This is a genomic window from Sideroxydans sp., from assembly GCF_054604835.1.
Map to the genome: position 1 here is coordinate 1 of NZ_JBTSFG010000008.1, position 57,507 is coordinate 57,507.

Annotated in this window: 57 protein-coding genes (1 of these 57 only partly in view); 24 read left to right on the forward strand and 33 right to left on the reverse strand. The window is 56.4% G+C overall.

The features are described 5' to 3' along the window. The first annotated feature begins 29 nt into the window (after window positions 1-29). The 22 genes from ACYCZ5_RS12360 to ACYCZ5_RS12465 all read left to right on the forward strand — a co-directional run bounded on the left by ACYCZ5_RS12360 (window position 30) and on the right by ACYCZ5_RS12465 (window position 18,470). Window positions 30-1,340, forward strand: coding sequence for a TolC family protein (locus tag ACYCZ5_RS12360; RefSeq protein WP_461545107.1), 1,311 nt, complete (start codon window positions 30-32; stop codon window positions 1,338-1,340). Next, window positions 1,330-2,769, forward strand: coding sequence for an efflux RND transporter periplasmic adaptor subunit (locus ACYCZ5_RS12365; RefSeq protein ID WP_461545108.1), 1,440 nt, complete (start codon window positions 1,330-1,332; stop codon window positions 2,767-2,769). The genes ACYCZ5_RS12360 and ACYCZ5_RS12365 overlap by 11 nt, the downstream gene beginning before the upstream one ends. Next, window positions 2,766-5,933 carry an efflux RND transporter permease subunit gene (locus tag ACYCZ5_RS12370; protein WP_461545109.1) on the forward strand — a complete coding sequence of 1,056 codons (3,168 nt, stop codon included), beginning with the start codon at window positions 2,766-2,768 and terminating at the stop codon, window positions 5,931-5,933. Before ACYCZ5_RS12365 ends, ACYCZ5_RS12370 begins: the two co-directional genes overlap by 4 nt. Further along, window positions 5,923-6,261 carry a P-II family nitrogen regulator gene (locus tag ACYCZ5_RS12375; RefSeq protein ID WP_461545110.1) on the forward strand — a complete coding sequence of 113 codons (339 nt, stop codon included), beginning with the start codon at window positions 5,923-5,925 and terminating at the stop codon, window positions 6,259-6,261. Before ACYCZ5_RS12370 ends, ACYCZ5_RS12375 begins: the two co-directional genes overlap by 11 nt. A gap of 117 nt (window positions 6,262-6,378) precedes the next feature. Beyond that, window positions 6,379-6,717 carry a P-II family nitrogen regulator gene (locus ACYCZ5_RS12380; RefSeq protein ID WP_461545111.1) on the forward strand — a complete coding sequence of 113 codons (339 nt, stop codon included), beginning with the start codon at window positions 6,379-6,381 and terminating at the stop codon, window positions 6,715-6,717. Window positions 6,718-6,755: 38 nt separating this feature from the next. After that, a complete protein-coding gene (locus tag ACYCZ5_RS12385) occupies window positions 6,756-7,001 on the forward strand; it encodes a heavy metal-binding domain-containing protein (protein WP_461545112.1) in 246 nt (81 codons plus the stop codon). After that, on the forward strand, window positions 6,998-7,300 hold the full coding sequence (locus tag ACYCZ5_RS12390; RefSeq protein WP_461545113.1) for a DUF5676 family membrane protein: 303 nt from the start codon (window positions 6,998-7,000) through the stop codon (window positions 7,298-7,300). The genes ACYCZ5_RS12385 and ACYCZ5_RS12390 overlap by 4 nt, the downstream gene beginning before the upstream one ends. Before the next feature lie 16 nt (window positions 7,301-7,316). Next, window positions 7,317-8,015 (forward strand): lycopene cyclase domain-containing protein, encoded by a 699-nt coding sequence (locus ACYCZ5_RS12395; protein WP_461545114.1) that lies wholly within the window; start codon window positions 7,317-7,319, stop codon window positions 8,013-8,015. Window positions 8,016-8,017: 2 nt separating this feature from the next. Next, window positions 8,018-8,470: a DUF411 domain-containing protein gene (locus ACYCZ5_RS12400; RefSeq protein ID WP_461545115.1), complete on the forward strand. Its 453-nt coding sequence runs from the start codon at window positions 8,018-8,020 to the stop codon at window positions 8,468-8,470. A gap of 56 nt (window positions 8,471-8,526) precedes the next feature. Then, window positions 8,527-8,724, forward strand: coding sequence for a hypothetical protein (locus ACYCZ5_RS12405; RefSeq protein WP_461545116.1), 198 nt, complete (start codon window positions 8,527-8,529; stop codon window positions 8,722-8,724). Between the two features lie 25 nt (window positions 8,725-8,749). After that, window positions 8,750-9,259: a DUF2231 domain-containing protein gene (locus ACYCZ5_RS12410; protein ID WP_461545117.1), complete on the forward strand. Its 510-nt coding sequence runs from the start codon at window positions 8,750-8,752 to the stop codon at window positions 9,257-9,259. Between the two features lie 51 nt (window positions 9,260-9,310). Next, window positions 9,311-9,589, forward strand: a complete 279-nt coding sequence (locus ACYCZ5_RS12415; RefSeq protein WP_461545118.1) for a DUF5676 family membrane protein — start codon at window positions 9,311-9,313, stop codon at window positions 9,587-9,589. Between the two features lie 12 nt (window positions 9,590-9,601). Continuing rightward, a complete protein-coding gene (locus ACYCZ5_RS12420; protein WP_461545119.1) occupies window positions 9,602-10,366 on the forward strand; it encodes a heavy metal-binding domain-containing protein in 765 nt (254 codons plus the stop codon). Next, on the forward strand, window positions 10,360-10,767 hold the full coding sequence (locus ACYCZ5_RS12425) for a hypothetical protein (protein ID WP_461545120.1): 408 nt from the start codon (window positions 10,360-10,362) through the stop codon (window positions 10,765-10,767). The genes ACYCZ5_RS12420 and ACYCZ5_RS12425 overlap by 7 nt, the downstream gene beginning before the upstream one ends. A gap of 80 nt (window positions 10,768-10,847) precedes the next feature. After that, a complete protein-coding gene (locus tag ACYCZ5_RS12430) occupies window positions 10,848-11,324 on the forward strand; it encodes a hypothetical protein (protein ID WP_461545121.1) in 477 nt (158 codons plus the stop codon). Between the two features lie 11 nt (window positions 11,325-11,335). Further along, a complete protein-coding gene (locus ACYCZ5_RS12435) occupies window positions 11,336-11,581 on the forward strand; it encodes a DUF2933 domain-containing protein (protein WP_461545122.1) in 246 nt (81 codons plus the stop codon). After that, window positions 11,578-12,234, forward strand: a complete 657-nt coding sequence (locus ACYCZ5_RS12440; protein WP_461545123.1) for a methyltransferase family protein — start codon at window positions 11,578-11,580, stop codon at window positions 12,232-12,234. Before ACYCZ5_RS12435 ends, ACYCZ5_RS12440 begins: the two co-directional genes overlap by 4 nt. A 230-nt stretch (window positions 12,235-12,464) precedes the next feature. Next, window positions 12,465-12,947, forward strand: coding sequence for a YHS domain-containing protein (locus tag ACYCZ5_RS12445; protein WP_461545124.1), 483 nt, complete (start codon window positions 12,465-12,467; stop codon window positions 12,945-12,947). Between the two features lie 217 nt (window positions 12,948-13,164). After that, window positions 13,165-14,400, forward strand: a complete 1,236-nt coding sequence (locus ACYCZ5_RS12450) for an MFS transporter (protein WP_461545125.1) — start codon at window positions 13,165-13,167, stop codon at window positions 14,398-14,400. Continuing rightward, window positions 14,397-15,065, forward strand: coding sequence for an HD-GYP domain-containing protein (locus ACYCZ5_RS12455; protein WP_461545126.1), 669 nt, complete (start codon window positions 14,397-14,399; stop codon window positions 15,063-15,065). Before ACYCZ5_RS12450 ends, ACYCZ5_RS12455 begins: the two co-directional genes overlap by 4 nt. Then, window positions 15,062-17,461, forward strand: coding sequence for a heavy metal translocating P-type ATPase (locus tag ACYCZ5_RS12460; RefSeq protein WP_461545127.1), 2,400 nt, complete (start codon window positions 15,062-15,064; stop codon window positions 17,459-17,461). The genes ACYCZ5_RS12455 and ACYCZ5_RS12460 overlap by 4 nt, the downstream gene beginning before the upstream one ends. Window positions 17,462-18,041: 580 nt before the next feature. Next, complete coding sequence (locus tag ACYCZ5_RS12465) at window positions 18,042-18,470, forward strand: helix-turn-helix domain-containing protein (protein ID WP_461545128.1); 429 nt, start codon at window positions 18,042-18,044, stop codon at window positions 18,468-18,470. A gap of 33 nt (window positions 18,471-18,503) precedes the next feature. Here ACYCZ5_RS12465 and ACYCZ5_RS12470 read toward each other — a convergent pair whose 3' ends face one another. Continuing rightward, a complete protein-coding gene (locus tag ACYCZ5_RS12470) occupies window positions 18,504-18,749 on the reverse strand; it encodes a hypothetical protein (protein ID WP_461545129.1) in 246 nt (81 codons plus the stop codon). A 353-nt stretch (window positions 18,750-19,102) separates the two neighbouring features. On the opposite strand from ACYCZ5_RS12470, the gene ACYCZ5_RS12475 reads away from it, so the two are divergent. Further along, on the forward strand, window positions 19,103-19,633 hold the full coding sequence (locus tag ACYCZ5_RS12475) for a hypothetical protein (protein WP_461545130.1): 531 nt from the start codon (window positions 19,103-19,105) through the stop codon (window positions 19,631-19,633). A gap of 191 nt (window positions 19,634-19,824) precedes the next feature. Here ACYCZ5_RS12475 and ACYCZ5_RS12480 read toward each other — a convergent pair whose 3' ends face one another. The 27 genes from ACYCZ5_RS12480 to ACYCZ5_RS12610 all read right to left on the reverse strand — a co-directional run bounded on the left by ACYCZ5_RS12480 (window position 19,825) and on the right by ACYCZ5_RS12610 (window position 48,150). Next, window positions 19,825-20,340, reverse strand: a complete 516-nt coding sequence (locus ACYCZ5_RS12480) for a hypothetical protein (RefSeq protein ID WP_461545131.1) — start codon at window positions 20,338-20,340, stop codon at window positions 19,825-19,827. Window positions 20,341-20,422: 82 nt separating this feature from the next. Beyond that, window positions 20,423-20,716: an integration host factor subunit beta gene (locus ACYCZ5_RS12485; RefSeq protein WP_461545132.1), complete on the reverse strand. Its 294-nt coding sequence runs from the start codon at window positions 20,714-20,716 to the stop codon at window positions 20,423-20,425. A gap of 70 nt (window positions 20,717-20,786) precedes the next feature. Beyond that, window positions 20,787-21,431, reverse strand: coding sequence for a DUF6904 family protein (locus tag ACYCZ5_RS12490; protein ID WP_461545133.1), 645 nt, complete (start codon window positions 21,429-21,431; stop codon window positions 20,787-20,789). 83 nt (window positions 21,432-21,514) lie between these two features. Beyond that, a complete protein-coding gene (locus ACYCZ5_RS12495) occupies window positions 21,515-22,024 on the reverse strand; it encodes a hypothetical protein (protein ID WP_461545134.1) in 510 nt (169 codons plus the stop codon). Window positions 22,025-22,113: 89 nt separating this feature from the next. Further along, window positions 22,114-22,398, reverse strand: a complete 285-nt coding sequence (locus ACYCZ5_RS12500) for an HU family DNA-binding protein (RefSeq protein WP_461545135.1) — start codon at window positions 22,396-22,398, stop codon at window positions 22,114-22,116. Window positions 22,399-22,936: 538 nt separating this feature from the next. Beyond that, a complete protein-coding gene (locus ACYCZ5_RS12505) occupies window positions 22,937-23,656 on the reverse strand; it encodes a TetR/AcrR family transcriptional regulator (RefSeq protein WP_461545136.1) in 720 nt (239 codons plus the stop codon). Between the two features lie 167 nt (window positions 23,657-23,823). Then, window positions 23,824-24,561 carry an MlaA family lipoprotein gene (locus ACYCZ5_RS12510; protein ID WP_461545137.1) on the reverse strand — a complete coding sequence of 246 codons (738 nt, stop codon included), beginning with the start codon at window positions 24,559-24,561 and terminating at the stop codon, window positions 23,824-23,826. A gap of 243 nt (window positions 24,562-24,804) precedes the next feature. Further along, window positions 24,805-26,235, reverse strand: coding sequence for an efflux transporter outer membrane subunit (locus ACYCZ5_RS12515; RefSeq protein WP_461545138.1), 1,431 nt, complete (start codon window positions 26,233-26,235; stop codon window positions 24,805-24,807). Beyond that, window positions 26,228-29,353, reverse strand: a complete 3,126-nt coding sequence (locus ACYCZ5_RS12520; RefSeq protein WP_461545139.1) for an efflux RND transporter permease subunit — start codon at window positions 29,351-29,353, stop codon at window positions 26,228-26,230. Before ACYCZ5_RS12520 ends, ACYCZ5_RS12515 begins: the two co-directional genes overlap by 8 nt. Window positions 29,354-29,362: 9 nt before the next feature. Continuing rightward, on the reverse strand, window positions 29,363-30,517 hold the full coding sequence (locus tag ACYCZ5_RS12525; RefSeq protein ID WP_461545140.1) for an efflux RND transporter periplasmic adaptor subunit: 1,155 nt from the start codon (window positions 30,515-30,517) through the stop codon (window positions 29,363-29,365). A 44-nt stretch (window positions 30,518-30,561) separates the two neighbouring features. After that, complete coding sequence (locus ACYCZ5_RS12530; RefSeq protein ID WP_461545141.1) at window positions 30,562-31,191, reverse strand: CerR family C-terminal domain-containing protein; 630 nt, start codon at window positions 31,189-31,191, stop codon at window positions 30,562-30,564. A gap of 126 nt (window positions 31,192-31,317) precedes the next feature. Further along, window positions 31,318-31,581, reverse strand: a complete 264-nt coding sequence (locus tag ACYCZ5_RS12535) for a hypothetical protein (RefSeq protein WP_461545142.1) — start codon at window positions 31,579-31,581, stop codon at window positions 31,318-31,320. Between the two features lie 236 nt (window positions 31,582-31,817). Next, window positions 31,818-32,423, reverse strand: coding sequence for an NAD(P)H:quinone oxidoreductase (gene wrbA, locus ACYCZ5_RS12540; RefSeq protein ID WP_461545143.1), 606 nt, complete (start codon window positions 32,421-32,423; stop codon window positions 31,818-31,820). Window positions 32,424-32,954: 531 nt separating this feature from the next. Then, window positions 32,955-33,596 carry a DUF502 domain-containing protein gene (locus ACYCZ5_RS12545; RefSeq protein WP_461545144.1) on the reverse strand — a complete coding sequence of 214 codons (642 nt, stop codon included), beginning with the start codon at window positions 33,594-33,596 and terminating at the stop codon, window positions 32,955-32,957. A 1,357-nt stretch (window positions 33,597-34,953) separates the two neighbouring features. Next, window positions 34,954-36,162 carry an MFS transporter gene (locus tag ACYCZ5_RS12550; RefSeq protein WP_461545145.1) on the reverse strand — a complete coding sequence of 403 codons (1,209 nt, stop codon included), beginning with the start codon at window positions 36,160-36,162 and terminating at the stop codon, window positions 34,954-34,956. Between the two features lie 135 nt (window positions 36,163-36,297). Beyond that, entirely contained in the window at window positions 36,298-37,428 is a 1,131-nt protein-coding gene (locus tag ACYCZ5_RS12555; protein ID WP_461545146.1) for an ABC transporter permease, read from the reverse strand. Next, window positions 37,425-40,148: a ribosome-associated ATPase/putative transporter RbbA gene (gene rbbA / locus ACYCZ5_RS12560; protein ID WP_461545147.1), complete on the reverse strand. Its 2,724-nt coding sequence runs from the start codon at window positions 40,146-40,148 to the stop codon at window positions 37,425-37,427. Before rbbA ends, ACYCZ5_RS12555 begins: the two co-directional genes overlap by 4 nt. Window positions 40,149-40,171: 23 nt before the next feature. Continuing rightward, on the reverse strand, window positions 40,172-41,245 hold the full coding sequence (locus ACYCZ5_RS12565) for an HlyD family secretion protein (protein ID WP_461545148.1): 1,074 nt from the start codon (window positions 41,243-41,245) through the stop codon (window positions 40,172-40,174). 361 nt (window positions 41,246-41,606) lie between these two features. Continuing rightward, window positions 41,607-41,906 carry an ABC transporter permease gene (locus tag ACYCZ5_RS12570; RefSeq protein ID WP_461545149.1) on the reverse strand — a complete coding sequence of 100 codons (300 nt, stop codon included), beginning with the start codon at window positions 41,904-41,906 and terminating at the stop codon, window positions 41,607-41,609. 38 nt (window positions 41,907-41,944) lie between these two features. Continuing rightward, window positions 41,945-43,006 carry a patatin-like phospholipase family protein gene (locus ACYCZ5_RS12575; protein WP_461545150.1) on the reverse strand — a complete coding sequence of 354 codons (1,062 nt, stop codon included), beginning with the start codon at window positions 43,004-43,006 and terminating at the stop codon, window positions 41,945-41,947. Continuing rightward, complete coding sequence (locus tag ACYCZ5_RS12580) at window positions 42,958-44,709, reverse strand: ABC1 kinase family protein (RefSeq protein ID WP_461545151.1); 1,752 nt, start codon at window positions 44,707-44,709, stop codon at window positions 42,958-42,960. Before ACYCZ5_RS12580 ends, ACYCZ5_RS12575 begins: the two co-directional genes overlap by 49 nt. After that, entirely contained in the window at window positions 44,709-45,605 is an 897-nt protein-coding gene (locus ACYCZ5_RS12585; protein ID WP_461545152.1) for a DUF6781 family protein, read from the reverse strand. Before ACYCZ5_RS12585 ends, ACYCZ5_RS12580 begins: the two co-directional genes overlap by 1 nt. Window positions 45,606-45,688: 83 nt before the next feature. Continuing rightward, window positions 45,689-46,315 carry a TetR/AcrR family transcriptional regulator gene (locus ACYCZ5_RS12590; RefSeq protein WP_461545153.1) on the reverse strand — a complete coding sequence of 209 codons (627 nt, stop codon included), beginning with the start codon at window positions 46,313-46,315 and terminating at the stop codon, window positions 45,689-45,691. Between the two features lie 594 nt (window positions 46,316-46,909). Further along, entirely contained in the window at window positions 46,910-47,077 is a 168-nt protein-coding gene (locus ACYCZ5_RS12595; protein WP_461545170.1) for a DUF779 domain-containing protein, read from the reverse strand. Between the two features lie 76 nt (window positions 47,078-47,153). Then, window positions 47,154-47,432 (reverse strand): hypothetical protein, encoded by a 279-nt coding sequence (locus ACYCZ5_RS12600; RefSeq protein ID WP_461545154.1) that lies wholly within the window; start codon window positions 47,430-47,432, stop codon window positions 47,154-47,156. 9 nt (window positions 47,433-47,441) lie between these two features. Continuing rightward, window positions 47,442-47,660, reverse strand: a complete 219-nt coding sequence (locus ACYCZ5_RS12605; protein WP_461545155.1) for a helix-turn-helix domain-containing protein — start codon at window positions 47,658-47,660, stop codon at window positions 47,442-47,444. A 214-nt stretch (window positions 47,661-47,874) separates the two neighbouring features. Continuing rightward, entirely contained in the window at window positions 47,875-48,150 is a 276-nt protein-coding gene (locus ACYCZ5_RS12610) for a hypothetical protein (protein WP_461545156.1), read from the reverse strand. Window positions 48,151-48,215: 65 nt separating this feature from the next. Between ACYCZ5_RS12610 and ACYCZ5_RS12615 the strand changes: the two genes are divergently transcribed. Beyond that, window positions 48,216-49,397, forward strand: coding sequence for a tyrosine-type recombinase/integrase (locus tag ACYCZ5_RS12615; RefSeq protein ID WP_461545157.1), 1,182 nt, complete (start codon window positions 48,216-48,218; stop codon window positions 49,395-49,397). 4 nt (window positions 49,398-49,401) lie between these two features. On the opposite strand, the gene ACYCZ5_RS12620 is transcribed toward ACYCZ5_RS12615, so the two are convergent. From ACYCZ5_RS12620 to ACYCZ5_RS12640, 5 genes are all read right to left on the reverse strand, one after another. After that, entirely contained in the window at window positions 49,402-51,219 is a 1,818-nt protein-coding gene (locus ACYCZ5_RS12620) for a UvrD-helicase domain-containing protein (protein ID WP_461545158.1), read from the reverse strand. 10 nt (window positions 51,220-51,229) lie between these two features. Beyond that, a complete protein-coding gene (locus ACYCZ5_RS12625; protein ID WP_461545159.1) occupies window positions 51,230-53,122 on the reverse strand; it encodes an ATP-dependent nuclease in 1,893 nt (630 codons plus the stop codon). After that, entirely contained in the window at window positions 53,119-53,835 is a 717-nt protein-coding gene (locus ACYCZ5_RS12630) for a hypothetical protein (RefSeq protein WP_461545160.1), read from the reverse strand. Before ACYCZ5_RS12630 ends, ACYCZ5_RS12625 begins: the two co-directional genes overlap by 4 nt. 315 nt (window positions 53,836-54,150) lie before the next feature. Beyond that, a complete protein-coding gene (locus tag ACYCZ5_RS12635; protein WP_461545161.1) occupies window positions 54,151-56,385 on the reverse strand; it encodes a DEAD/DEAH box helicase in 2,235 nt (744 codons plus the stop codon). Next, a protein-coding gene (locus ACYCZ5_RS12640; protein WP_461545162.1) for an ATP-binding protein crosses the window boundary here: on the reverse strand, window positions 56,354-57,507 show its 3' portion. The gene runs 142 nt beyond the window's last position; the window shows 1,154 of its 1,296 coding nt (coding positions 143-1,296); its start codon lies beyond the right edge, outside the window — the gene reads right to left on this strand; the stop codon is at window positions 56,354-56,356. Before ACYCZ5_RS12640 ends, ACYCZ5_RS12635 begins: the two co-directional genes overlap by 32 nt.

Sequence of the window (57,507 nt, forward strand, 5' to 3'; positions counted from 1 at the left end):
TGACTGCCGCACCGACTGGAGACAACTGAATGAAGAATCCGATCAAGAATTTTGTTTTCGCTTTGCTGTTGGCGTCGTTGCTGACGCAGACGGCGCAGGCGGAAACGGATGCACCGCTGCAACTGGAACAGGCGGTGGCGCACGCGCTGGCTAGCAATCCCGGGCTGGCGGCAAGGCAGTCGCGCGCCGAAGCGCTGGCAGCCGTACCCGAACAAGTGTCCACGCTGCCCGACCCAACGCTGTCGCTGAACGCGCTCAGCTTCCCGACCGACACATTCTCCGTATCGCAAGAGGCGATGACTCAGAAGCAGATCGGCATCGGCCTGACACTGCCCTTCCCCGGCAAGCTGGGACTGCGCGAACAGGTAGCCGACAGCGAAGCACAGGCAGCCGGACAGGATGTGCTCGAACAAAGCCAACTGCTGGAGCGCAACGTGCGCAGCGCTTGGTGGAACCTGTTCTATATCGATCGCGCACTGGACATCGTGCTGCACAATCAAGCATGGCTGCGCCAGCTGAATAGCATCGCGGAGACCCGCTACAGCACCGGACTCGGCATGCAGTCCGATGTGCTGCTGGCACAAGTGGAACTATCAAAATTGCTGGAGATGGAACTCAGCCTGCGCGAATCGCGACGCAACATGGCGGCGCGCATGAATGCCCTGCTGGGACGCAAAGGTGTCACCGAGATCACACTACCGGCGCAAGCATCCGAAGACCTGCCACCGGTCGCCGACGACAGCCAGTTGATCGAACTGGCACAGTCAACGCGCCCGCTGCTCGCCACCCGGCGCAAGTTGCTAGAAGCGGCACAAGCACGCACCCACCTGGCAGAGAAGGACTATTACCCCGATTTTAAATTGGGCTTGGCTTACGGATTCCGTAGCGGCAACAACCCGAACGGCAGCGCCCGCGCCGATCTGGCAAGCGTCACGCTCGGCATCAGCCTGCCGCTGTTCGCCGGTAGCCGACAGGGACAGGCAGTTGCCCAACGTCAGGCCGAGTGGCAACAGCAGGATTACGAATTGCAGGACAGCATATTGCAGGTCACAGCACAGATAGAACAGGCGCTGGCGGCATACCAGTCCGCCCGCGAACAGGCCGCGCTATTCAAGGGCGGCCTCATCCCACAGTCACAACAGACCGTGTCCGCCATGCGCGCCGCGTATCAGGTGAACAAGGTGGATTTTCTCAATCTGGTACGCGCACAAATCACGCTCTACAACTACGAAACCCAATACTGGAAGACTATTAGCAATGGCTGGCAGGCGCTGGCAAACCTGCAGGCGGCGGTAGGTGCGCCGCTACCTGCACCCAAGGAGAACACGCATGAACAATAAGACGATACTCGCCATTGCCATCGGCAGCGCACTACTGATTGGCGCAGGCAGCGGTTACTTGCTGGCTGGTTCGCCGCCGCAGAGCAGCGAAACAGCAGCTACTGTGACCGAAAGCAAACCCCTGTTCTACCGCAACCCAATGAATCCGGCGATCACTTCACCGGTGCCGGCGCAAGATGAGATGGGCATGGACTACATCCCAGTGTATGCCGAAGGTCAGGAGTCCAAGGAACGCAAAGCACTTTTCTATCGTAATCCGATGAATCCTGAGATCACCTCGCCGGTGCCGGCTCAGGATGAGATGGGTATGGACTACATCCCGGTGTATGCCGACGCGGAAACCGCAGCACTGCCCGGCACAGTCAAGATAGATCCCGTCATCGTGCAGGACATCGGAGTGCGCACAATTGCCGCAAAACGCAGCACACTGGCACGCGATATCCGCACCAGCGGTCGTGTCACGGTAGATGAGGGGCGCCTGTTGCGCCTGCATCCGAAATACGAAGGCTGGGTGGAAAAACTGTTCGTGAGCAACACCGGCGATGCCGTACGCAAGGGGGACATGCTGCTCGCCATCTACTCGCCGCAACTGGTGGCCAGCGAGGAGGAGTATTTGCTCGCGCTTAACAATGCGGAAATGCTCAAAGACAGCACGTTCGCCGATGTGCGCGAAGGAGCGCAACGCATGCTCACTGCGTCGGAACAGCGTCTGCGCCTACTCGACCTTCCTGAACACCAGATCGCGCAACTGAAGGAAAAGCGCGAGATATTCAAAGCGGTGCACATCCATGCACCGCAGGGCGGCATCGTGATGAACATCGGAGCGCGCGAGGGCGAACGCATCATGCCGTCGACCGAGCTGTACATGATCGCCGACCTGTCGCGTGTGTGGGTGATGGTAGATCTGTACGAGGATGACATGCCTTGGGCACGCGAGGGTGACCGGGCCAGCCTGCAAGTCGCGGGGCTTCCCGGGCGTACCTTCAGCGGCAAGCTGACCCGTATCTATCCCTACCTCGACGCCAAGACACGCACGGTCAAGGCGCGTCTTGAGTTCAACAATCCAGGGCTGCTTCTGAAACCGGACATGTTCGGCCAGGTCAGCGTACAGACTGATCGCCGCGTCGATGCAATCTCCGTGCCGAGCGAGGCCATCGTGCGCACTGGCGCGCAGGAACAGGTGTTCGTGCAGCGCGCGCCGGGTCAGTTTGAACCAAGAATGGTCACGCTCGGCGTGGCTGCCAACGGCCAGACCCAGATCGTGAGCGGGCTGGACGAGGGCGAGCTGGTGGTGACTTCGGCGCAATTCATGATCGATTCCGAATCAAAACTGAAGGAAGCGACGGCCAAAATGCTAGAGCTGTTGCAGCAACCGGCAGCATCGCTTGAACACGATATGTCGCAACCTGACACGGGAGCACCGCAATGATCCGCACTCTGATCGACATCTCGATCAAGAACCGCTTCATGGTATTGATCGCCACGCTGCTGCTTTCCTTCGCCGGCTGGCAGGCGATGAAGGCCACGCCGCTGGATGCGCTGCCCGATCTATCCGACGTGCAAGTCATCATCTTCACCGGTTTTCCGGGACAGGCGCCGCAGGTGGTGGAAGACCAGGTGACGTATCCACTCACCACGGCGATGTTGTCGGTGCCCAAGACCAAGGTGGTGCGCGGCTACTCCTTCTTCGGCTTCTCCATGGTGTATGTGATCTTCGAGGACAACACCGACATGTACTGGGCGCGCACCCGCGTGCTGGAATACCTCAACTATGCCGCCGACCGACTGCCAGCCAGCGTATCGCCCAAGCTGGGGCCGGACGCCACCGGCGTGGGCTGGGTTTATGAATATGCACTGGTAGACAAAACAGGACAGCACGATCTGGCGCAACTGCGTTCATTGCAGGACTGGTATCTGCGCTATCCGCTGCAAACCGTGGCCGGCGTGGCTGAGGTTGCCTCCATCGGCGGCTACGTCAAGCAGTATCAGGTCGAAGTCAAACCGGAAGCCCTGCTCGCCTACAACATCCCATTGGCAAAAGTGCGGCAGGCGATCCAGCGCAGCAACAACGATGTCGGCGGTCGCTTGGTGGAAATGGGCGAGACCGAGTACATGGTGCGCGCGACCGGCTATCTCAAAAGCCTGCACGATTTAGAAGTCATTCCGGTCGGTGTGGATGCGAACGGCACGCCGATCTACCTCAAGCAATTGGCAAACATTCAGCTCGGCCCCGAGTTGCGGCGCGGGCTGACCGAGCTGAACGGTGAGGGGGAAGTGGCGGGTGGCGTGGTGGTGATGCGATACGGTGAGAATGCGCTGGCCACCATTGAGCGGGTGCGCAAGAAGTTAGACAGCCTGAAAGCCGGACTGCCTGCCGGCGTGGAGATCGTGCCCGTCTACGACCGGGGCGATCTGATTGAACGCGCGGTGGAAAACCTGCAGCACAAGCTGATCGAGGAATCCATCGTGGTCGCGCTGATCTGCCTGCTGTTCCTGATGCACGCGCGTAGCGCGCTGGTCGCCATCATCAGCCTGCCGGTCGGCATCCTCATCGCGTTCATGATCATGCGATGGCAGGGGCTGTCCGCCAACATCATGTCGCTGGGCGGCATCGCCATCGCCATCGGCGCGATGATAGACGGTGCCATCGTGATGATTGAGAACGCGCACAAGCATCTGGAACATCTCGCTGAAAAATCCAGCCTGCACGCAAGATGGGAGGCCATCGCCACGGCCTCGAAAGAGGTCGGCCCGGCGCTGTTCTTTTCGCTGTTGATCATTACTGTCTCTTTCCTGCCGGTGTTCACCCTGCAAGCGCAGGAAGGTCGCCTGTTCTCGCCACTGGCCTTCACCAAGACCTACTCCATGGCCGCGGCCGCGTTGCTGGCGGTCACGCTGGTGCCGGTGCTGATGGGCTTGCTGATACGAGGCAAGATACCGAGCGAGGAGCACAACCGGATCAATGTCTGGCTGAAAAAATTGCACGGGCCGCTGTTGCAACTCGCACTGGCGCGGCGCAAGTTGACCCTGCTGATCGCCTTTTTGCTGCTACTGGCGACGGCATACCCGGTGCTGAAGATCGGCTCCGAGTTCATGCCGCCACTGGATGAAGGCGATGTGTTGTACATGCCGACCACCTATCCCGGCATCTCCATCACCAAGGCAAAAGAGCTGCTGCAACAGACCGACAAGATTCTGAAGACCTTTCCCGAGGTCGACAGCGTATTCGGCAAAGTCGGCCGCTCAAACTCCGCCACCGATCCGGCACCGCTGGCCATGATCGAGACCACCGTCCGCCTGAAACCGCGCGAGGAATGGCCTAATCCGGACAAGACCACCAAGGAATTGATGGGCGAGATGGATACTGCGATCGAGTTCCCCGGCCTCGCCAACGCGTGGACATATCCGATCAAGACCCGCATCGACATGCTCTCCACCGGCATCAAGACGCCGATTGGGATCAAGGTCTCCGGCCCCGACCTGAATGTGCTGGAAAAAGTCGCGGGCGACATCGAGAAGACTCTGAAGAATCTGCCTGAGACCTTATCTGCCTTTGCCGACAAAGCGGCCGGCGGTTATTACCTCGATTTCGACATCAAGCGCGAGGAGGCAGCACGTTACGGTCTGACCGTGGGTGACGTACAGGACGTTGTGCAATCGGCAATCGGTGGCATGAACGTGACCGAGACGGTGGAAGGTCTGGAGCGTTATCCGGTCAACCTGCGCTACCCGCGCGAGTTGCGCGACAACATGGAAGCGTTACAACGCGTGCTGATCCCGACCCCGACGGGGACGCAGATCCCGCTGTCGCTGGTGGCCGAACTGAAGCTGCGGCGCGGCCCGCCTGCGGTAAAAACGGAGAACGCCACGCCCAACGCTTGGATCTATGTGGACATCAAGACCAGCGACATCGGCGGTTACGTGACTGCGGCCAAGCAAAAGGTGGCAGATACGGTCAAGATTCCGCCCGGCTATTCGCTGGTGTGGTCGGGTCAGTTCGAATACATGGAGCGGGCCGCCGCACGCCTGAAGGTCGTGGTGCCGCTGACCCTGCTGACCATCTTCCTGCTGCTGTATTTCAACTTCCGCAATTTGGTCGCGCCCGCAGTGGTCATGCTGTCTATCCCGTTCGCGTTGATTGGCGGCTATTGGCTGATCTGGCTACTCGACTACAACATGTCGATCACCGTCGCGGTCGGCTTCATCGCGCTGGCCGGGGTCTCGGCCGAGATCGGCGTGCTGGTGCTGACCTTCATCGACCAGGCCGTCGCCCGCCGCCGCGCGGAAAAAACAGGCGCGCTGGATGCGGCCGACATCACGGCGGCGGTGCTGGACGGCACCACCCAGCGCGTGCGACCCATCGCCATGACCGCTACCGCCGTCATCGCCGGCCTGATTCCCATAATGTGGGGCAGCGGCACCGGCTCGGATGTGATGCAACGTATCGCCGCGCCGATGATAGGCGGCATGGTCACCGCCACCGTACTTTCGTTGCTGGTGCTGCCGGTGATCTACGGCTGGGTGCTACAGCTGCAGGAGCGGCGTGCGCGGGCATCGATCCCATTTAGAGGAGGAACAGAAAATGGAAATTGAATCTGGATTCTGCAATGTGACAGCGATCATCCGCGGCGATGCACTGGAGAAGGTGGAGCGGCGTCTGCAGGAGATCGGTGTGAACGGCATCAGCGTGATGCGCGTTAAGGGATATGGCGAGTACGCCAACTTTTACAGCCCGGAGGGGCTGACCTCGCACGTGCGGCTGGATATCTACACGGCCGCAAAATGTTGCGATGACATCGCACAAGCCATCATGGATGCCGCGTCTTCCGGCGTGCCGGGCGACGGCATCATCGCTGTGCATCCGGTCGTCAAGGTCTACCGGATCCGTCAGCGCAAGATGATCGGGGCGGATGAACTTTAGCACGTGGATGCAGGTGTAGCCGGTGATTTACGGCTGGGTGTTGCTGCTGCAGAAGTGGCGTGCCTAAGCATCAGTGGAACTGACAGGATTGAAGCCCATTCAGAGGAGATGCGCAACATGGAAAAACAATCCAAATTTTGCAACGTTACTGCGATTTTCCGCAGCGATGCGCTGGCACAAGTGGAACAGCGCCTGCAGGAGATCGGGGTGCGCAGCAGTAGCGTGTTGCGGGTAAACAGTTATGGAGAATTTGCCGACTTCTGCAGCCCGGATTTGCTGGCGCACCACCTGCGGATTGAGATATTCACCACGTTCCGGAAGAGCGATGCGATTGCGCAGGCCATCATGGATACGGCGCATTCCGGCCTGGCTGGAGACGGGATCGTGGCCGTGCTGCCGGCATGCAAGGTTTACTGGATACGCCGGCGTACGGAGGTGGGGCCGGACGAGTTGTAGGGACCGGTTGGGCATCGCGTTAACTTGAGGAGGTCATCATGGAAGGATTATTTTCATTACTGCTGTTCGCGGGGTTGTTTTTTCTGATGATGCGTTTCGGCTGCGGTTCTCACATGGCCCACGGCGGGCATGGTCACCGGCATGGCGGGCGCGATTCGGCGGGTGGCGGAGTCACCTATACCTGCCCGATGCACCCGGGTGTGCGCCAGCCATCGCCCGGCACCTGTCCGAAATGCGGCATGAAGCTGGAACCTGAAACCAATAAGGAAGGAGAGCAATCATGAGACAGGGAATTTCTTTGACTGCAGTGGGCCACGCGACCAGCCTGTTTCTGGCGATCACATTCGCGCTGTGCGTGGCGTTCGACCTGGCTTTCCCCGAGCATGCGATGTACGAGGCATGGCGCAAATTGCTGCCGGGATTCGAGTGGATCAGCTGGTCCAGCTTCGGCCTTGGGTTGATCGAGAGCTACGGCTACGGTTGGTACATCGCACTGATTTGGGTGCCGCTGTACAACGTCTTCCTGTGCGGCCCGGACCGGCGCGGTTGCGGAAAATGCGGTAGCAGGCACGAAGCGGAGTAACCGGGAAAGGAATGGCATGAAATACGTCTGGTTGATCTGGTCCGGTGCGTTTCTGGTTCCTTGGGTGGTGCTGTATTTCATCAAGCCCGGATTCCGGCAGAAGATGCTGCGCGTCAGCCTGTGGACCAGCCTGCTCGGCATCAGCGAACCGATTTTCGTGCCGGCCTACTGGAATCCGCCTACCTTGTTTGATCTCGCGCAGCGCACCGGATTCGACATCGAAAGCCTGATCTTCTGTTTCGCCATCGGCGGCATCGGCGCGGTCACCTACAACGCGCTTACCGGCGGCAGGATGGCAGAGGTGCCGCACGCGGAGCGTCACGAGGGCCGCCACCGATGGCATCGTCTCGCCATTGCTGCCCCGTTCATGGCGTTTCCCCCGCTGTATTTCCTGCCGTGGAACCCGATTTATCCAGGTATTGCCGCGTTGGTGCTGGGCGGCATCGCCAACGTACTGTGCCGGCCGGATTTGCTGCGCAACACCCTGATCGGCGGCGTGTTGTTCTTGGCGATTTATACGATCTTCATGCTGCTGCTGGTCGTTTTCTCGCCGGGTTATATCGAACAGGTATGGAACCTGCCCGCTATTTCTGGCGTATTGATCGCCGGCATTCCGCTGGAAGAACTCGCCTTCGGTTTTTCCTTCGGCCTGTACTGGGCGGGCATCTATGAACATTTCACCTGGCATCGCAGCCAGATTAACCAAGGAGCGTAATCATGCACCACAAGAAAGTTTCCCGGATCAGCTGGCTGCATATCGGCATGATGATCTTGTATCTCAGCGCAACCCCAGCGTTCGCCGCAACGGCCATCACCGTGCACAAGAGCCCGACCTGCGGCTGCTGTGAGAAGTACGTGGACTACCTGCGCGACAACGGCTTCAAGGTCGAGGCGCGTGACGAGCAGGACATGAGCGCCGTCAAGAAACGGCATGGCGTGGCGCATGCCGCGAGTTGCCACACCGGGCTGATCGACGGGTATGTAGTCGAGGGGCACGTGCCGGTCGCCGCCATCCGCAAACTGCTGCAGGAAAGGCCGGCCATCATCGGCATCAGCGCGCCCGGCATGCCGATGAATTCGCCGGGCATGGGCGAGATGCATAAAGGCACGCTGACCATCTATGCGATACCCAAGGAAGACCGGGAACCGTACGTCTACTCGGTTGAATAGTAACCCGCTTGCACGAACGATGATTTCAAACATAACTTGAAGAATGGAGAACACAAATGAAGCAGAAACAGACAGGTGAAGCGATGGTCGCAGTGATGGTCATCGTTCTGGTAGTGATGTGGTTGTCGAACGGTCGCATGGGCATGATGGGGCATGGTCACGGCCATGCAGATCTATCGGAAACTGTACCGCCTCCTCAAACAGTTTCCACACCAGAACCAACTTTCGGTGAGTTGGCTCAGCCCAAACGTTGAACGTTATAGACGAGGGGAATCGATCATGATCGAAGTGATTCCGAACTGGCATCCGCTGTTTGTGCACTTCCCGATCGCGCTGGTCACGCTTTCGGCCGCGTTCCATGTGGTCGCCATTCTGCTTCGCAACCAGCTGCGCTTTGCGTCCCACTGTGCCGTGCTCGCGCATGCCACGCTGTGGCTGGCTGCGTTTGCGGCCTTGCCGACCGCACTGATGGGCTGGTTGGCATCCAACTCGGTTGACCATGACGAGGCGGGGCATGCCGCGATGCTGCTGCACCGCACATGGGCTGGCGTGACGGTACTGACCCTGTCCCTGCTGGCCGGCTGGGATGCCTGGCGGCACAAAGTGAATGCCTTGCCCACTTGGCCGGTTGCAGGCGCCGTGATTCTGGCATGGGTGCTGGTTGCCAGCACTGCATGGCACGGAGCTGAACTGGTTTATCGGCACGGGCTGGGGGTGATTGCCGTTCCTGCGCAGGTCGAAAGCGGTGGGCATGAACACGGGCATGAAGAAGAGCCGCACGCGCATTGAACGCGCGCTGCATAGCCGGATCCCCTTCACATAAGTTCAGGAGGTCAAATCATGGATAAGCTGAGTCTCATACGCACTGGAAGCACGCTGGATGTTTGCCTATTCCCGGATGGAATGAGAGGTTTTGTGAATGCATGGACTCACGGACTGGATCTGCCCCTGATCAGAAGCAGCAAGCCATGGACGTTTGCGGAACTTACCTATGAACAATTCGGGGCGGCCTTGACGGGATTCCTGAGCAGTGTAGTGTTTGCTTGGTGTTACAACATGGTTGGCCATTGTCCGGCTTGCAGCGACAAACCTTTAGTTTCGCAACGTAAGTTCGACTGAAAGGAGATGTCCATGACACCCCACCCAACTGGAGTAACCCGCTCGAAAGCTGTCGAAAACAAAGACCCGGTGTGCGGCATGGCAGTGACCACCGACAGCCGCTACCGCCATGTCCACGACGGACGAACCTATCTGTTTTGCAGCGAAAGTTGCTTGGCCAAGTTTCAGGCGTCACCGGCCACCTATGTTGGCAAACTGGGTGCACCACCGTCCATAGCGCACAGCGGCGTAATCTACACCTGTCCGATGCATCCCGAAATACGGCAATCATCGCCAGGCTCATGTCCCAAGTGCGGCATGGCGCTTGAGGAAGCATTGGCGGGCGCTGTGGCAACCGGGTTCGCCGGACCGCTTCAATACGGAACGGGAGCAGGTGCGGTAATGCTCGCTATCTATTTCGGGGTCGTCGGCCTGATTTCCGGGATGGCCTTTGCACTCGAACAATTCGAGAAATACTGGTATTTCATCGTGCTGCTTGCGCTGGGCTTCGGTATCCAAGTCGGCCTTTTCACGCACCTTAAGCGCCTCGTCGGGCGGCACGGTGCTTCAGGCAAGGTGGTCGCCGTATCAGGCACGACCTCAACGGCTGCGATGGTTTCCTGTTGCGCCCATTACCTGGTCAACGTTCTGCCCGTTCTGGGCGTCACCGGCTTTCTCGTTGTAGTTGCAGAGTACCAGGTCGAGCTGTTCTGGGTCGGTCTGGCATTCAATGCTGCCGGCATTACGTACATCCTGTCCAAGGTTGTCAACGCGTCAAAGGAGAGTGAGAAATGCTGAATAATCAATTAAGCAGGCTGGTCCTTGCGGCAACGATTGTTTTCCCCTTTGCGAATTCCTGCTACGCAGCCGAAGCATGGTTTTCTCCGCAATCAAACAATGAGCGCGGCATCAAGGTGACCGTCGCGCCGCAGGCCATCGTGGCTGCAACATGGGATTTTGAGGTAACCCTAGAATCCCATACCCAGTCATTGAACGACGACCTGTCCAAGGCTACCGTGCTCATTGCGGATGGGAGGCAATACCTGCCGCTGGGCTGGGAAGGCGCGGTGCCAGGGGGCCATCACCGCAAGGGCTTGCTGCGTTTCAAGGCCATAGTTCCGAAGCCAAGAGCGGTGGAGTTGCAAATACGTCTGGCAGGTGATTCCTCACCGAGGAGCTTCGCATGGCAATCGAAGTGAGGAGTCGAGGTTGCGCGACATATCCAACCCACTGCTGCCTTGCCCTTCCGAAGTTCAACCAAACTTGAGGAGGACGAATCATGAATACACACTATTTCAAAATATCGCTGCACGCAATTATGAGCGCCATTGCAGCTCTGTTCCTTACCGGCGCGTTTGCGGCCGATGTTCCCACGCATAAAGTCGTGGACGGCGTTGCGATCTATCTTGGAGTGCTGCCGTCCGAGATGGTTTTGGGGCATCCCCACTCTCAAGCTGAAGCAGGCATGCATGGCGGCGTACCGGCCGGTAAACATCAGTATCACGTGCTGGTCGCACTCTTCGATACTGCAAGCGGCCAACGCATCGCCAACGCACAGGTTAAGGCCAGGGTATCCGAGCTCGCTCTGTCCGGCGCCGAGAAAAATCTTGAACCCATGCACATCGCTGACTCTATCACCTACGGAAACTACTTCAGGATGCCCGGCTCCGGCATCTACCGCATTCGGGTGCAGGTGCGCCAGCCAGGCGAGCGCGACATCGAGGCCGAATTCGAGTTCCAACACGGCCGCAACTGAAGGAGAGCATGATGGAACACAACGAACATGCTGGTCACGATTCACATCCCGCCCCACGTGGATACAACTGGGTTCTCATTGCCTTTCTGGCGATTGCCGCGTTTTTCCTATTTGCCGAACACCGCGCTCACCTGCTTGGCGCACTGCCGTACCTGCTTCTGCTCGCCTGCCTGCTGATGCATCTGTTCCACCATGGGCATGGCAGTCACGGCAGTCATGGCGAACATGGCGAACATGGCGAAAGGAGCGAAAAATGAACACCGCAGAAAACGCTTATGGTCTGTGGACACTGGTCATCATCAACTCGCTGGTGTTTATTATTTTTGCCTTCAGTTTCGCCAAACCGCAAAGCAGGCGCGACTGGCGCACATTCGGCATGTACTCAGCCTTCATCGTGGCGCTGTTCACTGAAATGTATGGCTACCCGCTGACGATCTACTTCTTCTCTGGCTGGTTAACAGAGAAGTTTCCCGATGTGAATTGGCTGTCGCATGATGCCGGACATTTACTGGAGATGATATTCGGCTGGCGCGCCAATCCTCATTTCGGGCCGTTCCATATTCTTAGCATGATCTTCATCGTCGGGGGATTCTGGCTGCTGGCCTCCGCCTGGCCCGTGCTTTACCAAGCGGTGCAGCGCAACGAACTGGCAACCTCCGGGCCCTATGCGCGCATTCGCCATCCTCAATATGCGGCCTTCGTGCTGGTGATGTTCGGTTTCCTGCTGCAATGGGCGACGATCATTACGCTGCTGATGTTCCCTATTCTGGTCTGGGTTTATGTACGCCTTGCCTATGCTGAGGAGCGGGAAGCGGCAACCCGCTTTGGAGAGCAGTGGCGGGAGTACGCGGCCCGCACGCCCAGATTCGTTCCACGACGTTCAATCCTGAAAAACGGTAAAGCGAAATGACCCCGGACGGCCACAAATGCGACTGGGGGATCTGGGCGCTCCCCTTCCTCATTTCCCAGGGCGCATTGTATGCGGCCTTTCCCGAACAGCGGCGCGACATGCTGCAGAGCAGGATGCTGGGCGTTTGGGCATATTGGCCTGGAGTGTATGAGCATCTTGCATGGCATCGCAGTACTTGAACTGCGAATTGGATTTCATACGACGAATTGTTTACTTTACAGGAGGGCATCATGAATAAAACTGTCGAAGACCCGGTTTGCCACATGTCGGTTTCCGAAACATCCTTTGCCACCGAATACGCAGGCATCCGCTACGCGTTCTGTTCGGCACAGTGCAAAGAGCGGTTTTTGGAAAATCCCCATTTGTACGTTGGTTCGCCGGGCCGCAAGGCGGCAGCTCAGCAGGGCAAACAAATCATCAAGCAACGCCGCATGGTGTTGTCGGCACCGCTGGATAACGGGCAGACGGATATAGTTAAGCGCGCGTTGCGTGAAATGATGGGAATAATCGATATCTGTATCGAGGGCAAGGAAATAGATATCCGCTACGACTTGATGCAAGTCACTGCCGGGCAGATCGCAGACAGACTAGCCTCGGTCGGGAGCGAACTCGGCAGCGGTTGGATGGAAAGGCTCAAGCTGGCATTCATTAACTATCAGGAAGAATGCGAAATCGGCAACCTCGAAGTGGATAGCGGCAAGCGCTGTCACTAGTTCGCCACATCAACTGTCCTTGGAGGGTATGCATCATGAAAAGCCATTCATTAATTTCTTCTGTCTTTCCGGATTCTGTCCGCGAGACACGCCGGGCCACCGGTAATGCGAAGCCATACTGTGAAAGAAGTTATAGCGGCTCCGGATCGCCCCCCCGCGAAAAGGTGGTGGATGAGCACGCGGCGGGGTGTGCCTCCGAAGGTAAGGCAGTCAATTCATGAATGTCCACGTGATGATCACCCGCCACGAATCCATCACGAGCTTGGCCCTGCCGCTAGCAGCGGTGTTCGTGGTGTCTTTGGGCTACGGGGTAGTATTGCCGGTGTTGCCGTTCATACTGGAGCGCGCGCTCGGCGATGCGGCACGCGCAGCAATTTCCTGGCATACCGGCCTGCTGATGGGCGTGTACATGCTGGCGCTGTTTCTGTTCGCACCGTTATGGGGGCGAATCTCGGATCGCGCTGGCCGGCGCACGGTGATCCTGCTCGGACTCGCCGGTTTCAGCGCAGCGTTGTTGTGGTTCGCGGTAGCGCACGATCTGGTGTTTGTCTACGGTGCCCGTGTGCTCGCCGGTGTATTCGCGGCGGCGGTGGTTCCGGTGGTATTCGCCTGGGTAAGCGATGTGGGAACACCACGCAAACGTGCGCAGGCGTTCGCATGGCTGAGTGCGGCAAGTGCACTCGGTTTCCTGTTTGGCCCGGCGCTAAGCGGCTGGCTTGCATCTGCCGAGTTCGGCGATCAGGATATCTCCACGGCGTTGCCGTTCTACGCGGCTGCGATCCTGAGTGGCGCGGTTTGGTTTGTGGCCTACCGGTACCTCCCGGAGCGCGCCTCGCGGCATACCGAAAATGAATCAGAAGCCGGGGCACCGCCCCTGATATGGCTGCTGGCATTGTCGATGCTGGTGATGCTAGGGCTAGGGGGCTACGAGGTGAGTCTGGCGTTGCAAGGTCAGCAGGTGCTGAATTTGCAGCCGCGTGAGATGGGCTGGATGTTCGCCGAATGCAGCCTAGTCATGATCCTGGTGCAGGTCTTCGTGCTCGCACCGCTGCTTCAACGCGTTGGCAGTTCCCTGCTGGCCCCGGCTTTTCTTGTAATGGCAATTGGTGTTGCATTATTGCCGTTTGCCGCGAATTACCCTGCCATGCTCCTTGGCGTTGGATTGGTCGCGGCAGCCGCCGGTATGCTGATCCCGGCGCTCGTCTATCTGGTATCGCTGGCCGCAGGCTCCGCGCCGGGTGCTGCCATCGGCAAACAGACTGCCGCCGCGAACCTAGGCCAAGCCGTGGGGTCGGCCGCCGTCGGCTGGCTGTTCGCTGTGTCTATCGAAATTCCGTTCTGGGTGATCGCCGGTCTGCTCATGCTAGGCGCAGTTGCTGCACTCCATGTGTCGAAGTCCCTGAAACGTATTGGCATTACCGGATACGGTCTTAAATCGGAGAAGGCGGAATGAATACAGAAGTAGATATTATGGAACGGGCGAATGCGGCCTTCGCCGAAGCTCTGGATATTCGCGAGCATGAGACCGGCGACCACTCAAGGCGGGTGGCATGCCATACCCTAGTGCTGGCACGCCGTTTTACCGCAGATCCCGACAGATTGAGGCAGATTTACTGGGGGGCGTTACTACACGACGTCGGCAAGATCGGGATAGCGGATGCAATCTTGTTGAAGCAGGGTACGCTTGATGAAAACGAATGGCAGGAAATGCGAACGCATCCGGAAAAAGGATACCGCATCGTGGCGCAAATCCCGGGCATGGAAGAAGCTGCCGGAATCGTTTTAAGCCACGAAGAGCGCTACGACGGCAGTGGATATCCGCGCGCCCTCAAGGGTGAGCAGATTGCCCTGGGAGCGAGGTTGTTTGCCGTAATCGACACGCTGGACGCGATGACTTCGGATCGACCTTATCGCAAGGCATTACCGTTCGACGATGCCCGCGCAGAAATCGTCAGCATGAGCGGCGCGCAATTCGATCCCGCGGCAGTCCGAGCGTTTTTGGATGAAGAGACAACACTGCGCGAAATGGTGGCAACAAAATGCAGGCAGGCGAACGATTCCGATATTTTTGAAGGAACAAAGCACGTGATTCACTCACATGAAAGGGATAAACCATGAACGTTAACACCGACCCGGTTTGCGGCATGAAAGTGACCGATTCTGCACCGCATCGCCTAGAGCATCTGGGGCGGCACTATCGTTTTTGCTCGCAGCACTGTCTGGATAAATTTAAGGCATCTCCGTCCAAATATATTGACGCACGCCCGGTATCGTCCCCCGACGCTGCCGGAGCGGTCTACACCTGCCCGATGCATCCCGAGGTTCGGCAAAACGCACCAGGCAATTGCCCTAAGTGCGGCATGACGCTGGAACCCGTTACGCCGACTGCCGCTCCCGCAGGCGCCACCGAATATACGTGCCCCATGCATCCCGAAGTGGTGCGCAATGCACCGGGTAGTTGCCCGATCTGCGGCATGGCTTTGGAACCACGCAATGCAGTCTCTGAAGACAATACAGAACTCAACGACATGACACGGCGCTTCAAGCTGAGCGCGGTACTGGCCTTACCGGTATTTTTCGTGGCGATGGTCTCCGATTTGGCCCCGCAACTCGTGCCGGCGTCCGTTTCGGCAAACACCTTGCAATGGTTCGAATTTGCTCTGGCGACACCGGTGGTGCTGTGGGGCGGCTGGCCAGTATTCAAGCGCGGATATGAATCGGTGGTCAACCGCAGTCTCAACATGTTCACCCTGATTACGCTCGGCGTCGGCGTAGCATGGGGCTACAGCGTCGTTGCCATGTTGCTGCCCGGCATCTTCCCGCCAGCCATGCGCAGCATGATGGATACGGTGCCGGTGTATTTCGAGGCGGCGGCCGTGATCATGGCGCTGGTGCTGCTGGGACAGGTGATGGAATTGCGTGCGCGCAGCCAGACCAGCGCCGCGATCAAACTGCTGCTGGGGCTGGCCCCGAAGACTGCACGAATCGTTCGCGACAACGGCGACGAGGAGGACATCCCGCTGGAACAGGTGCAGCCTAACGATGTACTGCGCGTGCGCCCCGGCGAGAAGGTGCCGGTGGACGGCGTTGTGCTGGATGGAACAAGCGCGCTGGACGAATCCATGGTCACAGGCGAATCCATCCCGGTGGAAAAAACGGCTGGCGCGCGACTGATCGGCGCCACAGTGAACGGAACGGGAAGTTTATTGATGCGCGCCGAACGCGTCGGTGCCGACACCTTGCTCGCGCAGATCGTGCATATGGTGAGCGAGGCGCAGCGTTCACGCGCGCCGATCCAACGTCTGGCCGACGTGACGGCCGGCTATTTCGTGCCGACGGTGGTGCTGATCGCGCTCGCCACGCTGGCGGTGTGGGGGCTGTTCGGGCCGGAGCCGCGCCTGACGCATGCCGTCGTCAATGCGGTGGCGGTTCTCATCATTGCCTGCCCCTGCGCGCTGGGGCTGGCCACGCCAATGTCCATCATGGTTGGCACCGGGCGTGGCGCGACACTCGGCGTGCTGATCAAGAACGCCGAGGCGCTGGAAACCATGGAGAAGGTGAACACGCTGGTGGTGGATAAAACCGGCACATTGACCGAGGGCAAGCCGAAACTGGTGTCTATCATTCCGCTGAATGGGTTCGAGGAAGGCGTCGTGCTGTGGCTGGGTGCTAGCCTGGAACGCGCGAGCGAACACCCGCTGGCGGCGGCCATCGTCAATGGCGCGCAGGAAAGGGGCATCTTGCTCACAGCAGTGAATGAATTCCGTTCGTTCACCGGCATGGGCGTGACGGGGACGGTTGAAGGCAGCGCGGTCGCGCTGGGCAACCTTAAATTGTTCGCGGAATTGCACATTGATGCAGGCGAATTAGTCGCCCGTGCCGAGGCATTGCGCAGCGACGGCCAGACCGTGATGCTGTTGGCAATCGACGGCAAGGCCGCAGGATTAATCGGCGTGGCCGACCCGGTCAAGGAGTCTACAGCGGAAGCTATTCGCGCCCTGCATGAAGAAGGCGTGCAGGTCATCATGCTCACCGGCGATAACCGCGTCACGGCGGAAGCAGTAGCGAAAAAACTGGGCATTGACCGCATCGAGGCGGAAGTGCTGCCGGAACAGAAGGCAGACATCGTCAAGCAGCTGCAGGCCGAGGGGCGCATCGTGGCGATGGCGGGCGATGGCATCAATGATGCACCGGCTCTTGCGCAGGCACAGGTTGGCATTGCCATGGGCACTGGCACTGACGTGGCGATGGAAAGTGCTGGCATTACCCTGATTAAAGGCGATCTACGCGGCATCGTGCGCGCGCTGCGCCTCTCGCGCGCGACAATGAAGAACATCCGCCAAAACTTGTTCTTCGCTTTTATCTACAACGTACTCGGCATCCCGGTCGCGGCTGGTGTGCTGTACCCGTTCTTTGGTTTGCTGCTGTCACCCATTATCGCTGCAGCGGCTATGAGCTTCAGTTCGGTGTCGGTGATACTTAATGCACTCAGGTTGAATCGGGTGAAGATATGACCTTTGCTGAGATACGCAATGGCTGATTGCTGTAACGACAAGGCATGCGATATAGACGCACTACATAAACATCAAAGTTCAAGATTAATGATCGTGCTGGCTATCAATGCCGTTTTGTCCGTCATCGAACTTACGGAGGGACTGATTGGACACTCCACTTTGCTGGTGGCCGACTCGCTGGATATGCTGGGCGATTCATACTATTTGCGGCTGGTGCGTTATCGGCAAATGTATGAGGGTTTTATGTGTCAGCGTAATCCTGAGCTACAGTGGAGCCATAAGACCGCCCATCAGCTTCATGTTGACCGTCTGCTATTGGGAAGCGCGAGTGTCTCAAATGGGTTAGCAAGCGACGGTCGATCACCATCAAGCACTTAGTTTTGAACGTCCGCTGTCAGGAGTGAAGCGGACAGCCCCTCAGAACATTCAAACAGCCTTCTCAGCATTTCCCCACCGTCTCTTATGGCCGAATTGCCGCCAATACTGACCTTAAGTCTTTGCAGCCTATGGGCTACAATGTAAATGCAGTATTCATAGAGTGCTACTTAAAACACCGTGAACAATCCTAGGAGGATTAATTGTGGCCAATCTTACTTCAATGTTGAAGGATGAGATCTCGCGAATTTCTCGCAAAGAAATGCGTGGAGAGACTGACAAACTCAGGAAGACATCCACTCAATACCGCTCAGAAATCGCGTCACTGAAGCGGCGTGCATCATCTCTTGAGCTGCAAGTTGGCCGATTGGAAAAGCTCGTTTCAAAATTGGCTGGTGAAGCGCCCTCCTCCGAGCCTGCGAGCAAACCGCGTTTTACAGCGAAGGGATTCAAGTCCCATCGAAATCGTTTGGGTTTGAGCGCAGAAGCAGCCGGCTCCCTTCTTGGAGTGTCCGCACAGACCATCTACAGTTGGGAGGCTGGTAAGTCGAATCCGCGAGCTTCACAAATGGAAAGGGTCGTAGCTTTAAGGGCGCTGGGGAAGCGAGCGGCCGCTGAACTGCTTAACCGTTGAAGATGCTCTATGGGGGTATAGCCCCCATAGGGACTAACCAAAAACGCCCTTCCGAAAAATCGATATAACGTTCGTTCCGGCGAATTCCTTGTGCGCTTCAGTCATCTCGACAGAGCGCTTGATCAGATCTCCGAAAGAGCCAGGAATCTGCTCCCCCTCCAAAAGGCCGGCAATCTCGTCCTGGATGTGCTTGGGCGTTCGCCGGATGGCGTGAGCCATTCTTTCTGGACGCACCAGTCCGTCGATCATCTCTTCCGTGTTTTGTTGTTGCTCATCCATGGTGTCGCGCTCTGTAGTGTGATGCTTCGATTGTATTTCAGAACACAGCTTTGCAGACGCCTGTATATGCAGGGTATTGGGATGTATTGAACGGTTGCTTGTACTACCTGCTACTTTATCCGCGAAAAGTGCAATTCCTGATAATAAGGATTATCAGGAATGCGGGTTGCAGCGCCATCTGTTCACTACCATTCATCTTTTCTGATATTCTGCCAACTGGCTGGATTGAAGCCTGCTGCCCACCTTGGCATACCCGGACGGGACAATCATCACAAAATTAGCATTCGAGATTCCTTTCATGCGGGTCTCAGCAGTGGGCACTGAATTTCCGCGCTATTGATAGGAGTTTAACAATGCGTACACAAATCATCATTACTTCGGCATCCGTCGAAAAGCTCAAGCAAAAGGCACGAAAGCTCAAAAGGGAAAGCGGCATTTCTCACCATGAAGCTTTGGATCTCGTAGCCAAAGAGGTTCACTTCAATCACTGGCATCATGTTGCCGAATCAGCAACGGCATTCGAACCAACCGAACGGGCGTACTACTTCGGCGTGATCATTGCGATGGATGTTAAAGATGCGATGGACTTCCGTGATCCATCTGGCAGATTCGTTGAAGATTCATCTGCGTTCGCACTTTGCGCTGATGACATATACAGATATATCCGCGAAGCAGATGAAGACTCCGACATGCTTGCTACTGATCCTCACTACGAAGAGGACAGGCTGGAATGGATGGAAGAAGGGCTGATGAATTTTGTATTCTTCCGATACACGGCTTCAACCGTTCCTGGAAGCGTGGATGAAGTCGCGGGGATTGTTGACGAGTGCTCGTTCTGGCCTCCTGAATTCATCTGGTACAAAAACTCCTTCCAAGAGTGGTGAAAAACGACTCATGGCGATGATTAAGGTAAAGGCATCGGTTCGTTCAATATGATTCCGATTGCTTCACTATAAACGGGCATCATTAAAAGATGCCCGTTTTTCTTATGGCAGATCCTCGCAGCCGAAAGCAGTCGATCAGAATGCAAGGAAATGATGGCTGCTTTACGCAGGAATCCGAACTGCTTTATGCGTCACTGATAACCAATTCTTGCAACAGATTTAAGGGTCACAACAGGCAGGTCCCTGTATATCGAGGGCTTGTTCCCGTCCCGCTTGCGTGTCTCCGCAGCCTGCCTGACCCCGCTTTCCGGATCCTGAAGCGCCTTCTGCAACTGTTCTTCACTCAAATCGCCGCAACGTACTGCCACTTGCCTGATTCCCTCGTCATGGTGGGAAAGCATCATATCCAGGTGCGTAGGAAACATACATGCCACAGAAAGATTGAGCTTACCAGCCGCCCAATGAACTCCAGAATCGAAAGCATAATCCGGCAGCCGGGATTCAATCTCGCGTTGTGCTACGGACAGATTTGAGAGAACACGACCGGTCAGGAGTTGGCCATCTGAAATGCTTGCCGCTGTAACAGCGCAGAGATGGGGCGTATGGCTTTCCATGCGTTGTAGTTTCTCGAAAAGCATCTCTGCTGTCTCTTGGGCGGACAATAGTTGGTCGATGATGACTTTCAGGTTTTCTTTCTGAGACGGCATGGCTATCCCTTGAAGTTCAATTTACGTTAGAGGACTTGCTTGATAACGAGAGCAACGTTTATCCGTGCATCGCGCTAGTAACTCAAGGATGCGGGCTGTCATAATCGACGCGCGCACGCAGTTCTAGACCGGCCTTGAAGCGCGGGACGTATTTGCCGGGAACGGGAACTGAGACTCCGTTCTTGGGATTGCGTCCCATCCGCGGAGGGCGGTAGTTAAGGCAGAAACTGCCGAAACCGCGGATCTCAGTTCGCCCTCCCCTGGACATGGTGTCAGCCATGGCATCCAAGATAATGGTGACTGCCAGTTCTGAATCTTTGATGGTGAATTTCGGAAAACGATCAGCCAGTTTTTTTATAAGTTCAGAGCGCGTCATTTTATTGAACTGCCAGCTTAGGTTAGTTTGAGTGATACTGATACTTCACCACATGCCCCGAGGCGACTTTTTATACCTTCGGATCTGGGCACTCTTGGCCAATCCATTCATCGTACTGTTCCGGTGAAATCATGTCGACCTCTCCGGACTTTGCTCTCATCTTGTAAGTGAGGGAGTAAGACGAGGATAGACTTTCAAGAAGATTGACCATGTATCTTTTTCGTTCGGACTTTGACCATGCGCAGAATTGAGCCGCCCTGCTCCCAATCTTTTCTTCAAGCACGGGAGATTGTGGATCGAGTTGCAGCCACCTATCTTTTATCAATGGCGCGAGGCCTTCAAAGTCATCCTGCAGCGCATTTTCAATTACCCACTCAAGCGCGTACGTGATGGCCTGATGCTTTTTTCCAGAGTCTATGAAGGCAAGTGACGTTCGCAATATGCGATGTTGGGCTAACAATACTGGCCATAAAATCTTAACGCCGTATTGAACGCCCTGCTCTTCAAAATTCCTCGGTGGCTCGATAATCTCGCGCTGACGTTCAAATGCCTTTCTAACGTCATACGCAAGGCCAATAAAAAACCCTTCAACATCACGAATCAGCAGAGAACGCTCATTCACATCATGGATGACTTCATGCAACACCTTCAGCGTGCCATAGTCACCAATCAGCATGATTCCACCGTGATTCTTCAGCAGTCTGTAACTTAGCACTGGATTAACTCTCTTGAATTGGCGACAACAACGCAGCTCGCGTGTCTTCTATTCGCATTTACTTTCGTCATTCCAACTGCTAGTCATTCAGTGTCTGGATGTGATGCAGCCCAATCATGGGCGACTTGGACTACATCATCGATGTCGTATCCCATGTGTTCGCCAGAGACGAACATCTTCGCGGTCGCAGCCGCATACATCACGGCTTCTGAAATCATAAGAGCACCAGGCTCATTACCCTCGCGGATCAGGTCGCCCAACCGCTCACGCGCCTCCAATATCTCGCCAAAGTGCATGAGGCGGCTCAGATATGCTTGATGATTCTTAGCTTCCAATTCGTTCAATTGCCCCTTGGCTGCCAGCATGCCACGATTAATCGGCATGTCCGAAAAAGAGTATTGTTTTCCATTCATCTCAAGAATCGGACGCGCACTTGGATTTTCTACTGGCATGGTCATCCTTGCAGCAGCCTGATAGGTCTGAGATACAAACTTAAATATCTCGAAATCGACAGGCAGTAACATGCCATTGAGCCAGTTGTCATTTTGCGGCGACTTTTCTGGCGCGATTGTCTTGCGCGTATGCTCACCCATCAACTTTTTCCCTTATAGTGCGTCTTGCCAAGTTAGTCAGGGCCGCCAATACAAAAATGGAGAGGAGGCCCCTATATGAAACGTTACTCCTATTTTTTCCCGCCGTTCACTGCGGCTTTCAGAGTAGCACCAGCCTTGAACGCCGGAGCCTTGGAGGCCTTGATCTTCAACTCTGCGCCGGTAGCAGGATTGCGGCCGGTACGTGCTGCGCGCTTGCGAACTTCAAACGTGCCGAAGCCAACCAATGCAACGTTGTCGCCCTTCTTCAGTGCGCCGGTGATGATTTCGATCAGTGCTGCGATGTTGCGATCTGCATCCGCCTTGCTGCTGCCGGTCTTGTCTGCCAGTGCGTCAATCAATTCCTTACGGTTCATGTTTTACTCTCCTACGTGGTGGTTAATGAAACGGTACGCTGCAATTCTCAATGAATCATTTTGTCTGCATCGCCGCTCTTCAGCGATTCTGACACAGCCTTCGCATCCTCAAGCATAAGCTTCAGATCTTCTTCGGCCAGCTTGTATTTTTCCAGAATCTGGGCCATATCCAGTGCCTTCTTGACCACGATCAGTTCGACCCGATGGATGCTCTCATACTTGTCCGCAATGTTCTTCAGCAGTACATCGAGCTTTTTCTGGTCGAAAGATAACCCATCAAATCCCCATAGCCGCGCGCTGATCTAAGTGCAGCGGCACCCCACGCGGTTTCCTCCTTGGAGCGGTTGTCCGACGTCAGCCCGGAACGGGCTGCTGTATCTTGGCGAGCTGCGCGTACGGGCTGACATCCGACAACCCTTAACCAAAGCTGCCGCAAAGACATCTTCTGAACATGTCCGGTATATAGCTGCGTCTTCAGTCACACGGGGTAGATGACAATCCGAACACCAAAACATCGTAAAAAGAATGAAGTACAATTTTAGGTAATGTAGGCCAAGTGGGCTAAAGAACGGCGTTTGCGTTCGGATTCGACCAGCCCGATGGCATATCCCACCAGCCTCTCGGTCATCATTTCACGCGCCCGCTGCCCCTCGATCAGCTTCGGGGCGAAATTATCAAGTTCCATTCGGTTATGGAAATAGAAGGTCGCCAAACAGGTCAGCGCGATGGTCATGCAATCCAGCTCCGTGTCCGGCTTCTCCAAGCCGAACTCGCGGCACAGCATCGTCTGCAGCTTACCGAGACTGGGGAGTAACGTCCGCATCATGGCATCGTCCAGCACGCCACTTGGCTCGACAACTTCGCGCGCGTGCAGCCGCATGAACAATTGCAGCTTCGGGGCTTCTTCAGTTCCCACCGGGAAAAAACATTGGAAAAAAGCGCGTAGCCCGTTTTCTAACGAGACATGTTCTATGTCTAGCGTATTAAATGTATTGCACTCGTTCAGGAAAGTCAGGCGAAACACCTCGCGGTACAGTTCGGCCTTGTCGCCATAGTAATAGTGGATAGAGGCCAGATTGACCTCGGCGCGCCGACAAATTTCGCGTGTAGTCGCTGCGTGGTAGCCGACTTCAGCGAACACCTCTGTCGCCGACCGCAGCAAACGCCAGCGCGTCTCTTCCTGCGCGGTCGGATGCTGTCCCGGCAAGCACTGCGCGGCTTGCACTAACAGGGGGCTGGATTTTGTTTTAGCGCTCATGTTCGTTCTGGGATCTTTGCAAGAACATCCCCTTTAGATGCACAATTTTCGGAGTGTTTACGCCCGGTTTTATCTAAGTCTCCATCAACTCCTTTGACTCAAAGAAGCGTTGGGATCTTCGCACAAACATGCACGCAGTTCTATTAACTGGTGCTTTCCAAACATGGCTATTCATCATCATCAAACTTTTGGCGCGGCGGGTTGCCGTCGTACACCAAGTTCTGTCGGTGCATTAAATATGCATCCCGAATAAAACTGTAGCGATTGATGATCGCATCATCCAGCACTTTCTCTTGCTCCAAAAGGCCGGCACGTGTGTCCAAACCTTCAAGCGCCCAAGCGCTATTACGCGTCGGAACATGCTTGGTGTTGCTGATGACACTAAGGTAGCTATCCGTGTAGCGTCCAGTTCCATCGCGGATAGAACTCGGCCCCAGAATGGGCAATACCAAATATGGGCCACTCGGCACTCCCCAGTAGCCGAGCGTTTGGCCGAAATCTTCGTTGTGTTTTTCCAGGCGGTCAGTGATGTTTATCAAGCCGAACAGACCAAAAGTGGAATTGAAGACCACGCGTGCACCATCGCTGGCAGCTTGCTTGAATTTCAATTGCAGCAGGTCGTTAGCGGTAACCACCACATCGTCCAGATTGGAAAAGAAGTTGCCTACCATGATCTTCACGGGACTGGGTACGACCTTGTCATAACCCTGTGCAACCGGTTTGACCACGGCCTGGTCAAGCTTGTCATTGAACTTGTATACACCACGATTGAACGATTCGAACGGGTCTTCTTGTGGCGTGCTTGCAGTGGAATTTATGGTGCCGCAACCTGCCATTAGCAGACTTGTTAGTAGCATGTACATCGCATTAAAGCGATCACTTTTGGCGTGGTGAACACAGGGCATTTTTAACTTACTCCATTCTAATGACCAACGGTAGTCGCATCGACAACACAGGTCGGCTTCGGTGCCAGAAAGATGAAGAACTGGCGGGATACAGTCCCGCCTTTCTAGACGAAAGCGCGGTTGGAAGAATTAAGTCCGCTCGCCGTTCGACAGACCAGAGACATGCCGCTTTGGGGTTTCTGATGTTTCCGCCCCCCCCTCTCCCACGCGCAGGAGAGGGGCGGAGGATTCTTCTGAGCTTCCCTAGTTCTGCTTGCTTTCCTGCCAGCCGCCGCCCAGCGCCTTGAACAAATCGGCCACCGCCGCGCGTTGCGCGCGCTCGGCTTCGAAGCGGTTGAGGTCGGCCTGCAACTGATTGCGCTCGACATCTAGGAATTCCGTGCGGCTGCCGCTGCCCACTTGCAGGCGCAATTCCGCCTGCTTGCTGGCCGTGGCCAGTGCCTGGCTGCGCATGGCCTCCGCCTCCAGCACCTTGCGCGCGGCCGACTGCGCAGCCAGAGCGTTACGCACGTCGCCGAAGGCGGCAGCAACCGCCTGCTGGTATTGCAGCAACGCCTGGTCGCGGCGCGCCTCGCTGGCCTTCACGTTGCCGCTGATGCGGCCGGCATTGAAGATAGGTTGGCTGATACCTGCGGCGAACTGGAAGATGTCGGCGGGGCCGGTGAACAGCTTGGCCATGTCCACGCTCTCGCTGCCCAAGTAGCCGGTGAGGCTGATGGAGGGGAAATATTGCGCACGTGCTTCGCCGATGCGCGCGTTCTGCGCGATGAGCTTCTGCTCCGCCGCTTTCAGGTCGGGCCGTCGCAGCAGCAGTTCGGCGGGCAGACCGTCCGGCACATACACCGCGTTGAGCGTGGGCGTGCCGTGCTCCAGTTGCACGTTCATCACCTCGCGCGGCGAGCGACCGAGCAGCAGCGCAAGTGCGGTCTCCTGGCGCTGGCGTGCCAGCTCAATGTTGGCAAGCTGCGCCTGTGCCGTAGCGAGTTCAGCCTCGGCCTGATGCAGCTGGAACTCGGAGATCACGCCCAGTTCGAGACGCCTCTTCTCCATCACCAGCCGCTCTTCACGGTTGACCAGCGCGCGCTTCACCGTGTCTTCCTGCGCGGTGAAAGCCAGTAGTGCGAAATACTGCTGCGCCACCTGCGCGGTGAGTGTCAGGCGCACCGCATCGCGATTGGCCTCGGCACCGAACAGCTCTGCACGCGCCGCCTCGGAACTGCGGCGGTACTTACCCCACAGGTCGAGCTCGTAGCTAGCGTCCAGCGTGGCGCGCGTAGTGGTGTTGATGCGCGGTGCGGTCGCCGGGCGCGGGAATGAACCCGCGAGCGTGGCTTGGTTGCGGGTCTTGCTCAGGTTGGCGCTCACGTTCGGATACTGCGCGGACTCCGCGACATCGAGCTGAGCGCGCACTTCGAGCACGCGCGCTATCGCCACCTGCGCGTCGGCGTTGTGGGCCAACGCCTCATTTTCCAGCTTGTCGAGCACCGGATCGGCATACAGATTCCACCAGCGTTCGCTCGCCGCCTTGGCGGCTTTATCGCTGGCCTGCTGCGCCGCCCATTGCTCGGGCAGCTGCATCTCGGGGCGCTTGTAGTCCGGCCCGGCCGAGCAGGCGCCCAGCAATGCGGCGGAAACCAGCACCATGAGTTGTTTGTTCATACGCTTGTCACTCATGGTCTTGCTCCTGCGGAATGGCTGGTTTAGTGGGGAAAAGGCGGCTGATGACCACGTAGAACACCGGTATCAGGAACACCGCGATCACGGTCGCCGCGATCATGCCGCCCATCACGCCGGTACCGATGGCATGGCGTCCGTTGGCGCCCGCGCCGGTGGAGATGGCCAGCGGCAGCACGCCGAGGATGAAAGCAATGGAGGTCATCAGGATGGGTCGGAAGCGCAGGCGGCATGCTTCCAGCGTGGCCTCGACCAGCTCGTGTCCTTTTTGTTGCAGCTCGCGCGCGAACTGGATGATCAGGATCGCGTTCTTCGCCGACAGACCGATGATAACGATGAGGCCGACCTTGAAGTACACGTCGTTGGGCAGGCCGCGCATGGTGACTGCGGCCAGCGCACCGAGGATACCGATCGGCACAACCATGATGACAGCAACCGGCACGGTCCAGCTTTCATAAAGCGCGGCCAGACACAGGAACACCGCGACCAGCGAAAGACCGAACAGGAACGGTGCCTGCACGCCCGAACTGCGTTCCTCACTGGAGGTGCCCGACCATTCGAAGCCGAAGCCGGGCGGCAACTGCGCAGCCACTTCTTCCATCGCTTTCAGTGCATCACCGGTGCTACGCCCCGGTGCGGGGCTGCCAGCGATTTTCACCGAGGGGATGCCGTTGTAGCGGTCGAGCTTAGGCAAGCTGACCGCCCAATGCGCCGAGGCGATCTCGGACAGCGGCACCATGCCGCCCTGCGCGTTGCGCACCGGGATGCGTAGAATCCGCTGCGGCGTTGACCGCACGCCCGCTTCGGCCTGCATCTGCACGCGCAGGATGCGGCCCTCGCGCACAAAGTCGTTGATGTAGGCGACGCCGAGCGTGGATTGCAAGGTCTCGTTCAGATCGGCCATCTCAATGCCCAGCGCGCGCGCTTTCAGGCGGTCGATGTCCAGCTGCAGCTGCGGTGCGGGCTCCTGACCTTCCGGGCGCACGCCGACCAGCGCGGGATGCTGGCTGGCGATGCCCAGCGCCATGTTGCGCGCTTCCATGAGTTTCTCGCGCCCTTGGCCGGAGCGATCCTGCAGGCGGAAATCGAAACCGCCAACAGCAGCCAGCTCGGGAATGGGCGGCACGTTGATGGCGAAGATGAACGCCTGCTTGATGCGGAACAGCGCCATGTTGGCCTTCTTCACCAGTGCGGGCGCGGAGCTATCCTTGTCGGGACGTTCATCCCAGTCCTTGAGGCGCACGAAGGCGATCGCCGCGTTCTGCCCGCGACCGAAGAAAGAGAAACCGAGCACGCCGATGACATGATCGACCTCTGGCTGCTTGAGATAGAATTGCTCGACCTGCGACAGCACTTCCTGCGAACGCTCGCGCGAGGCACCGGCCGGCAGCTGCACGATGTTGATAAAGTAGCCTTGATCCTCTTCCGGCAGGAAGCTGCTGGGCAGATGCAGGAACAGCCAGCCCATGCCCGCCAGCAGCGCGGCGTACACCAGCATGTAACGGCCGGTACGCTTTACTACGTTGGTCACACCCGCTTTGTAATGCTGTGTTGTGCGATTGAATAGGCGATTGAACCAGCCAAGGAAGCCCGACTTCGGCACCATCTCGTGGCCGGCATCGTTACGCAGCAGCGCGGCACACAGCGCCGGCGTGAGCGTCAGCGCCATCAACAACGAGAACAGGATGGTGAGGATCAGCGTGACCGCGAACTGTTTGTAGATCGCGCCGACTGCACCGCCGAAGAACATCATCGGTACGAACACCGAACACAGCACCAGCGTGATCGCGATGATGGCGCCGAAGATCTGGCTCATCGCCTTGCGCGTGGCTGCGCGCGGCGACAGGTTCTCTTCGGTCATGATGCGCTCAACGTTCTCCACCACCACGATGGCGTCGTCCACCACGATACCCACCGCCAGCACCATGGCGAACAGCGTCAACGTGTTGATTGAATAGCCCACGGCATACAGGCCCACCACCGCGCCGATCAGCGCGACCGGCACCACGATGGCGGGGATGAAGGTGGCGCGCAGGTTGCCGAGGAATAGCCAGATGACGAGGAACACCAGCACCATCGCTTCCGCCAGCGTCTTCACTACTTCGCTGATGGAGATCTCGACGAACTTGGAAGTGTCATACGGCACCAGCCAGTCCACCCCCTTGGGGAAAAACTTGGACAATTCCTCCATCTTGGCTTTCACCGCTTTGGCTGTGTCTAGGGCGTTGGCCGAAGGTGACAGGCGGATGGCGATGGCCGAGGCAGGCTGACCGTCGATGCGCGCGGTGATGGAATAATCCTGCGCGCCCAATTCCACGCGCGCCACGTCCTTCACGCGTACGGTGGAACCATCGGGGTTGGCGCGCACGATGACGTTGCCGAATTCATTGGTTGAGGACAGGCGGCTCTTGGTGACAATCACCGCATTCAGCTGCTGGCCGGGCAAGGCGGGCAACTGGCCGAGTTCGCCGGTGACCAGTTGGGTGTTCTGTGCCCGTACCGCGCGGCTGACATCGCCCGGCGTCAGGCCGTAGGCATGCAGTTTCTCCGGCTTCAGCCACAGGCGCATCGAGTATTCGGTGCCGAACATCATCGCCTCCCCCACACCCGGCACGCGGCGGACACTCTCCAGCACATTGGCGGCGGCATAGCTGCCGAGCGCCACGTTGTCGCGGCTTTTGTCCGGCGAGATCAGCGCGACGATCATGAGGAAGTTGCGCGCCGATTTCACGACGGTCACACCGACGCGGCGAACTTCCTCGGGCAGGCGCGCCTCGGCGCGCTTGACGCGGTTCTGCGTTTCCACCGAGGCCACGTCGAGATCGGTGCCCGCCGCGAAGGTCAGCGTGATGGTGCCGATGCCCTGTTCGGAGGACGACTCCATATAGAGCAGATTCTCAATACCATTGAGTTCCTGTTCCACCAGCGCAACAGCGGTCTCCTCCACCACTTGTGCCGATGCGCCCGGATAGGCGAGCGTGATGGCCAGGGCGGGTGGCGCGACTGCCGGGTAGGAGGCGACCGGCAAGTTGCGCAGTGCCAGCACACCGCTCAACAGGATAATGATGGCGATGACCCATGCAAAGATGGGCCGGTCGATAAAGAATTTTGCGATCACGGTTTACCTCTATTTCTTCTCGGCTGGAACGGGAGCTGCGTCCGCTACAGTTTGCAGCGGCACCGGTTTCACCACGCTGCCGGGACGAGCTTTCTGCAAGCCGTTCACGATCACCTGCTCGCCTCCCTGCAGACCGGAACTGATGACGAAATCGGTGCCGGCCATATTGCCGACCTTCACCGGGCGCGGACCAACCTTGTTTTCTGCATCTACCACCATCACGAATTGGCCCTGCGTGCTCATCATTACCGCACTCTGAGGCACTCTGATGGCGTTTTCGGCCAGCGCTTCGGGGAAGCGGATGGTCACGAACATACCGGGCAGAAGTTCATGCTCGGGATTGGGGATCTCGGCGCGCATGGTGACGCTGCCCGTAGACGGATCGGCGGCCATGTTGGTGAACAGCAACTTGCCTGGCAGTGGATAGATGCTGTCGTCTTCCAGCACCAGTTCGATGCTGGTTGATGCGCTGCGTTTGAGGGCGCCTGATTTGACCGCTTTTTGCAGACGCATGATGTCGGACTCGGTCTGGGAGAAGTTCACATACAGTTTGTCGGTCTGTTCGATGGTGGCAAGTAGCGTCGCCTCACCACGCCCGACCAATGCACCCTCGGTCACCATCGAAAGGCCAATGCGACCGGAGATCGGCGCCGGCACGCGGGTGTTGTCCCAGTCTTCGCGCGCTTTCGAATAGGCCGCTTCGGCTTGTTTGAACCTTGCCTCGGTCTGGTCGTATTCTTGCTGACTCACCACTTTAGCTTCGAGCAGTTGTTTAGCGCGTTCAAGGTTCTGTTTTGCCAGCGACAGATCTGTTTGGGCCGCTTCGTAATTGCTGCGGTAGTTGCCGACGTCGATCTGATACAGCGGCTGACCTGCCTTCACGTCACTGCCTTCCTCGAACATTCGTTTCTCGACAACACCCTCCACGCGTGCACGCACCTGCGCGGTGCGGTAAGCGTGCAAGCGACCGGGCAGTTCGTTGGTGAGCGTCACTGGAGCAGACTTAACAATGATCACCCCGACTTCGGGCGGGGGCGGTGCCGAGCCGGCGACCGGTTTCTTCGGCTGTTCGCCCCCGCCGCAGCCGCTCAGCAGCAGCAGCAGCGCCAGTGTCAGGCTGCTCAGCGTAGTTCCAGTGAAGATTTGCGAGTTGTTGCGTGTCATGTCGATTCTCCGTTCCTGTGATCGGTGGCGATTGCTGTTGTGATTCATTTGACGTTCACCCGCTGCAGTCCAGCGAGCGAAAATTCGGCGATGTGATTGGCTGTCGTTTCGATCTCGTCAGCGTCGTATTCCAGCTCCGGATACACGTGCCGGTTTATTTCCCGCGCGTTTCGGTAATAGGTGCACTGTCCGAAGATGCTGAACACACAGAGGCGCACCTTCCCGGGCGCGACCGCGTCGCCCACGATCTCGCGCACCAGCCCAGCCAAGTGTTCGTGCAGCGGAACCATGATCTCCCTGGCGATGCTGTCGAGCGCCGGTGACGGCTCCAGCAGTTCGCGCATGATCAGCTGGCTGTGTGGCGTGCAGCCGCCATCCATCAGGCGGGTCATGAATTCACGAATGAAGCGGGTCAGGCGCATCTCGGCGCTGTCCCCCTCGCGGCTCGTCCCGATCAGGTTCACGATCGGCTCCAGTTCCAGGGCGGCCATGAACAGCGCTTCCTTGCCGTTGAAGTGATAGTTCACCGCCGCGACGTTGACCTCGGCGCGGCGACAGATCTCGCGCACCGTTGCGCCCTTGAAGCCAAGTTCGGCGAACACTTCGCGCGCAGCGGCCAGCAGCCGGTCGCGTGTGGTTTCCTGGAAGTCGGTCGAGTTTTGCGGTGTGTTCATTTCAGCCCTGCTCTGATTGCGAATTCAAACTAGCGTATCAAACACTTGCTTAAATTGCAATCAAAGGGATGCCAGCAACGGCATCAGGGCACCGTCTTACTCGGGGGCTTTCGGGGAAAGTGCGTGTTAATACAGCTCGTTTCGTCTGGAGCTAGCGATCTGGACGGCCAGTTGCACGGCCTGCTTGAGCGGCAAGTCTTTGAGCACGAGCTTCAAGATACGCTCGGTCTCGGCATCTATCGCGCCAGTTTCCAGCGGGGCGCCGGAAACCAGCAGCACGAATTCGCCGCGTAGGTTGTTTGGGGGCGCTGTTGAGCCAGACCAGCGCTGCGCTGGCAGCGATGGATGGCTCTCGAACAGTTTGATGATCTCGGGCTCCTCCCCGAACACCGCCTGCAGACCTCACATGCGGCGCTTAGTAGAACACAAGGGATAGAGATGTTCTGCCAGCGCCTGCAGTGCGGTGCGCGCAGCCCGGAAACTGACAGCGCCGTTACTGCAGCACTTGTGCCGAGGATGACGTGGAAACCAGCCGCGGCATGGCCTCGACCAAGCCGATCTCCAGGGTGAATAAGCGATATGGTCCTTGCCACCTATACCGGCCAGCGGCTTTCGGAAAGTCCCGGCTAATTCGCCGTCAGGCGTTTGGCAATCTGGGCGACATGCCGCCCCTGGAAGCGTGCGATCTCCAGTTCATTCTCGCTCGGCATGCGCTTGCCATCGCTACCGGCCAGGGTCGAAGAGCCGTAAGGCGAGCCGCCGGTGATCTCCGTCATCACTGTGAGGCCAGTGCAGGAATACGGCACGCCGACGATCACCATGCCATGATGCAGCAGCGTCGAATGAAAGGAGGTAATCGTCGTTTCCTGTCCGCCGTGCTGCGTGCCGGTGCTGGCGAAAACGCTGCCGACCTTGCCGATCAACGCGCCGTTCATCCACAGCTTGCCGGTCTGGTCCAAAAAATTGCGCATCTGGGCGGCCATGTTGCCGAAACGGGTCGGCGTGCCGAAAATGATTGCGTCGTAATTACCCAGCTCTTCGGTGGTTGCGATGGGCGCCTTCTGGTCCAGCTTCACGCCCATGGCGCGAGCCCGGTCTTCGGGTATGATTTCCGGCACACGCTTGATCACTGCCTCCACGCCGTCCACCTGGCGCGCTCCCTCGGCGATGGCATCCGCCATTATTTCGATATGCCCATACATGCTGTAATACAAGACGAGTGCTTTTGCCATGACAAGACCTCCTGTAGTTTGAGTATTAACGTGACCAGAAAACACAATTAACACATGCGATACATCGGCAGTTGCGGTACGGCGATGAAACCCGGCAGGCCAGTCTTAACCGGTGATGCTTCACCGGCTTGAATGCCGCGATAGTCCGGACAACCTGCGCTCATACGACACAGCGCGCGGCGGAATCAACTGGAAACATACTATAACCAAAGCACACCGTTAACAATAATCCAAATACCATATTCGCCCGGCCGGATGCAGTGCTCAACGGAAGCGGCGCTATTTCCGCATGGAGGGTGATGGACGGTGAACTTTTAATTCGTGGTAAACCGTGGTCCCCTATTAGCCATTCCCGCGCGCCGGTCGAGCGCTAGCCTAGTGCCGGTTTCACTGTCGGCGCACACGCGGTGCAGCAGCGCCAGTGGCCGTAGCGGATGCGGGAAATCTGGGCGCGCCGCCCGGCGCACCCAGACCATCTAGCAACGCAGGCGTTGGGCATAGCGCCCGATTGGCATGAAGTTGAACTTTACATCAGCTGGTGGCGCTATCGGATCGTGACTTCGTGGGGCTGGGCGAATCGTCGCTTCCTGCCGCGCTCATCCAGGCAAACATGGACGCGCGCATCGCATCTTCCACCGACATGTCGATCGGTTGCGTCCAGTCACGCGGCACAAATACCGTGTAGCCGCCGATCATGTAACCCATCGGCAGATAAACTGCCACGCGGTCACCTTGCAGAAAGCCCGCAGGCAGGTCGTCTACATGCTGGCGCGTGATCAGTCCCACTATTTCGACATCCTGCCCCGGCATTTTGAGGATCACCACCATTTGCTGGGCGGATTTGCTGCGCTGGGGTGAAAAATAATCGGCGAAATTTTTGAGTGAAGAATAAATGCTTTTGACCACAGGAAGGTTGGTGAAGGGTAGCTCCACCAGTGACAGCAGCTTTCCCGCACCGCGTTGCGACACTACAAAACCGAGTAAAAGTATGAGCGTGACCCCCAGCAGCAAGCCCATGCCCGGCACATAAAACTTGCCGATGAATGGCCGTATCGCCTGCATAGACACCGACTCGCTCCAGCGCAGGAACATATAGAGCAGATAGACCGTTAGCCCGAGTGGCAAGGCGGTAATCAAACCCCGAAAAAAATACTGGTAAATGAGTTTGGTCAATTTTACTTCCTAATAGGGTTGAGCCTGTATTTCAATGTCGTCCGCCTAACAGTAGGCATGCCAGTGCCTGAAACGGCCCGCAAGGGCTGAATCCGGACCACAGATTCAGCCTTATGGCTATGGGGGTTTGTTCGGTAAAGAAAGTGGCCATGCAGGCTTCAGTCCCGTGGTTCATAGCCGTTTACAACCCTGTCGCCCAATGGTTAAGGATAGGAAATTCAACCAAACGTGTCCAAGTGTCCATGACCGCCGCACTGCGGTCAATGCCGATTTTGTCATTAAGAAAATCCGAATCTCACCTCACCCGCACGCGTAAAGGCAAAAATCCTTCCACCGCGCACTGAAAATTCTCCCCGCACCCGCCCGAACGCCCCCCCCCATGGGGAAGAATACTTTCCCGTCACCAGGCGATACGCTGATCGTACTCGAACTCCGGTATAGGCTGGGCGGTGGAAGCGCGCCACGGTGAGACCGAACGTCACCGATCCCGGCCGCGATGCCCTGCTCGAACCTTCCTTAATGCGATACTTTGGTAACATCGCTGCAGTCAATAAATCCCGGCAGCCATCAACTACAAGAAAGCCAATGTGAGAAAAATTATCCTGCCTCTTAGCCTCGTTATCCCTCTTTCTGCCCGTGCTGCCAATGTAGGTATGGAGCCGATCCCCGACCTACCCCTCAGTACGATTCCACCATTGGCAACGACGGAAGCAAAGCCGTCAACGCCGGTCTGGGAATTCTCGGTGGGGGGTGCAGTTTACGCGCCGCGCTATGAAGGCGCTGCCAATGATCGGTTGCGTTTCATGCCGAAGCTATAACGACGGCCACTTCTTCATGAGCCTGCTGCGCGGCATAGGCTACAATTTTTCCGAAGTGAGGAATGCATAGTCCGACGCAGCAACCACGCACCCGCGGTATCGAGCGCGGATATCGCCGAGCCGTCGATCGCCAGGTCTCCCTCGCCGGGCCAGGAAAGAACTTCCAAGCGCCTTTCGAGCCGGGCGATTCCCTGCACGGTCCATGCCCCCGCGCAGCGCACTTCGACAGCCGCCGTAGCGGACACCGACTCCGACTCGATCACCAGTTGGGCAATTTGCTCGTCTGTCATTGTCTCGGCAACTCCTGAGTGGACAGTGCTCGCAACGTAAGGCGCAGAAGGGGGAGTCCGTCCGTAGTTGGACGGAACCTCGGAAATTGAGAAACGCGGATCCGGCCGGCATCCCGATTTGATGCGGTTGGCCGCATGAAGCAGACATTGAGAGCTCTTGCTGATTGTCGGTCACTGTACGATTCATAGCGAGATCCTTTGCAAAAAGCTGGCCATCGAGGCTAGCTTTTCTGAACTGATAAATTATGGTCATCGGGGGGATGCATCAGAACAATGCTTTTGGCCTGGGCGCAAGAACACAAAAACCATCAACGCAATGAGGCTAAGGCAAGCAGCCACAAAAAAAGCACTCGCCGGATGCAACAACCACAACGCCCCAGCGATCAGCGATGCAGGTAGGTAAATGAGGCCGGTCACAAAATTGTAGAGGCCGATCGCAGACGCACGCCGCTCCAACTCGATATCTGCGATAAACGCTTTGCTTTGGGCTTCGTCGATTGAAAAGAACACGCCGTAGACGATGAACAAGACGATGATTTGCCATTGCATGGTCGCAAAAACGAAACCGATGCACATCAGAAAATAAATCAGGTAGCTCAACATGATCATACGTGCCCTTCCAACGTGATCGCCTAGCTTGCCTATTAGAGGTGCAGCAACGACAAATGCGATATTGAATAACGCATAAAGCAACACGATGTCCTTGACTGCAAAACCGACGCTGTGCGCACGCAACAGCAAAAATCCGAAACTGAAATAGGCCAGTGAAAACAGGCCTGCTGGAACAAGGTAGCGCTTAAATTCCGGGCTGAGGGTCTTCCAAGATTCAAACATGTTTTCGCGTTGGTGCTGAACTCCCGGCTGATCCTTGATAAGACTCAAGACGACGATGCTGAGCAAGGCGGGAACGAGTGCAACCCAGAACAAAATTCGGTAAGTCGAGACCCCCTCCCCAAGCCACAATAGCAGTCCGTACGCCACCAATGGACCAAGAACTGCACCAGACTTGTCGAGAGCCTTGTGCACTCCGAATGAATATCCCCTTGTGTCTTTGTCAGCCACTGTGGAAAGCCACGCATCACGCGGCGGTCCGCGGAAGCCCTTGCCCAGCCGCTCGATGACGCGAAAGATGCTCAGGCCCATAACTGAGCTGGAGATTAGCAAAATAATCTTGGCCAGCGTTGAGAAAGCATATCCAGAAAAAGCAAAAATTTTGCGCTTTCCAGTTCGATCCGACAACCAGCCAGCAAAGTAATTCAACGAGGACGCCGACAAGTCGGCAAATCCTTCTATCATGCCAAGCAATGCCGCCGATGCCCCTGCGATCGTAGTAAAAAAAATCGCGAAGACGGAAAAAATCATCTCAGAACTAAGATCCGTCAATAAGCTCACAAGACCCAGCTTGAGTACGTCAGGATTTACGCCAAATTTCTTATCTATAGGGTCATCAGATGACATAGGGTCTTCATGGCCACGCTAGCGGCTCGCGCTCTGTTCGATAGGATGTTATAAATAAACATATTGTATTCATAATTCCATCGTTTCGGGACTGCACCCTCAGTAATTCAACGCGGTAACTAATTGGTCAGCGCATCAAGCCATTTGGCTGATGCTCTTTCGAAAATGTGCCAGAGCGGCGACGAAAAACACCGCGCCGATAACGGTCAGCGCAAGCACTTGTGGCCAAACCACATCGAAACCGGCGCCGCGATAGAGGATGGCCTGGGCGGCTGCAACAAAGTGCGTGGTGGGCGCAACTTGCATGATGTTCTGCGCGAGGACTGGCATGCTCTCGCGCGGCGTGGCGCCGCCCGAGAGCATCTGCATCGGTAGCAATACCAGCATTATCAACAGCCCGAATTGGGGCATGTTGCGCGCCAGCGTCGCCATGAAAATACCCATAGACGTGGTGACGAAAAGGTGCAATGTGGCGACGATCAGGAACAGCGTCACCGAACCCTCAATCGGCACCTTGAGCGCCCACTGCACGATAAAGTTTAGCGAAAATGCGGTAGCCAGCAAAACGACCAGCCCCATAGCCCAGATCTTGCCCAGCATGATCTCGGCGGGGGTGACAGGCATCACCAGCAGGTGTTCGATGGTGCCGTGCTCGCGCTCGCGGATCAGCGCGGCGCCGGCCAGCACGATGGACAGCATGGTGACGTTGTTGATGATCTCCATCAGCGAGCCGAACCAGGCCCGCGTCAAGGCCGGGTTAAAGCGCATCCGCAAGGCTAGGTCGACCGGTGGCGCGGCACTGCCGCGATAGCGCTGGACGAATTCGTTGATTTCGCCCATCACGATCTGCTGGATGTAGCCGCTGCCGGTAAAGGCCTGGCTCATGCGCGTGGCATCCACATTGAGCTGGATAGCGGGCGTGCGCCCCGCCAGCACGTCGCGCTGGAAGTTCGGCGGAATATTGAGCGAAAAGGTATAGAGCCCCGCATCCAGGCCGGTATCGACCTCGGGCAGCGTTACTCGCGTTGGCGGCATGAATTCCGGCGTGCGAAGAGCAGAGGTGATGCGTGCCGATAGCGGCGAGTCGTCCTCGTCGACGATCGCGATCGGCACATTGCTCAACCCTTCCGGCATTGCAGTTGCGGCGATGTAGACCTGAAAGGTGAAGCTGTAGGCGATCAGCACCAGCATGATCGGGTCGCGCAGCAGGCTCCACAGCTCCTTGATGCCCAGACGGTAGATGTTGGACGCTCGGCTCATCATCATTTCTCCTGCTTTTTCAACAGGACGATCGACAGGCCGAGTATGAACAGAGCCGCCAACGCCATCGGCACGAATGCCGCTTGCAGATCGGCCATCCCCAGCGCCTTGTTGAACACGCCGCGACTGATGGTGATGTAGTGCGTGGCAGGGTAAATTTCACCGATCACCCGGCCGACACCTTCGAGCGTCGAGACCGGGTTGATCATGCCGGAGAACTGGATGGCCGGCAGCATGGAGCCAATCATGGCAAAGAACATCGCCGCGATCTGGCTGCGCGTAAAGGTGGAGGCGAACAGACCGAAGCCGGTGGAGAAACCGACATAGATCAGCGTCGCCAGCGTCAGGGTCAGGAAGCTGCCCTTGACCGGCACGTCGAACAGGGTCACGGCCAACAGGGTCAGCAGCAGAAAATTGAGCATGGCCAGCACGATATAGGGTAGTTGCTTGCCAATCAGGAATTCGCTACGCGTCACGGGTGTGACATAGAGATTGATGATCGAGCCCAGCTCCTTTTCACGCACTACGGATAGCGCGGTAAGCATGGCCGGGATCATCAGCAGCAACAGGGGAATGACGGCCGGCACCATCGCCGGCATGCTCTTCACATCAGGGTTGTAGCGAAAGCGTGTCTCGATGCTGGCCGCACCGGCGGTAATGTCCTGACCGAAGCGGGTTTTGGCGATATCGATCAACCAGCCCTGGTGCATGCCCTGCACATAACCCTGCACGGTTTCTGCCCGCTGCGGCATCGCGCCGTCGATCCAGGCACCGATCTGCACCGGGGTGCCGCGCTGTACATCGCGCGCGAAACCCGACGGGATTTCAATGGCCAGCGACAGTTCGCCACTGCGCATGCGCCGGTCGAGGTCGGCATAGTCGGCAATCGGCGGCCGCTCGACGAAATAGCGCGAGCCGGAGAGGTTCAAGGCATAGTTCTGGCTGAGGCTAGTCTGGTCGCGGTCCAGCACGGCGTAGCTAAGATCGTTCACATCCATGGTGATGCCGTAGCCCATGATGAGCATCAGGATCAGGCTGCCGAACAGCGCCATCACCAAACGCACCGGGTCACGCCGCAGTTCCAGCGCCTCGCGCAGGGTATAGCTGAAAGCGCGCGCAAAATCGAAGCCGCGGCGCCGCATCCGCGGGTGCGCCGATATGCCTTGAGGCGCGGCGGTCACGGTGTCGGGTATCGCCTCTGCTTCGACCGGGGCCGCGTCCTTCAAATAAGAGATAAAAGCTTCTTCCAGCGTCTTGGCACCGCGCTTTTTGACAATCTCCCCTGGCGCATCGCTGGCCAGCACCTGACCGTCATTCATCAGCGAAATGCGGTCGCAGCGCTCGGCCTCATTCATGAAGTGGGTCGAGATGAAGATCGTCACCTTGTCGGTGCGCGACAGATCGACAAGGAACTGCCAGAAGGCATCGCGTGCTACTGGATCAACACCCGAGGTCGGTTCGTCCAGGATCAGCAGCTCCGGCGCATGCACCAGCGCTACCGCCAGCGACAGGCGCTGGCGCATGCCGAGCGGCAATTTGTCGGGCATGGCATCCGGCACGCCGTCCAGCCCAAAACGAGCCAAAAGTTCGCTTACCCGCGACGGGATCGCCGATTCCGGCACGCTGAACAGGCGCGCATGCAGCACCAGGTTCTGCTCGACGCTGAGTTCGGAGTACAGCGAAAATGCCTGCGACATATAGCCGACGCGCCGACGCGTGGCGATGTCGCGCGCGTCCGCTTTCTGCCCGAACAACCAGGCTTCGCCCTCGGACGGCGGCAAGAGACCGGTGAGCATTTTCATGGTGGTGGTCTTGCCGCTACCGTTGGAGCCGAGGAAGCCGAAAATCTCGCCGCGGTGGATGCGGAAGTTGACGCGGTCGACCGCCGTGAAGTCGCCGAAGCGCATGGTCAGGTCGCGCGCCTCGATGGCAACATCCTCGCCATCGGCAAACGGCGGCACCACGACTGCCCGATGGCCGCGTTTTTTTTCTTCCGGCAGCAGCGCGATGAAGGCCGCCTCCAGCGTTGCAGTGCCGGTGCGTTCGCGCAGTTCCTTGGGCGACCCTGTGGCGAAAATCCGGCCCGCGTCCATCGCCACCAGCCAGTCGAAGCGTTCGGCCTCCTCCATGTAGGCGGTCGCCACCATCACGCTCATGCCCGGGCGTGCCTCACGGATATGGGCAATCAGCGACCAGAACTGAGTGCGCGCCAGCGGATCGACACCGGTGGTGGGCTCATCGAGAATCAGCATATCCGGGTCGTGGATCAGTGCGCAGCACAGTCCCAGTTTCTGCTTCATCCCGCCGGACAGTTTTCCTGCCGGACGATCGAGGAAAGCGTGGAGGCCCGTCGCTTTCGTCAGTTCATCGATGCGCCGTCTGCGTTCACCCGCATTGTGGCCGAACAGGCGGCCGAAGAATTGCAGGTTGTCTTCGACCGACAGGGCCGGGTAAAGATTCTTGCCCAAGCCCTGCGGCATGTAGGCAATGGCGGGGCAAACCCGGTTGCGGTGGCGTGCCGCACGCATATCACCACCCAGCACCTCGACCTCGCCTTGTTGCACCGCACGCGCCCCGGAAATCAGCGCCATCAGGCTGGATTTACCGACACCGTCCGGGCCGATCAGGCCCACCATACAGCCGGCAGGAATCTCCAGATCGATGGCATTCAGCGCCAACGTCTTGCCGTAGCGCAGGCTGACGCTGGTAAGGCGTGCGACTGGCACGTCGCCATGAATTGGACGGATTATCACTCAGCTACTTTCACCGTGAGCGATTGAGGCCATTCGGCCTGTGGGTTCAACTTGAGCCAAGCCACCCCGGGCAAGCCGGTTTTAATCTGCTTTACATGCCGCTTGAGTAGCTCCGGGGCGATGCGGGCTTTGACTCGAAACATCAGCTTCTGGCGCTCGCTGGCGGTTTCCACCGTTTTTGGCGTGAATTGCGCAACGCTGGCAACGAAAGAAATTTGAGCTGGAATGACGTAGCCGGGCGCCGCATCGAGCAGGATGCGCACCTCGCTGCCCAGCGCGACCTTGCCAGCCACCGTTTCCGGCAGGAAGAAGGTCATATAAACATCGCTCAAATCCACCATGTTGAGCACCTTGCCGCCACCTCCAAGCACCTCGCCGGGCTGGGCGACTCGGTACTGTACGCGTCCATCGAGTGGCGCCTTGAGTTGGCTGTCGGCGATGTCGGCTTCGATGCGCGCGATGGTCGCGCCCAGCGCCGCCACGGTCGAGCGCGCGCCGGTGACTTGGGATTTGGCTGCGGCAATAGCAGATAGGCCTGCCATCGCCTGCGCCTTCGCCGCCGTCAGCGTCGCTTCAGCGCCATTGACTGCGGCCCGCTCGTTGTCGAGTTGCTGGATGGTCACCATGCCTTTGGCAGACAGAGTCTGCGAACGCGCGAAGCGTCGTTTGGCATTATCCAGTTCACTCTCACGTTGCACCACCACGGCCTGTGCAGCGGCCAGATCGCTTTCGCGTACCTTGACCTGCGATTCAGCGCTGGCCACGGCGTTGATCGCCTGCTGCTGCTGGGCACGCGCTTCGTCGTGCTGGGCTTTGAGTACATCGATCTGCATCTGCGCCAGCACCTGACCTGCTTTTACGAAATCGCCTTCGCGGGCAAAGATTTCCACCACGCGGCCACCGTATTTTGTGGCGACGTCGATCTCTGTGGCCTCGATGCGGCCATTGCCACTGACGAAGCCATCGCCCGGCCCCGTGGGCCGCATCTTGCTCCAGCCACCCCATGCGACCAGGACAATAACGATTGCCACGGCGGCCAGAAACAGATTTTTCTTGATAGAAGCATGCATGTGGATTCCTTGCGTTTTCAATTGAAAGGACGGGTTGCCGGGGCTTGTGGCTTAACGAATTCCTATCCGCCGTCGCCTATTGTGGCATACAGGCTCACGCAGCTCGACAGCGTTTCGCGGCGCACTGTAGCAATTGTTGTTCGGCAGCGAGCAGGTCGCGCTGGACATCCAGCACTTCAAAATAAGGCGCACTGTCCTGCCGTAAGTTATCGTACCCTAATCTGTCCAAGCGCGACTGGAGGCTACGCCGCGCAGTTGTCCATAGTCAGGTACTTCTCTTTCCCCGATGGAACCGTTCATCATGTTTGTTCCTAAGGTAGTCACCGCAAATTATTTGTCAGCTTAATCGGCCAAATTCTATCTATCCGAACTGCCGCTTGAAGCGCCAGACGCCGAAGCCGAAGATCACCATTCCCAGCAGCGCCAAGCCCAGTAGCGAATCCCACAGCACATCTAGTCCTGCTCCTTTCAACAGAATGCCGTAGCCCATCTCGATGAAGTAATAGAGCGGCGAGAGAAACATCGCCTCGTGCATTCCGGCGGGCATGGCTTCCGGCGGGGTCCAAGCACCTGCTGAATTGGTTTCGATTTTCATCAAGGATTGAAAGTCCGCTTCTGGCTGCGGCTCCCTCTCTAGTGCGGGATCAAATGGATTCATCATTACAAAAATCGGCACCAGCAGTACGGCGTGGAATTCTTTTATCTCGTGGCTGTGTTCCTTTTACTAATTGTATGGAGTGAAAGTGTGGCCAGTTGCCGCTGTGTGTGCTCATAGCCGATGGCAATGATTTCCTCGGCGCGACTGAATTCCAGAAAACGGATGTGCCCAAGGGGCGGCTGGATAATGATATCAGGCTGATCAAGACCCAGACGGGATTGGGTGATGCGGACTTCCATAATGTTGATCGAGGCCAGCAACACTTCGAAAATGTTGGGTAGCGGCTCTTCTGTCGAGGCCCAGCGCGAAAACTGCGCAGAGACTGGATTGTTTCCGGCAAGCAGTTTCTGCTTGATGCCTTTCATCGACAGGCGAAAGTCGCCGCCCCAGCGCGAGAACCTGCCCGCAGCATTGTCGCTTGCGCTATGCGCTGCTTTGGTGTCCCGCAGCGGTTTCATATTCTTGCCGGAAATGATCTCGTGGTTGAGGTCGACCGCGATCACAATGTCGGCCCCCATGGCGCGGGCCACGCTCACCGGCACCGGGTTGACGAGGCCGCCATCCACCAGAATGTGCCCGTTGCTGCGCACCGGGGTGAAGATGCCTGGCACCGAGATGCTGGCGCGCACCGCCTCGATCACGTCGCCGTAGCGGATGACGACCTCCTCTCCGCTGACAATGTCCGTTGCGACGGCCGCAAAGGGCTTGGCGAGCATTTCGATGGTGTCGGCGTGAATATGAGTTCGCACCAGTTCACTGACCTTGGCACCGTCGAGCAGACCGGACTTGGGCAGTACGACATCGAAAAAGGAAGCGGTCTTTTTCCAGTCGAATGTCTGAAAAGTAGTCTCCAGGTCATCGAGTTTTCCTGCGGCATGAATCGCCCCGACTAGCGCCCCAATGCTGGTGCCTGCGATAAGATCCACCTCGATACCGGCTTCCTTGATAGCCCGGATCACGCCCAGATGTGCAAGTCCGCGCGCAGAGCCGCTGCCCAGCGCCAGGCCGATCTTCGGGCGGTTAACGGAGGAGAGGGGCTGTCTAGTCATCGCGGTCACTCCCGATTCGCCCTGTTGCTCCTCCAGATCGATAGCAGCAGCCATACGCCACCGACCGCCGCGCCGAGATAACCGAGCAGGCCGAAGAAAGGCAGGCCCAGCAAGGTTGGGCCGCCGGGCACGGTCATGACGATGGAAGATCCGATGATGAGTGCAGCGATAACAATGCCGACCACCAGCCGGTTGGCGGCGCTGTCTAGCTGGTTGCCGACATGCTTGAGATGCGTAACATCGATATGGATCTCCAGCCGCCCGCGCCGTGCGGCGCGCAGCAGCTGGGAGAGGTCGCGAGGCAGACCGGCCATCAGCGCGAGCACTTCGCCCGCCGTCCGCCAGCCGCGCCGGATAAGTGCGACCGGCGTATAGCGGGCGCGCAGCACCTGTTCCAGCAGCGGCATGGCTTCACCGGCCATATCGAAGTCCGGGTCGAGTTCGCGCCCCATGCCTTCGAGCGTGACGAAAGCCTTGACCAGCAGCAACAGGTCAGTGGGCAGCGCCAAGCGGTGCTGGCGCAGAATGGCCACCAGGTCGGAAAGCATTGCACCCAATTTGAGCTGCTTCAGCGCCACACCGTGGTATTGATCGACGAAGGCTTGGATTTCCAGCATCAGCCCGTCCTCATCCACTGCGGCGTCGCCTGTCCAGTCGAGCATCACATCGGCAACGCGCTGCGGCTCGTGCTTCACCAACCCCAGTAGCAGGAGAATCAATTGATTTCGGCGTTCCTCGGTGAGCCGCCCCACCATGCCGAAGTCGATGAAGGCGATGCGGTTTCCGGGCAGATAGAACACGTTGCCGGGATGCGGGTCGGCGTGAAAGAAGCCGTCCTCAACGATCATCTTCAACACCGCGCGCGCGCCGCGCCGGGCGAGTATCTTGCGGTTAAGACCGGCCTGATCGACAGCGGCAAGTTTGCGTCCGGGAATGCCCTCGATGAACTCCTGCACACACACCCGCTCGCCACTCCATTCCCAGTAGACGCGCGGAATGACGATGATGGCGGGCGATTGCACGGGTGCGCCTTGTTCCCCGTCATGCAGCACTGCAGGCGAGTCCGGATCGGCATAACCGGTAAAATTCTCCGCAATGCGCTCGGCATTGCGGCATTCGCCGGCAAAGTCGAGCTCACGTCGTAGCGACTGGGTGAACTGGCGCACCACTTCCTGCGGGTGGAAACTACGCAGTTCCGGGCTTTCCGCCTCGGCGAGTTCCGCCAGCCTTGAGAGCCAGCGCAGGTCGGCTTCGATGATCGGACGGATGCCGGGACGTCGCACCTTGACCACCACCTCGCTGCCATCATCCAGTCGGGCGCGGTGCACCTGTGCAATGGAGGCGGCTGCCAGGGGCTCGGGATCGAAGGCGGCAAATATTTCCTCGGGCGGCGCACCCAGGTCTTCGGTAAGTTGCAGGCAGATGTCGGCCCAAGGTGCAGCGGGCGCGCTGTCCTGCAGCTTGCTGAATTCGGCGATCCATTCGGGTTCGAACAAGTCGACGCGGGTGGCGAGCACTTGGCCGAGTTTGACGAAGGTCGGGCCCAGTTCCTCAAGCGCGCGCCGCACCCGCGCGGGCGGCGGCAGATGGGCGAACTCTTCCGCGTTGTTCCAGTGCAGCGCCCGCCCGGCCCGCTCCAAGGCATTGGCCAGCCCCATCCGTCGCACCAAATCGCCGAAGCCGTAACGGATCAGGATTGAGGCGATGTCATGCAGGCGGCCCACGTCACGGACGGCGCTGATCGCTTGCCACAACATCAACGATCCTTTGCCGATGAGTGAGGTATGGACTTGTCCGAAGATGCCGGTTGCAGACGTTCTGCAATACCTTTGAGCATTCCGGCTGCGAGGCTGGCGAGCAAGGTACCTTCATTGCGCATGAACTGTGTCCCGATTTCCGTGTGCTCACGTGCGGTGTCGGCTATGGCATGGGTCAGTTCGGGCAATGCCAGCTTGACCCTGCTGCCTACCGCCGTGCCGCTGGCGACCGCATGGTCAGTCAGATCGCGCAAGATGGACTGGGTAAGTCCAGCGGTGTTGTCGGCCGCGTCGGAAATGGTTTCGATGAACAGCAACTCCAGTTCGGCGAGGTCTGCCACAGTTTTTTTCAGCTCTCCCCTGGAAAATTCGTCGGTACGACTGGCAGCCTCCTTGATTGCCAATTGGGTCGCTTCCGCAGCAACCGCCAGTGCGTCATCCAGGCTTAAAATTGCCTCCTTCAGCGCCTGAGCACCGCGCCCGGAACGGCGGGAGTCGCCCTGCTGCGCGCCCTTCACTACAGCCGCCATCACCTGTTTGAGCGTTTCCTTGTCCAGCTTACCTCCCGAGAGCGCCTGGAGCGTGATCGCCCGCACGCGCTCGGAGACCAACTCCGTGTCGCTTTCGAAAACTGCCTGAACTTGCTGTTCGATTTCCTTTGCTGTCGGTGTCAACCCTTGTCCTTTTTCGATTGCTTGCAAATTGCGGTCTATTTCCGCCTCGGCCTGTATCCAGTCCTCCGCGATGTCCCCGCCCACGAAGCCGCGCTTCTCTGCACGAAAATAGGCAGCTTCGGCGATCATTCGATAGCGTTCCTCCGCGCTGAAGGGTGGATTTTGCTCCGCTACGGATTCCGACTTCACATTCCGGGCAGCTGTGGGTTTTGCTTTGGACATGATCTGTACTCCTATTTTATGAAGGATTGAAGAATACGGTGTGTGCCGTTACGACTGCTGCGATGAGTTTGTTTAGGGCTAGCTCAATATGCCCCCCCACCGGATACATTCAGCCCCGTGCGCAGCAAGCTGATGACATGACGCGCAATTGCCTCAGGATCTTCATGCTGCCGCTGGTAATCCGGCAAGAAACGTAGCATTGACTGTGTTTCAAACGGATAGGCAGCCAAACCGATTATCGAAACGACCAGCATATGGGTGTCATGATTTGGGGAAAGTTCGCCTGCAATACTTCGCAGTGCGTTGAATAGGTCCAGGAAGACACAGTCCGCTAGTTTTTTTTGACGAATCTCATCGCTGTCTAATAGCACCCATTGCATCAGGCGCCTAAAGTCTTTCTCCTTGGCGAGCATGCGCGTGAACCAAGCGATGAAGGCTTCGAGCCTAACCCAGGGGTTTTCTTCACCGGTCAGAAGAGATTTCAAAGATCCCGCCTTTTCTTCGAATGCATATCTGACTACATCCAGATAGAGCTGCTCCTTGTCGGAAAAGTGGTAGTAGAGTGCAGCGGGGGTGAGTCGCACTGCAACGGCAACATCGCGCATGGAAACCCCGTCGTAGCCGTGCTGGGCGAAGAGCGATGCCGATAGTCCGAGAATGTCTTCCCTCGTCCTTCTTTTTGGAATAGATTGGATCATCGGATTATCCATGGCCAAATATCACCCCATAACTAAACGAACGTTTAGTAAATTATGGGCGCTGACTTTTAACAAGTCAATTTTTCGCTCGAAAGTACAGGGGATCCTGATGGGACTGAATATCAATGCCCCAAGCAACATACTTGTCCTTCAAGTTCTTTAGCTATTGCCCGTCGCAACGAGTAAGCTGCATGGCAAATGGTCTAACAATTTGGCATCGAGATTTATCCGGATCACGGTGAAGATCAAATAACGCTAATCAAAAACGCTGACATCGTCATGTATTACGCCAAGGCGTCCGGGCACAACACTGCGAAAATTTATCAGCACAACATGCTGAAGCCTTCCTGCTATTTCCGAAAAACTGTAGTGCCCACATAGCGGAAGTTCTGAACACAAACTTTAAAGGCCGCTTCAGCCACTTCGGTTTATGTCTGCTTTTGAATGCGGAAGTTCTAATCTCTTCGGGCGCGCCAGACACGACGACTCTAGGCCCTAGGAGTGCACGGAAGATACCCTTGAGTTAATTGAGAAATTCTACATAGCCCGAAACGAATGCACGCCGCTGGTTAAGATCGATTCCTTCCAACTCATTGCTATGGACTGCTAAACATCGCGCAACCTAGCACTCTCGTTCAAAATCTCTGCCCACTCTGCATCGGTGAAGACGCGCGAGCGTGTGTGAAAAACTTTCCCTTCAGGTCCTTCAAGCGAGAACGTGCTGCCACGTCCTTCGATTACATCGATGATGAGTTGGTGGCGTCTAGGTCGGATTCATCCTTGCAAAATCTGGTCAGCACACCGTCCACCACTGCATCCATATCCAGATCAGCGAGACCTGTATTTTCAATCATGACAACCTCACATCTATTGCATACACATCGACCAGCTCCGCGCCGAAGTGCGGATGTGCGATCTGCCGCTTCACAAACCCGCGCCACGGACGCACCAGACGGCGCTCAGAATCGTCTTTCGCTGGATACCCAAGGGTCAACACCACTCTGTCATACTCGCGACCTTCAAGCCGCTTTGCCCAATACGGCGTACACAGCCGAAACTCTTCCGGCTTCTCTCCGGCCTTGATCTGTTCGAAGTATTCACGCTTGAGCGGCAGTACCAGGTCAGCCATCAGTACACCTCAACCTTTATCCCCAAGAATTCGCCTCATTGCCCACCACATCAGCGGGTGCACGCGCCGGTTGTTGCCAGATTCAAGTGGTGATTCCCACTTTTTGACCGTGTTGATAGTCGTCATCCAGCGCTCTGCCGCTTCTGTCTGTGTCAGGCCGTGGCGCTCGCGCAAGGCGACCACCTCTTCCGGTAGAGGCTGGGGATAGGAAACTTTGTCTTGGCTCATCGCGGTTTTCAGATTTATCGCCGTGCGTTATTCAAAAGTTCAGCTAGGGCCATCGCGTACAACTCTTTGTCGGCCAGCGAGTCGAATTTCCCAGTTACCTGAAGACGGACAGCATGTTCGTAATCGTCGCTCTCAATATAAGTTTTTGTGCCTGCATCGGGCGGCGTAGTCACCACGCGAAATCGACCTTTGTCAAGATGCTCTTCGTACATAGTCAGTCGTCAATCCCGGGGTTGTTGATTACGCCGACTGCTGGTTGTCCAAGAATATTGAAGGACAACGGAGACGCTGCCACCAGATCTTTCACCCGCCTATGTATTTCTTGCCTTGTGGGCGCGCTAAATCCTTTCTTGCGCAGGCAACTTGCAAATGTGCGTTCTATTTGCAAATCGCCATGTGCAAAAAAGAGGCTGTAAGCCTGGCCATCAAATATCAACTCGTCCCCTTTGGCGGAAAGCGTCAATGGCGGGATCACTTCGCGACTTGCCATCCCAAGTGATGTTCTTAGCGCTTTGCGGTGCTGGCGTTGCGCAGAAGTTCGAAAATCGGAAAAAGATGAACAACCTTGTACGAATTTCTGGAATCACGCCACTTGAGACCATGGAGTTGCCGGCTGAGCTAAATGGCCAGAACGGCCTCAACCGGGCTGTTGGCAACCGCCCTCAGATCGCGGCGCAGAATGACATCGACGCAATCAAGGCCTGGCTGGCACGGTACATTGACACCAAAACGACCTTGGACAGCTATCGTAAGGAAGCCGAGCGGCTGTTGTTGTGGTCTGTAATCGAGCTGACTAAGCCCTTATCGTCACTAACGCATGAAGACCTGTTGGTATACCAGCGATTCCTGGTGGATCCGCATCCAGCGGAACGATGGGTTATGACTGCCGGGCGTAAATGGGCGCGCAATCATCCTGAATGGCGCCCTTTCGTTGGTCCTCTTTCCAGTACCAGCCAGCGCCAAGCCGTGGTTATTTTGAATGCGATGTTCGCATGGCTTGTGACCGCCGGATATTTGGTGGGCAATCCGCTGTCTTTATCTCGGCAGCGGCAACGCAAAGCCAAGCCGAGGGTGACGCGCTTCTTGGATGAAACCCTCTGGCAGGAGGTCAAATCGACCATCGAGCAAATGCCGAAAGAGACCGGTCGCGAACGCGAACACTACTTCAGGGTGAGGTGGTTGTTTTCCTTGTTCTATATCTGTGGCGTCCGAATTTCAGAAGTTACCAAAAATACGATGGCAGGATTCTTCTGTCGCCGCGACAAGGGTGAGGAACGGTGGTGGCTGGAGATTACGGGAAAGGGTGACAAGACGCGCATCGTGCCAGCAACCAATGAATTGATGCTCGAACTTTCTCGCTATCGGCGCGAAAAGGGTCATGCGCCCCTCCCCCTTCCTGGAGAAACCACTCCCCTCCTCCTGCCGATTGGCACGCAGCAGCGAGCTTTGACCCGAAGTGCGGTGCACCAGATTGTCAAAGAAGTGTTCGATCAGACTGCAGGCCGTCTACGTGAACGCGGCCCAGAATATCAATCTAGGGCTGCCGAAATAGAAATGGCATCGGCGCATTGGATGCGACACACCGCCGCTTCAAATATGACAAGCGAGGATATGGACCTCAAACATGTACGAGACAATCTGGGCCATGAGTCGATTGCCACAACAAGCAAATACCTTCACTCGGAGGATGATCTACGGCACAAAGAGACGGAAGAGAAACATCGGCTTCGGTGGTAGGAACCTATTCTGGTAACAACAATACACAGGGGTCGACCTTGGGGGTTAAGATTGTTGTAGCAAGTTTGGCGCGCGTCACACTGACACGGAAATTCTGCCGAGCTTGATCATTAATCATAGCTCGATCGTTACCACGCACGATACGGTCAGAATTCGCCACGATTTCCCCTTTGACAATGCGTGGCCACCCTTCGAAGATTATTACCTCGTCGAATTGTTTTCCTTTTGCCTTATGCATGTTCATCACCACAACGCCAGTTTCGGGCTTAGCTTTTGTGGAGAAATGTTCCTTCACAAATGAATGCTGGACAATTGCCAGCGCATTTGTATAGGAACCGTGGTCACGCCAGTCCTGCGAAAGCTCCTGTCGTAGCTGCGTTCCACGCTCCAAAAGGCGAATATTCTTAACTTCATCCGCAATTCCTTTCAGCCTCGGGCACGTTCCGCTTTCGAGTATACGTCGCATATTCCGCCAATCGCTGTCAGGATCTCCTGTGAGGGTGAGAGCTCGAGCCTGGTTATAGACGGCCAGCATGGCAACCAAGATACTATTCCCTCTCATCTCTTTTCCCGCAACCTGACGAGCGCACCATTCATCGTAGGCTTTCTTAATATTTGCGGCCTCACCTAAATCGCTTTTTGTTGGGGAATCACCTCCTTTGCCGTGGAAGTAATTGCGCAGTAGGGCAATAAACTGCTCGAAATGGCGCCCGTCAATATCCGGCTGCATTAAGAAAGAGATTACTTCGGCCCCGAGAATTGCAGCCTCCAATTCGATGGCAGCGACGTGCGGAATTTCCACCATCCCAGCTGGTGGGGTCCGAAGGGTATCTGATACAAGCCGAGTCATTTTCTTTGTTGGCACGAGTATCGCTACGGACCAATCCTTACGACCAGTATCAACCAGCCTCTTCCGCACCGTATACGTGGCAGTAACCAATGAAGTTAAAGCCTGTCCAGCGTTTGCTTCGTACGTATTGAAATGGATCCCGTTGTAGGCGTTTTGCCGAAACTTCCCAGTTAACAGATCGTTGCCAAAGGCAGCTATTTCGGTTCCACCACTACGATGATTATCCGTACTCAGGTCCACATCTGTTGGCGCGAACGCTGTCCTGAAATGGTTTAGGCGTTCTGGATCTGCTCCGATCCAGTCATAGATGCGCTGTTCAGGGTCGGCGAGAGCTACCAAGGTGCAATGCTCTCCCAGCGCTTGTACTACGCGCCACTGTTCGGCATTCGTATCCTGAAATTCATCAAAGATGATGATTGGATACATTGAGGCAATCAGCCTTCGAACGCGCTCGCTCCCATGAAGAATATCTCCTACATAGGACGCAAAGAGATCGAAGCAGACGCGGCCCTCAATGCGCGCAAGTCTTACACGCTCAGCTTCCTCTGTTGCCTTCTTCTGAGCTTTCTCGGCATCTGTCAGCTTTGAGTTGGCGGCGTACCCACTGCGTATAGTCGAAAGCGAGATCGCCTCGCTTGGCGGCGTGTGAATAAAGAGCCGTCTTGGCAAGCCGATTAGATACCCGTGTGTTTTCAAAATTCGCCAGAAGAAAGAGTGGTACGTTTCTACGTCGATCCGTCTTTTCTGCTCACGCGGGATATGCTGTTCGTACTCGATAGCTTCAACAACCCTTGAAACGGTCGCACGAGCGAAGCTAAGAAATAGTATCTTTTGACCCGGAAGTAGGTCGCATTCAGCGAATTGCGCGGCTTTTAGAATGGCGACAGTTGTCTTGCCAGAACCGGGCCCGCCTGTGACAAGGAGGTGCCCAGCCGCATCCATGATCTCTAACTGCTTCTTAGTGAGTTTCATCCGCGCTTGATTACAATTCCACTTCTGTAGCTACGGGCGCCACGGCCCCGTCAAAAGTGACTGGATCGGCTGGCTCAGGCGCGCAAGATTCCTTCAATGAAATGCAAACTACTCGAAGCCACTCAGGGATCTCCGCCTCGCTACACTGTGAAAGAAAATCAGCAACTCCCCAACTTGCTTTTGCCCACCCGAAATACTCGCTCAAAGCCACTTTCGCTTGGCCCTCCGGGGTTGGGTACTTAGCTTTGAGGTGTGGGGGCCAATCGATGAGTTGCGCGAATCGCTTTAGTGCCTCTTCGGTGGTGTTCGTCAGAATGAGGTCCTCGAAGCCAATTTTATCGTGCATAAATAGCGTTTCTACTTGAGCCTCAATGAGCGCTTTGTGGTCTTCGGCTTGCTTATCACAAATGGCAAAAGTCCGTTTGCCAAGGTCTCGATAGAGTTTGGCCAAATCAGGAATGTTCTTCTCTCCGCCGGCGTCGATTGTACAAATACCCAGAGCCTCCAATGGTGCATACGCGCTGGGATTCAATTCCGCCAGACGCCGACACACAACAGGAAGCGAGTCAGCTTCCGTCGCTCCTTCGGCGATAAGAATGCGACGTGCCAGCAAACCTTCACAGAAGCGGGTACGAAATTCCTGGCGATAGCGCTTTGGCTTCACGCTTTCTGGCAACGTAATTTCAAACTGTCCAAGGTTTCCTTGCATGTCCCGAGTTAGAACGACGGTCTCGTCAGGTGCGAATTCTTCAAGAACATAGGGCGAGTGAGATGTGAAAATGGTCTGCGAGGCTAATTTTCGAATTTCGTGAACGATTCGCTTCTGGGCATAGGGCGGAATGGCCGTCTCCGGTTCCTCCATCGCGAATATGACATTCTGCTTGTCTTCCGCGATCTGGGACAACATCGCCAAGACCAGCATGTTTATAGTTCCTGTGCCTTGCCGGTAGAACGGAGCAGCGTGCTTCCCCTCACCCGTGGCAATAAATGCGGTGATTACTTTCCGTAAGTGTTCCCGTGTTAGCGTCGACACTTTTAGATGCGGCTCGATACCCCATTCCTTCGGTACGTATTTCTTAAGGGCTTTGTTGATGCTCTCTAGTACTCCCGAAATACCTAACTCAGGGGCACTCGCAACTGAATAGTTGGCCAGTGTATTTATTGTGTCTTCCCACATCTGCGGCCTGACTTCTTTGAGACGCAGAATGATATCGAGCAGACTACCGCGTTCCAGGCTCAATGCACGTGAACCTGTTCGCAAGGTGCGCAAATAGAGAAAGCCACAAATCTGCTTGTCTTTCTTAGAGAAAGCGATGGGCGCCTCGCCTTCCGATAGACTGCGCGTGAAAAATGTTTTCCCTTCGAAATCGTCCTCTTCTGGGTCGTACGATCCGAGGAAAGTGACGCGCAATGCTTCTGTGATAGATGTGGCATCAACGCCGGCCGGGGGCGGCTGATCGTAGAGTTTGCTAGTCTTCGTATCCCAGAACTCTATGTAATCTCCAAACTTTGCCTTCTGCTCCTCGGACAAGTCGGCTATGATTACTTCGATCTCGATCCGAGGTACTTCAGTCGCACTGTGTTCAGCGACCCCCTTACCTACTTCATCAGCGTCAGTAGAAACAGCGGCTAGCGCTACAACTTCTTGGTCCTTCGAAAGATGCTCACCTTCAACCCCGTTTGTGCTGGGAGCGTCAGCGATGTACCGGCCTTGGTAAAAGTCATGCTCATCGATGGGCGGCATGCGATTCAGGCGATCGGGCCCCAACACCAGATCTAGTGCCTCAAGAATCGTAGTTTTACCCGTATTATTGTCGCCAATTAGAACCGCGTGCTTCGGAAGTAGCAATGACGCGGAGTGAATCCCTCGGAAATTTGTTATCGCTATACGACATACCTTCATGGGATTCCCCTTTCTATGTTCATCTTCATGGTTGCATCATTTGCATACACATACATGTTTGAAGTCACAGGATGAAATCCATAGACCTCTCGGACAAGGTATCCGTCCTGGATGTAAAATGAACTTGTGCTCGGTAGGACTTCTTTGGAAATCGGAATCAATGCGTTTGGATTTAGGAAAAGAGTTACACCTTCCGACCAAGACTCCCGTGGCGCTGACTGGGAACCTACACGGTACCGAAATTCCTTCACTGATGGCTCTGTCTTAGATTGGACGGCGTAGTACATTCCTTCTCGTATTGCTGTTATCTCTTCACTGCGTTCAAGAGGTGTGGCTAAGCGAAAGAAGCGAGGGACAGTGAAGGCATTGCAATACAACACTGCGCTGACTGATTTTGAACTCTGGAGAGAGAAAAATCCTGTCGTTGTTTCTTGTATTCCATATAGACAATCGACCAAAGCATCATCTGTGTAAAAGATAGAACCCGCCTCAAAGAAAGGTGCAACCATTAGTACAAGCGGTTTTCCTGCGCATTGAGGAAGTTTGTCATATTGACGATTCACTTTCTTCTTGAGTATCGAAATCATTCGATTAGGAAACTCTACGTTTACCTTCGCCGCAATCTCCTCTTCCGATAAATCTGCCAACATCCGTAACGATATGTCTGCAGACTGATCGTCAGATGGATTGGAGGTGGTTACCTCGATGGCCAAGCTAAATCCATCTCGCGACGCCAAAAAATCGGGGGATGAGTAAGTTCTATTCGGAACAAAGCCACCACTCTCGAGATAGGCGAAACATGCAATTTCAAACAAATGTGAATGGAATCCATCAGTTTGAAATTTGCGGATGAAGTCCTTTCCGTGAAGTCCCATTCGCTGGTACAGAGTATTGATTAGCAATCTAGCTTCGGAATGAAAAGGCGAATCTCGAAGATCTCGAAACTGACGATGCAGCCTATTTTCGGCTGCTACGGATTGGAATATGTCATTTGATATGGACACTGGGATTTTTCTCTAATCGCAAAGCTAAACTGAGATCAAGTGACGTGCTGCATCCCTCGCCCCTTCCAAATCAAGACAAAGAGAAGCAAAAGATCGCCGTGCCATAACATCGGGCATGGCCCAATCCCACTTCTCCCGAATGATATTGTTGGCGTTAGCGAGAAGTTCAATAGGGTCTAGCTCCTCAAGCTGTGCGATTTCTTCAAGCACGTCGAGGACTCTCTCCCTTGCACCGCCAGAAACATTAATGACCAATCCCTCGTTGCTTGCAGTCAAGCGATGCTGTGTGAGCAGTAGTGCGAGCGCATCATTAACCCAGTCTCCTCGCCAGGTCAGGAGTTGAACATCAGAGCCCCGTTGGATCAACTGGATATTGTCTAAGCCCGCTCGTTTGTAATAACTCCGCGCCTCATCCAATAGACTGAGTGCCCCTTGGTCAAGGAACCGCACCGAGGTTTCCTCAGCTAGAACCAACCGCATTTCATGCCGAACTCGATCATGAACCATCGAACCACCACCCTCGAAGGCTGGCGGCGCACCTCCCCGATCCGGGGCGACGACAATGAGTTTTTTCTCTGAATCAACATCAATGACACGCCAGCGGCGTCCCGCAAAAATGATGCACTGTTTTGGTAACAGAGGTCGACTTACGGGCAGTGAGCCCAGCACCCTACCCTCACACACCAAGCGAAATTCCTCTTCACTGGAGAATGCAGCAAAGAATTCATAATGATTAACGAGTTTCTCGCCAAGCTCACCATGAAGGAGAGACCCTGAACTATCTTGAGTCAGCAACTGTCGCTCACCCATGTGTTTTAACAGAAGAACAAACTCGTTCCTAGTTAATCCTTCAAACGGACTACCTGAGGCCGCCAAGGTTGACCATAATTGGCCGGCACTTGCCCCACCTCTTTCTGCAATAATTGATAGGATTTGTTGGATCAAAGTTGAGCCATGTAGGCCACCAATTCGCGGCGGCTCAAACCACCCAGCTATCAACAATCGAATCATCGCTACTGATTGAACTAGCCCTTCGCGTAAGCAGTCCGAAATGCCTGAGTTAGACTGAAGTTCTGGCTCGATGCAGTAGGCCCTAAGAATTGCCGCCTCCCCTTTTCTGCGTCCAGAACGCCCAAGCCTTTGGCGGAGACTTGCCACGGATGGTGAAGCTCCAACCTGACAAATACTTTTGACCGAACCAATATCAATACCGAGCTCAAGCGTTGTTGTGCAAACTGCCGTAGCCGGGCGAGTACCCTCCTTTAGAGCTTGCTCAGCCTCTTCCCTAAACTCTTTGGACAAGCTTCCATGATGCGCCCAAAATTCGTTTGGAACAGAGTCACGCTCACAGCTTCTGCGCAACAAGTCTGTGAATATCTCAACCTTCTGCCGGCTATTCGGAAATACCAAATTATTTGAGCCACGCAACACCTTGTAGAGATTCGCAGCTACATCGACGACACTTCCAGAGACGACATCCTCCATTTCTGGATTATCTAAATCTGGATTGGACTCAATACGTGGCGGCTTTGCCAGGTACCCTTTCAGAAGTACTTTCAACTCCTGACCACTTCCCTTCGTCTCAATAAGTTCCACTTGATCAGCATCAGACGGCCTAAGAAAACGGGCTGCCAACCTCATATCACCCAAAGTAGCCGATAGCCCGACGCGAGGCACACGGCGACCAGCAATTTGCTCTAGCCGGTGAAGCAGTGATTGAAGTTGTTTACCTCGTTCTGAACCGATGAACGCATGCAATTCGTCGACCACCACATAGCGGAGGTTCGCCATAAGGCCTGGCATCGTTGTACCACGCATCACAAATAGTGCCTCAAGCGATTCAGGCGTAATCAGCAAGATGCCATTGGGATTCTTAAGGAAGTGTTTCTTATGGCTGGAGGCAATATCGCCATGCCAACCGGTAACAGGGATTTCGAGTGACTCACATAAGCCGCTAAGTCGGCTCCATTGGTCGTTGATTAACGCTTTCAGAGGACTGATGTAAAGCACGGTGCCGATGTCAGGTGCTTTGCTCAGTAAATGCGTCAGAATAGGGAAGAAGGCCGCCTCAGTTTTACCTGCCGCAGTTGCGGCAGCCACAATTACATCGCGGTCAGCGTTTATCAAGGCGGGTATGGCTCGCTCTTGAGCATCCCGCAATTCGGTCCAACCCTCATTCCAAATCCAGCGTTGAATTTGTCCGTTTAGCTGGGTAAAACCTTGGGAGTCAGAGTTGGAAGCTGGCAAGTTCGTCGTCATGATCAACCGCAAGATCGGCTGCTGCCCCGTCATCAACCGTTACTTCGGTCGCGCCAATCAGTTCCTTCCAATCAGCACCAGGATTTTGCTCCAAGACAGCTAGGAGGTTAATAAATGCGGTTATCGTAGTCCGAGGGGTGCGGAAATAAGCTTCACCTAAACGCTTGGAGCAATGCTCCATGAATATCGGAATAGCTTCGTCCGGCAGAAGGAACTTGGCAACGTCCCCTGAAGCATAAACATGCCTCAGCTTATGAAGCAACACGTAGAAGTCCTCTGGTGTTAAACCGGCCAAGCGCATGACCGGCCCTGAGTAATCTACCATCCCGTCTCTGGCGAAGGTATTTTCTGAAAGTCGCGACTGCAGCGCGACGTAGCTATAAAGACCCCGGCGAGTATCCATGAGAAATTCAGGTGTGCCACCGAGCACAAAACCCAACCCTTCGGCAGAGCCCTGTAAAGAGTCATTCAGAATACGAAGAATCTGCTCATAGTTTGAATTACGAGCCTGCGTATTCGCTAGCTTGTACAGGTTAACCAGTTCATCGAGACAGACCATCAGACCACTATAGCCGGCCAGACGGACAAATCGTGCGAGTAACTTGAGTTGGTCATATACCGACGCGTCGTCAACTATGGTTCGAACCCCTAGTGCGGCACGAGCATCTGTCTTGGTCGAAAATTCGCCGCGAAGCCAGCGAATCGCATCTGCCTTCAACTGTTCATTTCCTTCCTCGAACCCTCGGCAGTATGCGGCTATGACTTCCGCAAAATCGTAGCCATTTACCATCTCCATCAGATGCTCTAACCGCTGCTTTATAAGCACCTCAGTTGTTGTCCCATTCGCCTTGGCATCTGATATTGCTTGCGCCACAAACTTTTCAACTACTCCGGACAGAGCTCCACCATCAGGTTTAGTACGTGTTGCCATGTTCTTGGTCAGCTCTGCGTAAAGTGAGCGGGCCTGGCCTCCTGAGGCGTGCAGTCTTCGATCAGGATTGAGGTCGGCATACATGGTGACCAGCTTCTTCTCAAGAGCAATAGAGCGCACCAGGTTCAAGAAGAACGTCTTGCCGGATCCATATTCGCCAATCACAACGCGAAAACCAGAGCCGCAATCAG

Bases quoted from the DNA above. Each gene is read 5' to 3' on its own strand.
- ACYCZ5_RS12360 (WP_461545107.1), top strand. From the start codon at position 30: ATGAAGAATCCGATCAAGAATTTTGTTTTCGCTTTGCTGTTGGCGTCG.
- ACYCZ5_RS12365 (WP_461545108.1), top strand. From the start codon at position 1,330: ATGAACAATAAGACGATACTCGCCATTGCCATCGGCAGCGCACTACTG.
- ACYCZ5_RS12370 (WP_461545109.1), top strand. From the start codon at position 2,766: ATGATCCGCACTCTGATCGACATCTCGATCAAGAACCGCTTCATGGTA.
- ACYCZ5_RS12375 (WP_461545110.1), top strand. From the start codon at position 5,923: ATGGAAATTGAATCTGGATTCTGCAATGTGACAGCGATCATCCGCGGC.
- ACYCZ5_RS12380 (WP_461545111.1), top strand. From the start codon at position 6,379: ATGGAAAAACAATCCAAATTTTGCAACGTTACTGCGATTTTCCGCAGC.
- ACYCZ5_RS12385 (WP_461545112.1), top strand. From the start codon at position 6,756: ATGGAAGGATTATTTTCATTACTGCTGTTCGCGGGGTTGTTTTTTCTG.
- ACYCZ5_RS12390 (WP_461545113.1), top strand. From the start codon at position 6,998: ATGAGACAGGGAATTTCTTTGACTGCAGTGGGCCACGCGACCAGCCTG.
- ACYCZ5_RS12395 (WP_461545114.1), top strand. From the start codon at position 7,317: ATGAAATACGTCTGGTTGATCTGGTCCGGTGCGTTTCTGGTTCCTTGG.
- ACYCZ5_RS12400 (WP_461545115.1), top strand. From the start codon at position 8,018: ATGCACCACAAGAAAGTTTCCCGGATCAGCTGGCTGCATATCGGCATG.
- ACYCZ5_RS12405 (WP_461545116.1), top strand. From the start codon at position 8,527: ATGAAGCAGAAACAGACAGGTGAAGCGATGGTCGCAGTGATGGTCATC.
- ACYCZ5_RS12410 (WP_461545117.1), top strand. From the start codon at position 8,750: ATGATCGAAGTGATTCCGAACTGGCATCCGCTGTTTGTGCACTTCCCG.
- ACYCZ5_RS12415 (WP_461545118.1), top strand. From the start codon at position 9,311: ATGGATAAGCTGAGTCTCATACGCACTGGAAGCACGCTGGATGTTTGC.
- ACYCZ5_RS12420 (WP_461545119.1), top strand. From the start codon at position 9,602: ATGACACCCCACCCAACTGGAGTAACCCGCTCGAAAGCTGTCGAAAAC.
- ACYCZ5_RS12425 (WP_461545120.1), top strand. From the start codon at position 10,360: ATGCTGAATAATCAATTAAGCAGGCTGGTCCTTGCGGCAACGATTGTT.
- ACYCZ5_RS12430 (WP_461545121.1), top strand. From the start codon at position 10,848: ATGAATACACACTATTTCAAAATATCGCTGCACGCAATTATGAGCGCC.
- ACYCZ5_RS12435 (WP_461545122.1), top strand. From the start codon at position 11,336: ATGGAACACAACGAACATGCTGGTCACGATTCACATCCCGCCCCACGT.
- ACYCZ5_RS12440 (WP_461545123.1), top strand. From the start codon at position 11,578: ATGAACACCGCAGAAAACGCTTATGGTCTGTGGACACTGGTCATCATC.
- ACYCZ5_RS12445 (WP_461545124.1), top strand. From the start codon at position 12,465: ATGAATAAAACTGTCGAAGACCCGGTTTGCCACATGTCGGTTTCCGAA.
- ACYCZ5_RS12450 (WP_461545125.1), top strand. From the start codon at position 13,165: ATGAATGTCCACGTGATGATCACCCGCCACGAATCCATCACGAGCTTG.
- ACYCZ5_RS12455 (WP_461545126.1), top strand. From the start codon at position 14,397: ATGAATACAGAAGTAGATATTATGGAACGGGCGAATGCGGCCTTCGCC.
- ACYCZ5_RS12460 (WP_461545127.1), top strand. From the start codon at position 15,062: ATGAACGTTAACACCGACCCGGTTTGCGGCATGAAAGTGACCGATTCT.
- ACYCZ5_RS12470 (WP_461545129.1), bottom strand. From the start codon at position 18,749: ATGGATGAGCAACAACAAAACACGGAAGAGATGATCGACGGACTGGTG.
- ACYCZ5_RS12475 (WP_461545130.1), top strand. From the start codon at position 19,103: ATGCGTACACAAATCATCATTACTTCGGCATCCGTCGAAAAGCTCAAG.
- ACYCZ5_RS12480 (WP_461545131.1), bottom strand. From the start codon at position 20,340: ATGCCGTCTCAGAAAGAAAACCTGAAAGTCATCATCGACCAACTATTG.
- ACYCZ5_RS12485 (WP_461545132.1), bottom strand. From the start codon at position 20,716: ATGACGCGCTCTGAACTTATAAAAAAACTGGCTGATCGTTTTCCGAAA.
- ACYCZ5_RS12495 (WP_461545134.1), bottom strand. From the start codon at position 22,024: ATGGGTGAGCATACGCGCAAGACAATCGCGCCAGAAAAGTCGCCGCAA.
- ACYCZ5_RS12500 (WP_461545135.1), bottom strand. From the start codon at position 22,398: ATGAACCGTAAGGAATTGATTGACGCACTGGCAGACAAGACCGGCAGC.
- ACYCZ5_RS12505 (WP_461545136.1), bottom strand. From the start codon at position 23,656: ATGAGCGCTAAAACAAAATCCAGCCCCCTGTTAGTGCAAGCCGCGCAG.
- ACYCZ5_RS12510 (WP_461545137.1), bottom strand. From the start codon at position 24,561: ATGCCCTGTGTTCACCACGCCAAAAGTGATCGCTTTAATGCGATGTAC.
- ACYCZ5_RS12515 (WP_461545138.1), bottom strand. From the start codon at position 26,235: ATGAGTGACAAGCGTATGAACAAACAACTCATGGTGCTGGTTTCCGCC.
- ACYCZ5_RS12525 (WP_461545140.1), bottom strand. From the start codon at position 30,517: ATGACACGCAACAACTCGCAAATCTTCACTGGAACTACGCTGAGCAGC.
- ACYCZ5_RS12530 (WP_461545141.1), bottom strand. From the start codon at position 31,191: ATGAACACACCGCAAAACTCGACCGACTTCCAGGAAACCACACGCGAC.
- wrbA (WP_461545143.1), bottom strand. From the start codon at position 32,423: ATGGCAAAAGCACTCGTCTTGTATTACAGCATGTATGGGCATATCGAA.
- ACYCZ5_RS12550 (WP_461545145.1), bottom strand. From the start codon at position 36,162: ATGTCATCTGATGACCCTATAGATAAGAAATTTGGCGTAAATCCTGAC.
- ACYCZ5_RS12555 (WP_461545146.1), bottom strand. From the start codon at position 37,428: ATGATGATGAGCCGAGCGTCCAACATCTACCGTCTGGGCATCAAGGAG.
- ACYCZ5_RS12565 (WP_461545148.1), bottom strand. From the start codon at position 41,245: ATGCATGCTTCTATCAAGAAAAATCTGTTTCTGGCCGCCGTGGCAATC.
- ACYCZ5_RS12570 (WP_461545149.1), bottom strand. From the start codon at position 41,906: ATGATGAATCCATTTGATCCCGCACTAGAGAGGGAGCCGCAGCCAGAA.
- ACYCZ5_RS12575 (WP_461545150.1), bottom strand. From the start codon at position 43,006: ATGGCTGCTGCTATCGATCTGGAGGAGCAACAGGGCGAATCGGGAGTG.
- ACYCZ5_RS12580 (WP_461545151.1), bottom strand. From the start codon at position 44,709: ATGTTGTGGCAAGCGATCAGCGCCGTCCGTGACGTGGGCCGCCTGCAT.
- ACYCZ5_RS12585 (WP_461545152.1), bottom strand. From the start codon at position 45,605: ATGTCCAAAGCAAAACCCACAGCTGCCCGGAATGTGAAGTCGGAATCC.
- ACYCZ5_RS12590 (WP_461545153.1), bottom strand. From the start codon at position 46,315: ATGGATAATCCGATGATCCAATCTATTCCAAAAAGAAGGACGAGGGAA.
- ACYCZ5_RS12600 (WP_461545154.1), bottom strand. From the start codon at position 47,432: ATGGCTGACCTGGTACTGCCGCTCAAGCGTGAATACTTCGAACAGATC.
- ACYCZ5_RS12605 (WP_461545155.1), bottom strand. From the start codon at position 47,660: ATGAGCCAAGACAAAGTTTCCTATCCCCAGCCTCTACCGGAAGAGGTG.
- ACYCZ5_RS12610 (WP_461545156.1), bottom strand. From the start codon at position 48,150: ATGGCAAGTCGCGAAGTGATCCCGCCATTGACGCTTTCCGCCAAAGGG.
- ACYCZ5_RS12615 (WP_461545157.1), top strand. From the start codon at position 48,216: ATGAACAACCTTGTACGAATTTCTGGAATCACGCCACTTGAGACCATG.
- ACYCZ5_RS12620 (WP_461545158.1), bottom strand. From the start codon at position 51,219: ATGAAACTCACTAAGAAGCAGTTAGAGATCATGGATGCGGCTGGGCAC.
- ACYCZ5_RS12625 (WP_461545159.1), bottom strand. From the start codon at position 53,122: ATGAAGGTATGTCGTATAGCGATAACAAATTTCCGAGGGATTCACTCC.
- ACYCZ5_RS12635 (WP_461545161.1), bottom strand. From the start codon at position 56,385: ATGACGACGAACTTGCCAGCTTCCAACTCTGACTCCCAAGGTTTTACC.